54 protein-coding genes (2 of these 54 running past the window's edge) are annotated in these 55,556 nt (G+C 71.7%); 19 read left to right on the top strand and 35 right to left on the bottom strand.

What is annotated here, in order from left to right; all coding sequences use genetic code 11:
• From OHA91_RS28435 to OHA91_RS28405, 7 genes are all read right to left on the bottom strand, one after another.
• On the bottom strand, positions 1–323 hold the 5' portion of the coding sequence (locus OHA91_RS28435) for a DsbA family oxidoreductase (RefSeq protein WP_266502305.1). The gene continues 385 nt to the left of window position 1, outside the view; the window shows 323 of its 708 coding nt (coding positions 1–323); the start codon lies at positions 321–323; its stop codon lies off the left edge, out of view.
• Between the two features lie 180 nt (positions 324–503).
• Positions 504–980 (bottom strand): GNAT family N-acetyltransferase, encoded by a 477-nt coding sequence (locus OHA91_RS28430; RefSeq protein ID WP_031149048.1) that lies wholly within the window; start codon positions 978–980, stop codon positions 504–506.
• A gap of 64 nt (positions 981–1,044) precedes the next feature.
• Entirely contained in the window at positions 1,045–2,493 is a 1,449-nt protein-coding gene (locus OHA91_RS28425; RefSeq protein WP_328740259.1) for a peptidoglycan D,D-transpeptidase FtsI family protein, read from the bottom strand.
• Positions 2,494–2,555: 62 nt separating this feature from the next.
• The gene (locus tag OHA91_RS28420; protein ID WP_328740258.1) at positions 2,556–3,239 is read right to left on the bottom strand and encodes a response regulator transcription factor; all 684 of its coding nucleotides are present in this window, start codon (positions 3,237–3,239) and stop codon (positions 2,556–2,558) included.
• The gene (locus OHA91_RS28415) at positions 3,236–4,528 is read right to left on the bottom strand and encodes a sensor histidine kinase (protein ID WP_031149054.1); all 1,293 of its coding nucleotides are present in this window, start codon (positions 4,526–4,528) and stop codon (positions 3,236–3,238) included. The genes OHA91_RS28420 and OHA91_RS28415 overlap by 4 nt, the downstream gene beginning before the upstream one ends.
• On the bottom strand, positions 4,528–5,526 hold the full coding sequence (locus tag OHA91_RS28410; RefSeq protein WP_328740257.1) for a hypothetical protein: 999 nt from the start codon (positions 5,524–5,526) through the stop codon (positions 4,528–4,530). The genes OHA91_RS28415 and OHA91_RS28410 overlap by 1 nt, the downstream gene beginning before the upstream one ends.
• 141 nt (positions 5,527–5,667) lie before the next feature.
• Positions 5,668–6,450: an IclR family transcriptional regulator gene (locus OHA91_RS28405; protein ID WP_031149058.1), complete on the bottom strand. Its 783-nt coding sequence runs from the start codon at positions 6,448–6,450 to the stop codon at positions 5,668–5,670.
• A 127-nt stretch (positions 6,451–6,577) separates the two neighbouring features.
• Here OHA91_RS28405 and OHA91_RS28400 point away from each other — a divergent pair, with 127 nt between their 5' ends.
• The 4 genes from OHA91_RS28400 (at position 6,578) to OHA91_RS28385 (ending at position 10,040) form a co-directional block, all read left to right on the top strand.
• Positions 6,578–8,101: an aldehyde dehydrogenase (NADP(+)) gene (locus tag OHA91_RS28400; RefSeq protein WP_328740256.1), complete on the top strand. Its 1,524-nt coding sequence runs from the start codon at positions 6,578–6,580 to the stop codon at positions 8,099–8,101.
• 116 nt (positions 8,102–8,217) lie between these two features.
• Positions 8,218–8,457 carry a hypothetical protein gene (locus OHA91_RS28395; RefSeq protein ID WP_031149062.1) on the top strand — a complete coding sequence of 80 codons (240 nt, stop codon included), beginning with the start codon at positions 8,218–8,220 and terminating at the stop codon, positions 8,455–8,457.
• A gap of 35 nt (positions 8,458–8,492) precedes the next feature.
• A complete protein-coding gene (locus tag OHA91_RS28390; RefSeq protein WP_328740255.1) occupies positions 8,493–9,761 on the top strand; it encodes a TerD family protein in 1,269 nt (422 codons plus the stop codon).
• 102 nt (positions 9,762–9,863) lie between these two features.
• Positions 9,864–10,040 carry a hypothetical protein gene (locus tag OHA91_RS28385; protein ID WP_167344711.1) on the top strand — a complete coding sequence of 59 codons (177 nt, stop codon included), beginning with the start codon at positions 9,864–9,866 and terminating at the stop codon, positions 10,038–10,040.
• A gap of 27 nt (positions 10,041–10,067) precedes the next feature.
• On the opposite strand, the gene OHA91_RS28380 is transcribed toward OHA91_RS28385, so the two are convergent.
• Together OHA91_RS28380 and OHA91_RS28375 are read right to left on the bottom strand one after the other, a co-directional pair.
• On the bottom strand, positions 10,068–11,507 hold the full coding sequence (locus tag OHA91_RS28380; RefSeq protein WP_328740254.1) for an alkaline phosphatase PhoX: 1,440 nt from the start codon (positions 11,505–11,507) through the stop codon (positions 10,068–10,070).
• 180 nt (positions 11,508–11,687) lie between these two features.
• On the bottom strand, positions 11,688–13,178 hold the full coding sequence (locus OHA91_RS28375; RefSeq protein WP_031149068.1) for a hypothetical protein: 1,491 nt from the start codon (positions 13,176–13,178) through the stop codon (positions 11,688–11,690).
• A gap of 377 nt (positions 13,179–13,555) precedes the next feature.
• On the opposite strand from OHA91_RS28375, the gene OHA91_RS28370 reads away from it, so the two are divergent.
• The 4 genes from OHA91_RS28370 to OHA91_RS28355 all read left to right on the top strand — a co-directional run bounded on the left by OHA91_RS28370 (position 13,556) and on the right by OHA91_RS28355 (position 16,858).
• Positions 13,556–15,397 carry an endonuclease/exonuclease/phosphatase family protein gene (locus OHA91_RS28370; RefSeq protein WP_328740253.1) on the top strand — a complete coding sequence of 614 codons (1,842 nt, stop codon included), beginning with the start codon at positions 13,556–13,558 and terminating at the stop codon, positions 15,395–15,397.
• A 67-nt stretch (positions 15,398–15,464) separates the two neighbouring features.
• Positions 15,465–15,974, top strand: a complete 510-nt coding sequence (locus tag OHA91_RS28365; protein ID WP_031149071.1) for a GNAT family N-acetyltransferase — start codon at positions 15,465–15,467, stop codon at positions 15,972–15,974.
• A 144-nt stretch (positions 15,975–16,118) separates the two neighbouring features.
• Positions 16,119–16,373 carry a hypothetical protein gene (locus OHA91_RS28360; protein WP_328740252.1) on the top strand — a complete coding sequence of 85 codons (255 nt, stop codon included), beginning with the start codon at positions 16,119–16,121 and terminating at the stop codon, positions 16,371–16,373.
• A 26-nt stretch (positions 16,374–16,399) separates the two neighbouring features.
• Positions 16,400–16,858 carry a hypothetical protein gene (locus tag OHA91_RS28355; protein ID WP_328740251.1) on the top strand — a complete coding sequence of 153 codons (459 nt, stop codon included), beginning with the start codon at positions 16,400–16,402 and terminating at the stop codon, positions 16,856–16,858.
• Positions 16,859–16,953: 95 nt separating this feature from the next.
• On the opposite strand, the gene dapD is transcribed toward OHA91_RS28355, so the two are convergent.
• Both dapD and OHA91_RS28345 read right to left on the bottom strand, forming a co-directional pair.
• Positions 16,954–17,934, bottom strand: coding sequence for a 2,3,4,5-tetrahydropyridine-2,6-dicarboxylate N-succinyltransferase (gene dapD, locus OHA91_RS28350; RefSeq protein ID WP_328740250.1), 981 nt, complete (start codon positions 17,932–17,934; stop codon positions 16,954–16,956).
• 9 nt (positions 17,935–17,943) lie between these two features.
• Entirely contained in the window at positions 17,944–19,191 is a 1,248-nt protein-coding gene (locus tag OHA91_RS28345; RefSeq protein WP_328740249.1) for an MFS transporter, read from the bottom strand.
• 76 nt (positions 19,192–19,267) lie between these two features.
• On the opposite strand from OHA91_RS28345, the gene OHA91_RS28340 reads away from it, so the two are divergent.
• Positions 19,268–20,143, top strand: coding sequence for a winged helix-turn-helix transcriptional regulator (locus tag OHA91_RS28340; protein ID WP_328740248.1), 876 nt, complete (start codon positions 19,268–19,270; stop codon positions 20,141–20,143).
• Here OHA91_RS28340 and OHA91_RS28335 read toward each other — a convergent pair.
• Positions 20,140–20,688: a TetR/AcrR family transcriptional regulator gene (locus tag OHA91_RS28335; protein WP_031149082.1), complete on the bottom strand. Its 549-nt coding sequence runs from the start codon at positions 20,686–20,688 to the stop codon at positions 20,140–20,142. The genes OHA91_RS28340 and OHA91_RS28335 overlap by 4 nt on opposite strands.
• Complete coding sequence (locus tag OHA91_RS28330; protein ID WP_030963955.1) at positions 20,688–21,008, bottom strand: DMT family transporter; 321 nt, start codon at positions 21,006–21,008, stop codon at positions 20,688–20,690. The genes OHA91_RS28335 and OHA91_RS28330 overlap by 1 nt, the downstream gene beginning before the upstream one ends.
• A 123-nt stretch (positions 21,009–21,131) precedes the next feature.
• On the opposite strand from OHA91_RS28330, the gene OHA91_RS28325 reads away from it, so the two are divergent.
• Positions 21,132–21,971 carry a hypothetical protein gene (locus OHA91_RS28325; protein ID WP_031149085.1) on the top strand — a complete coding sequence of 280 codons (840 nt, stop codon included), beginning with the start codon at positions 21,132–21,134 and terminating at the stop codon, positions 21,969–21,971.
• Between the two features lie 238 nt (positions 21,972–22,209).
• On the opposite strand, the gene OHA91_RS28320 is transcribed toward OHA91_RS28325, so the two are convergent.
• The 8 genes from OHA91_RS28320 to OHA91_RS28285 all read right to left on the bottom strand — a co-directional run bounded on the left by OHA91_RS28320 (position 22,210) and on the right by OHA91_RS28285 (position 28,805).
• The gene (locus tag OHA91_RS28320; protein WP_030027092.1) at positions 22,210–22,554 is read right to left on the bottom strand and encodes a metal-sulfur cluster assembly factor; all 345 of its coding nucleotides are present in this window, start codon (positions 22,552–22,554) and stop codon (positions 22,210–22,212) included.
• Positions 22,551–23,012, bottom strand: a complete 462-nt coding sequence (gene sufU / locus OHA91_RS28315) for a Fe-S cluster assembly sulfur transfer protein SufU (RefSeq protein ID WP_030846233.1) — start codon at positions 23,010–23,012, stop codon at positions 22,551–22,553. Before sufU ends, OHA91_RS28320 begins: the two co-directional genes overlap by 4 nt.
• 22 nt (positions 23,013–23,034) lie before the next feature.
• Positions 23,035–24,291: a cysteine desulfurase gene (locus OHA91_RS28310; RefSeq protein WP_031149087.1), complete on the bottom strand. Its 1,257-nt coding sequence runs from the start codon at positions 24,289–24,291 to the stop codon at positions 23,035–23,037.
• Positions 24,288–25,055: a Fe-S cluster assembly ATPase SufC gene (gene sufC / locus OHA91_RS28305; protein WP_031149089.1), complete on the bottom strand. Its 768-nt coding sequence runs from the start codon at positions 25,053–25,055 to the stop codon at positions 24,288–24,290. The genes OHA91_RS28310 and sufC overlap by 4 nt, the downstream gene beginning before the upstream one ends.
• A 7-nt stretch (positions 25,056–25,062) precedes the next feature.
• A complete protein-coding gene (locus OHA91_RS28300; protein ID WP_030027083.1) occupies positions 25,063–25,380 on the bottom strand; it encodes a bifunctional 3-phenylpropionate/cinnamic acid dioxygenase ferredoxin subunit in 318 nt (105 codons plus the stop codon).
• Positions 25,380–26,558, bottom strand: a complete 1,179-nt coding sequence (gene sufD, locus OHA91_RS28295) for a Fe-S cluster assembly protein SufD (protein WP_031149091.1) — start codon at positions 26,556–26,558, stop codon at positions 25,380–25,382. The genes OHA91_RS28300 and sufD overlap by 1 nt, the downstream gene beginning before the upstream one ends.
• 73 nt (positions 26,559–26,631) lie before the next feature.
• The gene (gene sufB, locus OHA91_RS28290; protein ID WP_031149093.1) at positions 26,632–28,047 is read right to left on the bottom strand and encodes a Fe-S cluster assembly protein SufB; all 1,416 of its coding nucleotides are present in this window, start codon (positions 28,045–28,047) and stop codon (positions 26,632–26,634) included.
• Complete coding sequence (locus OHA91_RS28285) at positions 28,044–28,805, bottom strand: helix-turn-helix transcriptional regulator (RefSeq protein ID WP_031149095.1); 762 nt, start codon at positions 28,803–28,805, stop codon at positions 28,044–28,046. Before OHA91_RS28285 ends, sufB begins: the two co-directional genes overlap by 4 nt.
• A gap of 396 nt (positions 28,806–29,201) precedes the next feature.
• Between OHA91_RS28285 and OHA91_RS28280 the strand changes: the two genes are divergently transcribed.
• The 4 genes from OHA91_RS28280 (at position 29,202) to OHA91_RS28265 (ending at position 33,088) form a co-directional block, all read left to right on the top strand.
• The gene (locus OHA91_RS28280; RefSeq protein ID WP_328740247.1) at positions 29,202–30,128 is read left to right on the top strand and encodes an ABC transporter ATP-binding protein; all 927 of its coding nucleotides are present in this window, start codon (positions 29,202–29,204) and stop codon (positions 30,126–30,128) included.
• A complete protein-coding gene (locus tag OHA91_RS28275; protein WP_031149099.1) occupies positions 30,125–30,892 on the top strand; it encodes an ABC transporter permease in 768 nt (255 codons plus the stop codon). Before OHA91_RS28280 ends, OHA91_RS28275 begins: the two co-directional genes overlap by 4 nt.
• A gap of 68 nt (positions 30,893–30,960) precedes the next feature.
• Entirely contained in the window at positions 30,961–32,094 is a 1,134-nt protein-coding gene (locus tag OHA91_RS28270) for a hypothetical protein (protein WP_051893043.1), read from the top strand.
• Positions 32,095–32,128: 34 nt separating this feature from the next.
• The gene (locus OHA91_RS28265) at positions 32,129–33,088 is read left to right on the top strand and encodes a COX15/CtaA family protein (protein ID WP_051893044.1); all 960 of its coding nucleotides are present in this window, start codon (positions 32,129–32,131) and stop codon (positions 33,086–33,088) included.
• 31 nt (positions 33,089–33,119) lie between these two features.
• Here the strand turns inward: OHA91_RS28265 and OHA91_RS28260 are convergent, their stop codons facing one another.
• The 3 genes from OHA91_RS28260 to OHA91_RS28250 all read right to left on the bottom strand — a co-directional run bounded on the left by OHA91_RS28260 (position 33,120) and on the right by OHA91_RS28250 (position 35,670).
• Positions 33,120–34,211, bottom strand: coding sequence for an amidohydrolase family protein (locus tag OHA91_RS28260; protein ID WP_031149105.1), 1,092 nt, complete (start codon positions 34,209–34,211; stop codon positions 33,120–33,122).
• Positions 34,212–34,338: 127 nt separating this feature from the next.
• Positions 34,339–34,698 carry a hypothetical protein gene (locus OHA91_RS28255; RefSeq protein ID WP_234432396.1) on the bottom strand — a complete coding sequence of 120 codons (360 nt, stop codon included), beginning with the start codon at positions 34,696–34,698 and terminating at the stop codon, positions 34,339–34,341.
• Between the two features lie 24 nt (positions 34,699–34,722).
• A complete protein-coding gene (locus OHA91_RS28250; RefSeq protein WP_107064674.1) occupies positions 34,723–35,670 on the bottom strand; it encodes a heme o synthase in 948 nt (315 codons plus the stop codon).
• A gap of 324 nt (positions 35,671–35,994) precedes the next feature.
• Here OHA91_RS28250 and tkt point away from each other — a divergent pair, with 324 nt between their 5' ends.
• From tkt to pgl, 5 genes are all read left to right on the top strand, one after another.
• Positions 35,995–38,082 carry a transketolase gene (gene tkt / locus OHA91_RS28245; protein WP_031149109.1) on the top strand — a complete coding sequence of 696 codons (2,088 nt, stop codon included), beginning with the start codon at positions 35,995–35,997 and terminating at the stop codon, positions 38,080–38,082.
• A gap of 34 nt (positions 38,083–38,116) precedes the next feature.
• Positions 38,117–39,235 carry a transaldolase gene (gene tal / locus OHA91_RS28240; protein WP_031149111.1) on the top strand — a complete coding sequence of 373 codons (1,119 nt, stop codon included), beginning with the start codon at positions 38,117–38,119 and terminating at the stop codon, positions 39,233–39,235.
• Between the two features lie 5 nt (positions 39,236–39,240).
• Positions 39,241–40,767 carry a glucose-6-phosphate dehydrogenase gene (gene zwf / locus OHA91_RS28235; protein ID WP_030766695.1) on the top strand — a complete coding sequence of 509 codons (1,527 nt, stop codon included), beginning with the start codon at positions 39,241–39,243 and terminating at the stop codon, positions 40,765–40,767.
• Positions 40,764–41,792, top strand: coding sequence for a glucose-6-phosphate dehydrogenase assembly protein OpcA (gene opcA / locus OHA91_RS28230; protein WP_031149114.1), 1,029 nt, complete (start codon positions 40,764–40,766; stop codon positions 41,790–41,792). The genes zwf and opcA overlap by 4 nt, the downstream gene beginning before the upstream one ends.
• Positions 41,793–41,942: 150 nt before the next feature.
• Complete coding sequence (gene pgl, locus OHA91_RS28225) at positions 41,943–42,725, top strand: 6-phosphogluconolactonase (protein WP_031149116.1); 783 nt, start codon at positions 41,943–41,945, stop codon at positions 42,723–42,725.
• Positions 42,726–42,783: 58 nt separating this feature from the next.
• On the opposite strand, the gene pgi is transcribed toward pgl, so the two are convergent.
• From pgi to uvrC, 11 genes are all read right to left on the bottom strand, one after another.
• A complete protein-coding gene (gene pgi, locus OHA91_RS28220; RefSeq protein WP_031149118.1) occupies positions 42,784–44,439 on the bottom strand; it encodes a glucose-6-phosphate isomerase in 1,656 nt (551 codons plus the stop codon).
• 150 nt (positions 44,440–44,589) lie between these two features.
• Positions 44,590–44,925: an RNA polymerase-binding protein RbpA gene (locus OHA91_RS28215; RefSeq protein WP_010352468.1), complete on the bottom strand. Its 336-nt coding sequence runs from the start codon at positions 44,923–44,925 to the stop codon at positions 44,590–44,592.
• A gap of 181 nt (positions 44,926–45,106) precedes the next feature.
• On the bottom strand, positions 45,107–45,337 hold the full coding sequence (gene secG / locus OHA91_RS28210; RefSeq protein ID WP_030388924.1) for a preprotein translocase subunit SecG: 231 nt from the start codon (positions 45,335–45,337) through the stop codon (positions 45,107–45,109).
• Between the two features lie 130 nt (positions 45,338–45,467).
• The gene (tpiA, locus tag OHA91_RS28205; protein ID WP_031149120.1) at positions 45,468–46,244 is read right to left on the bottom strand and encodes a triose-phosphate isomerase; all 777 of its coding nucleotides are present in this window, start codon (positions 46,242–46,244) and stop codon (positions 45,468–45,470) included.
• Positions 46,245–46,250: 6 nt separating this feature from the next.
• Positions 46,251–47,462 carry a phosphoglycerate kinase gene (locus OHA91_RS28200; RefSeq protein ID WP_031149122.1) on the bottom strand — a complete coding sequence of 404 codons (1,212 nt, stop codon included), beginning with the start codon at positions 47,460–47,462 and terminating at the stop codon, positions 46,251–46,253.
• Between the two features lie 127 nt (positions 47,463–47,589).
• Entirely contained in the window at positions 47,590–48,594 is a 1,005-nt protein-coding gene (gene gap, locus OHA91_RS28195; protein ID WP_266502247.1) for a type I glyceraldehyde-3-phosphate dehydrogenase, read from the bottom strand.
• Positions 48,595–48,826: 232 nt separating this feature from the next.
• A complete protein-coding gene (locus tag OHA91_RS28190) occupies positions 48,827–51,787 on the bottom strand; it encodes a M14 family metallopeptidase (RefSeq protein ID WP_328740246.1) in 2,961 nt (986 codons plus the stop codon).
• A gap of 138 nt (positions 51,788–51,925) precedes the next feature.
• Entirely contained in the window at positions 51,926–52,921 is a 996-nt protein-coding gene (gene whiA, locus OHA91_RS28185; protein ID WP_030009075.1) for a DNA-binding protein WhiA, read from the bottom strand.
• On the bottom strand, positions 52,912–53,967 hold the full coding sequence (locus OHA91_RS28180) for a gluconeogenesis factor YvcK family protein (RefSeq protein WP_031149129.1): 1,056 nt from the start codon (positions 53,965–53,967) through the stop codon (positions 52,912–52,914). Before OHA91_RS28180 ends, whiA begins: the two co-directional genes overlap by 10 nt.
• Complete coding sequence (rapZ, locus tag OHA91_RS28175) at positions 53,964–54,911, bottom strand: RNase adapter RapZ (protein ID WP_030009073.1); 948 nt, start codon at positions 54,909–54,911, stop codon at positions 53,964–53,966. The genes OHA91_RS28180 and rapZ overlap by 4 nt, the downstream gene beginning before the upstream one ends.
• Positions 54,908–55,556, bottom strand: the final stretch of a protein-coding gene (gene uvrC / locus OHA91_RS28170; RefSeq protein ID WP_037632011.1) for an excinuclease ABC subunit UvrC. It continues 1,361 nt past the right edge of the window; only the last 649 of its 2,010 coding nucleotides appear in the window; the start codon falls outside the window, past its right edge; the stop codon is at positions 54,908–54,910. Before uvrC ends, rapZ begins: the two co-directional genes overlap by 4 nt.

The raw sequence follows: 55,556 nt of genomic DNA, 5'->3' as shown, positions 1-55,556 counted from the left end.
GCCAGGTGCAGCAGCCGGTGGACGTCGAAGGTGTTGCCGTGGTCGCGGCCCTCGGTCCGGTACGTCAGCCCCTCGGCGCGGGCGCTCGCGGCGACGTGCTCCTCCATGCCGCGCGCCTCGTCGAGGGTGCGGCCGTACTTCTTGGCGAGCATCTCGACGACGGGGGCGGTCACGCCCTTGGGGCTGCCCGGGTCGAGCTCGAAGGACCGGAAGACGACCTCCACCTCGTCGCGGTGCGCGAATGCGGCCAGGCCCTTGGTGAAACGGGCCTTGCCGATGTAGCACCAGGGGCAGGCGATGTCGCTCCAGATCTCGACGCGCATGATCCTTCTTCTCTCCGGGTTCACTGACGGGACGGTTTGCTGTTCAACCATCAGTGGCGTGAACCATCCGTCCTCCCGTCTCATTCCCCGGACACGGCGGATGCCACGTGCCCGGCAGCGGGCGGCGGGCGGCGGGCGGCGGGCGGCGGGCGGCGGGCGGCGGGCGGCGGGCGGGCCGGTCTAGGCAACGTCCAGCCAGAGGGTGCGGTGGCTGCCCGACGAGGTGGCGGACGGGTCGGGCACCCAGCCCTGGGCGGCGTAGAAGGCCTGGGCCCGGAGGTTGTGCTCGTAGACCTCCAGGCGGACCCGGCGGACGCCGGCACGGCGCCAGGCCTCCAGGCAGGCTTCGTGGAGGGCGGCCCCGGTGCCCCGGCGCCAGCGGACCGGATCGACGTGCAGCTGGGTGAGGGTGGTCTCGCCGTCCTGCGTGCGGAAGGCGGCGACCCCGGTGAGCTCGCCGCCCTCCTCGGCGCACAGCACCCCGCCCTCGGCGGCCTCACGGGCGACGGCCACGGTCCAGCCCTCGCGCGTGCGGGCCAGCTCGGCCTCGCCGGCGTACGCCTCTTCGGGTATGTGGCCCTGGTAGTAGGTGGCCCGGGCCCTGGTGTGGAGGGCGGCGATGGCGTCGAGGTCGGCGGGTCGCGCATTCCTGATCATGAAGACAGATACGCGCCGGGAACCCGGTCGGTTCCCGGCGCGTCGGGCGTGGAGCCCCGCGTGGCTACTTCTTCAGCCAGGCCTGCATCATCTTCTGCGCGATCGGCGCGGCCAGCTTGCCGCCGCCGATCTCGGAGCGGTCGGTGTCGGAGTTCTCGATCACCACGGCCACGGCGATCTGCTTGCCGTTCGCCTTGCCGTACGAGGTGAACCAGGCCAGCGGCGCGAGGCTGTTGTTCACGCCGCGCTGCGCGGTGCCGGTCTTGCCGCCGACCTCGGCGCCCGACACCTGGGCCGGCTTGCCGCCGCCCTCGGTGGCGACCGTGCGCATGGCGTCCCGGATCATCGAGGCCGTCTTCTCCTTCATGACCTGCTGGGACTTCGGGTCCTTGAAGCTCTCCAGCACGTTCCCGTTGGCGTCGGTGACCTCGGAGACCATGTGCGGGGCGACGAGCTTGCCGCCGTTCTCGATCGCGGCCGTGACCATCGCCATCTGCAGCGGGGTGGCCTGGACGTCGAACTGGCCGATACCCGTCTGCGCGACCTGGTCGATCGACATCTTCTTGGACGGGTACTTGCTCGGCGGGTTGGTGCGGACCGGGGTGTCGATCTGCGTGTTGAAGCCGAGCTTCTCGGCGGTCGCGCGCATCTTGTCCTGGCCGAGCTTGGAGGCGAGCTCGGCGAACACGTTGTTGCAGGACAGGCGCAGGGCGGTGCGCACCGAGACGTTGTTGCAGGCCGCGGAGCCCGCCTCGCTGGGCAGCGGGGTGCGGGTGCCGGGGATCGTGTACGGGTCGGAGATGCCGGTCTGCTGGTCGATGTCGGTGACCAGGCCGTTCTCGATCGCGGCGGCGAGGGTGACCAGCTTGAAGGTGGAGCCGGGCGCCTGGGGCTTGCGGAGCGCCACGTTCTCCATGGCCTTGCCCTTGTCGGCGGAGAGTGCGTCCCAGGCCTTCTGGTCGGTGGCGCCGGCGATGCTGCCCGGGTCGAAGGAGGGGTTGTTCACGACGGCGAGGATCTCGCCGGTGGCGGGGTCGACGGCCACGGCGGCGCCCTGCTTGCCCTGGAGCGCGTCGTACGCGGCCTTCTGCACGTCCTTGTCGATGGTGGTGAGGACGTTGCCGGGATCGGCCCGCTTGTTGGTGAGCATGTCCATCACGGTCTTCAGCCGGCTGTCGGAACCGTTGAGGACGTTCTTGTAGACGCCCTCCAGCATGCTGGTGCCGAAGGCCTGTGAGCTGTAGCCGGTGACGGGCGCGTAGAGGGGGCCGTCGACGTAGGTCCGCTTGTAGCCGAAGTCCTTGCCGCCCGTCTTCTCCGAGCCGGTGATCGCCTCCCCGCCCACGATGATGTTGCCCAGCGGGTTCTCGTACTGCCCGATGAGGTTGCGGCGGTTGTGCTTGTCGTCTGCGAGAGCCTGGCCTTGGTACGCCTGCACCCAGGTGACCCGGACCAGCAGGGCCAGCACCAGGAGCAGACAGAAGACCGACGCACGCCTGATCGTCTTGTTCATCGTCCGAAAGGACGTCCCGGCGGCCTCAAGCGTTCCGCTCTGCCCCGATTGTGGCCGACTTCTCAGGCTTTCCTCATGATGAATCCTCCCTCGTAGGCCGCGATGACCGCCTGGGTGCGGTCGCGGGAGCCGGTCTTGGTGAGGACCGACGCGACGTGGGTCTTGACCGTCTGCGGCCCGACCCCGAGGCGCTCGCTCATCTCGTGGTTGGACAGTCCGGTGGCCATCAGGCGCAGCACGTCGGCCTCGCGGTCGGTGAGCCTGGCGATCCAGGGTGCGGTGGCGGGGGCGGTGGCCGCCGCGGGGGTGGCGGCGAGGGAGCGGACGGCGGCCGGGAAGAGGAGCGAGTCGCCGCGGGCGACGAGCCGGACCGCACCGATCAGCTCGTCGGGGTCGGCGCCCTTGAGGAGGAAGCCGACGGCTCCGGCGCGCAGCGCCTCGTAGACGTAGGCATCGTTCTCGAAGGTGGTGACGACCACGATCCTGGGCGGCTCGGCCATGGTGGCGAGGATCTGCTGGGTGGCCCGGATGCCGTCGATCTCGGGCATCCGGACGTCCATCAGCACCACGTCGGGGGCGAGGGACCGCACGAGCGGGACCGCCTCGGCGCCGGTGGCGGCCTCGCCGACGACCTCCAGGTCGGCCTCGGCCTCGAGGATGACCCGCAGCGCGGTGCGGACCATCCGCTCGTCGTCGCAGAGCACGATGCGCAGCGGCGGCCGGCCCGCCGGGGCGGCCGCGGTCATCGGTCGCCGCCGGCCAGCGGGAGGACCGCGTGCAGCCGCCACCGGTCCCCGTGCGGGCCGGCTTCGACGCTGCCGCCGAGCAGGGCGGCCCGCTCCGCGGAGCCGCGCAGCCCTCGGCCCCCGGTGGTGCGGGGCTCACGGCCCTCGGGCGCGGCGGGCGGATTGGTCATGGTGATCTCCAGTTCTCGTCGTCCGGTGTCGTGGCAGGCCCGGACGAGGATCCGCAGGTCCACCGGGCCGGCGCCGTGGCGCAGTGCGTTGCTGAGGCCTTCCTGCACGATCCGGTAGGCCTCGCGCGAGGTGGTCGCCGGGAGCCGGGCCCAGTCCCCCGCGGGCCCGGGGTCCTGGTGCGCGGTGACGGTGGTGCCCGCGGCGCGGGTGCGTGCCAGCAGCCCGTCGAGGTCGGCGGCGAGGCTGGGCGCGGGGGCGGTCGCACCGTCCGGCCGGGCCGGGTCCCCCTCGCGCAGCAGGCCCAGTACGGCGTCCAGTTCGCCCACCGTCCGCCGCGTGGTGTCCTCGATCGCGGTGAGCGCCTCCCGGACGAAGTCGGGGTCGCGCTCCAGCATCCGCCGGGCGGCGGCCGCCTGGAGGGTGACGGCGCTGAGCGCGTGCCCGACCGCGTCGTGCAGTTCCCGGGCCAGCCGGTTGCGCACGGCCAGGTCGGCCGCCCGCTCCTCGGCCGCCGCGAGCCGGTCCGCCGCCGTGGGACCGAGCAGTACGGGCGCCAGCCGGGCCAGCAGCTCCCCGGCGACGGCCGCACACAGGGCGAGTGCGGCCAGCAGGCCGATCCCGAGGAGCGGTGCCGTGTACGTCTCGACGCCCGTGTTGAACCACCCGAAACCCAGCCGGACTTCGCGCAGACCGCTCACGAACGGCAGCACGATCAGCACCACCGCCATGGGCGGCACCGCCAGGGTCATCCCGCTGACCACCGCCCCGACCCCCAGGTGCAGGGTCCACCAGGCCGATGCCCGCCCCCGTGCGGCCCAGGACCGCGCCGGCCCTTCGGCGAGCCGCTCCCCCGGCACCGCGCACATGGCCCGGACGGCGGTCACCGACAGCGGCCGGACGAGCCCGTACACCCCGGTGACGGCGGCCAGCGGCAGGGCCGCGGCGTAGGCGGCGAGGGACAGGGGCAGGGAGGACAGGGCGTTGGCTCCGCCGGCCGCCGAGCCGACCGCCACCGAGGCCAGGAGGAAGTACGGCATCAGCAGGGCGCCGCCGAGGATCTGGTGGACCCACCGCAGCCGTGCCCGCGCCCCCAGTAGCCGCCCCAGGCCGTCGCGCATCAGCTCTCGCGTCGGGATATGAGGAACCGGGTGAGGGCGACGGTGGCGAGCGATCCCGTGACCATCTGGCCAGCGTAGATCAACTGCGCGGCCGTGGAGGGCCCTTCACCCTGGCCCAGCTGCGGCCCCAGCGAGGCGACCAGCAGCCAGGCCCCCCACGCCAGGGTCGCGGCTGCACCGACCCAGGCGAGGCCGAGCGGCCACCACGCCCGAAGCGCCCCGCCGCGGGCCAGGAGCAGCGCCCCCGCTCCCGCGGCGAGTGCGCATGTCGCGTGGGCCAGGGACCCGACGGCGGGCTCCGCCGAGTGCGCCTCGCCCTGCTCGGCGTCCAGCCCGGCGGTGCCGCCGAAGGCCCAGTAGAGGAACATCGCGCCCAGAACCAGGGCGCCCGAGGCCGCGGCTGCCGCCACCACCCCCGTGGGCGACGGCAGCCGCTCTCCCACCACGCCCTGCCACCGCCGGCCCCAGCGCCGGCGCGCATAGGGCACGAACAGCGCGGCCAGGGCGAGTCCTTGGATGGTGAATCCCGTGTACACGACGATGAAGACCCAGGAGTCCAGGAAGGGCTCCCGCGCGGCCGCCGCCTCCGGCCCGTCCCCGAAGCCCAGGGCCCGTACGAGCAGCTGGGCCGGGAACCCGAGGAGGATCGGGGTCAGCAGGCCCGTGGCGGTGAACACCGGAACGGTCAGCATCCAGGCGGGCGTTCTCAGCCCCCAGGGTCTGGTGAGCACCAGGACGAGCAGGATCACGCACGCGTCCATGGCCAGCGTGACGGCATTGGCCACCGTGAGGAACGGGCCGGCCTCCAGCAGCACGCTGCCGTCCGGTATCCCGATCCGGCTGCCGGACAGCCAGGCGGCCTTGAGCGCCAGATACGGCACCGTGGCCGCCAGGGCCACCGCCGTGAGGACGTGCCTGCCGGCGCGGGCCCCGACAGGCGCAGGGGCCGGGGTGGAGGACTGCGGTGCGTGCTTCGGGTGAACGGCTCGTGTGGTCATGCCCCAACGGTCCCGTGCGCGGCGGCCCGCCACCTCCCCCTCAGTGGGGAACCGCCTCCCCCGCGCGGGGGAGGAACAGCCGCCCCCGCGCCGCCGCACGCACTCCCACCCGCACCGCCCCACACACCGCCCGACGCGCCGTCACATGCGGCGCGTCACCACCGACAGCCGGTCGCGCGCCTCGAACAGCGCCGCCTTGATGACCTGCTCGTGCCCCGGCGTCAGCCGGGCCACCGGCACCGAGCAGCTCACCGCGTCCCGGGCCGGCGTGCGGTACGGCACGGCCACCCCGAAGCAGCGCAGCCCGAGCGTGTTCTCCTCCCGGTCCAGCGCGTACCCCTGCTCCCGCACCAGCTCCAGCTCCTCGATGAGCTGCTCCCGGTCGGTGATGGTGTGCTCGGTGACCGCCTCCAGCCGCCGCGGCAGCAGCGTCCGCACCTCCGCGTCCGAGTGCGTGGCGAGCAGCGCCTTGCCGAGCGCCGTGGAGTGCACGGGCAGCCGCCGCCCGACCCGGGTGAAGGGCCGCAGGTAGTGCTGGGACTGCCGGGTGGCCAGGTACACCACGCTCGTCCCGTCGAGCCGGGCCAGGTGGATGGTCTCCGTCGTGTCGTCGGAGAGCCGGTCCAGGGTGGGCCGGGCCGCGGCGACCACCTCGTCGCCGTCGATGTACGAACTGCCGACCAGCAGGGCCCGTACGCCGATGCCGTACCGCGTGCCCGTCGCGTCCGTCTCCACCCAGCCGAGGTTCACCAGCGTGCGCAGCAGCATGTAGAGGCTGGACTTGGGCAGGGAGAGGTCGCTCTGGATGTCGGCCAGGCTGTGCAGCCCCGGCCTGGCCGCGAAGTGCTCCAGGAGCAGGACGGTCCGGACCGCCGATTTGACCGGTGCCGCCTGGGCGGGGATCCCCGACTCGGTCGTCGTCATGCGCCTGCTTCCCCTCTGGTCGCCTCTTGTCACGCGGAGGACCCGGAAATAGAGTCCGCAGCAGATGTGATCATTCATCCACCGGAACCGCGTTCAGAATACTGAACGATCCAGGAGGCAGTGGGCCATGACAACGACACCAGTCTGGAGTGTGGACCCCCGCACCGGGAAGCAGCGCGAGCAGGTTGCGGTGGAAGCCACATCCCGCGAGGTGGACGAAGCCGTACGGGCCTCCCACGCCGCCCGCGGCCCGCTCGCGGACGCCGCCGTCCGCGCCGCCTTCCTGCGCACCGCCGCCGCACTCCTCGACGAGGCCGCCGCCCACGTCATCGAGGCCGCCGACGCCGAGACCGCGCTCGGCCCGGGCCGCCTCACCGGCGAACTGGCCCGCACCACCGGCCAGCTGCGCGCCTTCGCCGACGCCGTCGAAGAGGGGTCCTACCTCGACATCCGGATCGACCGCGCCGACCCCTCCCTCACCCCGCCGCGCCCCGAGCTGCGCCGCTACAAGGTCCCGCTCGGCGTGGTCGCGGTCTACGCCGCCTCCAACTTCCCGCTCGCCTTCTCCGTCCCCGGAGGGGACACCGCGAGCGCGCTGGCCGCGGGCTGCCCGGTGGTGGTCAAGGCACACCCCGACCACCCCGCCACCTCGGAGCTGTGCGCCTCGCTGCTGCGCCGGGCGGCCGTCGCAAGCGGGCTCCCGCCCGAAGTGGTGAGCGTGGTGCACGGGTTCGACGCAGGCCTGGAACTGATCCGCCACCCGCTGGTCTCGGCCGCCGGATTCACCGGTTCCATCCGGGGCGGCAGGGCCCTGTTCGACGCGGCCGCCGCCCGGCCCGTACCCATCCCGTTCCACGGCGAACTGGGCTCCCTCAACCCCGTCGTGGTCACCCCGGCCGCGGCCGCCGAGCGCGCCGAGGAGATCGGCGCCGGCCTGGCGGGTTCGGTCACCCTCGGCGTCGGCCAGTTCTGCGTGAAGCCCGGCCTGGTCCTGGTGCCCGACGGCGCGGACGGCGACCGGGTCACCGGCGAGCTCACCAAGGCCCTCGGCGAGACCGAGCCCGGGGTGCTGCTGGACCACCGGATGCGGGAGAACTTCCTCTCCGGGGTGCGCGAGCGGGCCGCACTGCCCGGCGTGGACGCCCCCGTCACCCCGGGATCCGGCGGCGAGCACACCGTGGGTGCGGGCTACCTGACGGTGCGGGCCGAGGACCTCCTCGCGGGCGAGGAGCACGACGTCCTCCTGGAGGAGTGCTTCGGCCCGGTCACCGTCGTCGTCCGGTACGCCGGCCAGACCGAGGCGGGCGCGGTCCTCGGGCGCCTCGGCGGCAACCTGAGCGCCACCCTCCAGCTGTCGGCCGCCGAGGCCGAGGGCGCCCCCGGCCCGGCCGCCGAGCTGATCGGGCAGGTCACGCAGCTGGCGGGGCGGATCGTGGTCAACGGCTGGCCGACCGGGGTCGCGGTGGCCCCCGCCCAGCACCACGGCGGTCCGTACCCGGCCGCGACCTCGCACTCCACCTCGGTGGGCGGCACGGCGATCGAGCGCTGGCTGCGGCCCGTGGCTTACCAGTCGGTGCCGGACGCGCTCCTTCCGGCCGAGCTGCGCGAGGCCAATCCGCTGGGCCTGCCGCGCCGGGTGACGGGCGGCTGACCGCGGCTGACCGGCGGGAGACCCGCGGCCGACCCCGGCGCCCCGGGGCCCGGCCGCCCTTCGCGCACGAACAATCCCGTTGCCCGTCCCGCGCTCCGCGGGGCAGGCTGCGGGCCATGCCGAGACCACACGGATTCACGTACGACGTACGGCGCGACGGTTGCGTCGTCATCACCCACCTGGGCCGCACCGCGGCCACCCTGCGCGGGGACCGCGCCGCCGCGTTCCTGACCGAAGTGGAGGCCGGTGATCCGCAGCTCGTGATGGCCCGGTGGACCGGCTCCTACAAGTTCGGCAACGAGCGGACCGCGAAGAACCACCCCCGCAACCGGGGCGGAAATATCCCGCGAGGGTAAGGGAACGGCAAAGCACCTCCGCTCGTTCTCCGGGCATGACCGCTATGACCCCTGGATCCAACCTGCCGCTCAATGCCGTCCGCGTGACGGTCGACGTGGCTGCGCCGGTGCGGCTCGACGTGTCCGCCCTGCTCCTCACGGCGGACGGCAAGGTGCGCTCCGACGCCGACTTCATCTTCTTCAACCAGCCCTCCGGGCCCGGTGTCACCTACCGGTCCGGCGGGGGCGCGGCGCCGGACTCGGTCACCGTGGACACCTCCGCGGTGCCCCCGGGCATCGAGCGGATCGTGGTCACGGCCAGCCCCGACGCCGCCGGGCAGTCCTTCCAGGGCATCGAGCCCACCGCCACGGTGCGCAATGCCGACGGCGGCGCGGTGATCGCCTCGTTCACCCCGCCGCAGCTGGCCACCGAGACGGCGCTCGTCGTCGTCGAGATCTACCAGCGCGGTGGCGTGTGGAAGGTCCGCGCGGTCGGCCAGGGGTACGCGAACGGCCTGGCCGGCATCGCCACCGACTTCGGGGTCAGCGTGGACGAGGAACCGGCTCCCGCGGCCGCCGTCGCCCCGCCCGCACCTGCCGCGCCCGTGGCACCCACCGCCCCGCCCGCCCCGCCGACGACCCACCAGCCCTCCCCCTGGCTCACCGCCGGCGCCGGCACCCCCGCCCCGGTCACCCCGGCCCCCGCTCCCGCGCCCGCCGCACCCCCGGCCGCCCCGCCCGCCACCGGGAAGATCAACCTGGACAAGGGCCGGGTCAGCCTCCAGAAGAACCAGACCGTCTCCCTGGTCAAGGGCGGCCGCCCGCTGCTCTCCCAGGTCAAGATGGGCCTGGGCTGGGAGCCCGCCTTCCGCGGCCGGGACATCGACCTCGACGCGTCCGTCATCGCGTACGGCCCGCAGCGCAACCACATCGACAGCTGCTACTTCGGCAAGCTGTCCATTCTCAACGGCGCCATCAAGCACTCCGGGGACAACCTCACCGGTGAGGGCGCGGGCGACGACGAGGTGATCGTCGTGGACCTCGGCCGGCTCCCCGCCGACGCAACGGGCCTGGTCTTCACGGTCAACTCCTTCTCCGGCCAGAAGTTCACCGACGTGGCCAAGGCCTACTGCCGCCTGATCGACGCGGCCAGCGGCGAGGAGCTGGTGCGCTTCGACCTCACCAGCGCCGAGCCGCAGACGGGCGTGATGATGGCCAAGCTGATCCGTCAGTTCTCCGGCGAGTGGGAGATGACGGCCATGGGCGAGTTTGTGAAGTCGCGCACAGTGCGCGGCATGGTCAAGCCCGCCGCGCAGGCACTCTGAGCAGGTGGGCGGGCACGGGCGGCCACCGGACGGGTTCGCGGGTGATGGATGCCACGCGTAATCCGTGGGTGGCTGTCAGTGCCCGCCCGTAGCCTTGGAAGCATGCACGAGACACTCACACCCGCGGGACCTGCCCGCCCGTCCGCCGCCGAGGCGAACGAGGCGATCCGGCACCTCGTGGAGACCAGGGTGGACGGCGAGTGGCCTTCCGAGGCGTATGAGTTCCTGCTCGCCGAGTGGGCCGAGGCCTCCCGCGCGGAGGTTTCCCCGGCCCACTGAGGCCCGCGATGCCGGCCGGGCGGAGCGTCAGTGCGCGCGCCGCCACGGCCCGGTGATGGCCAGCATGATGCCCGGGTCCTGGATGTTGGCGTACAGGGTGCGTCCGTCCGGGGAGAAGCAGACACCGGTGAATTCGGAGTATTCGGGCTCCTCGGCCGACCCGATGTTCAGCTCGTTGCGCGCCAGCGGGTAGGTGCGGCCCGCTGCGGTCGCGCCGAACAGGTGCTGCAGCCCCGAGCCGTCCTCCGCGATGACCAGGCCTCCGTACGGCGACACGGTGATGTTGTCCGGGCCGTCGTAGCCGCCGCCCGCCGACGGGTCCGCGTTGACGCCGATGAGGACGGTCAGCCGGATCGTGCGCCGCTTGGGGTCGTAGAACCAGACCTGTCCGTCGTGCGCGGCACCCGGGCTCTCCTCACGGGCGTAGGAGGAGACGAAGTACGCGCCTCCGTCGGCCCACCACATGCCCTCCAGCTTGCGGCCGCGCGTCACCGCGTGGTCCGCGAACTGCTTGCGCACCGGCACGGTGCGCGCGTCGCGGTCCGGCACGTCCACCCAGTCGACGCCGTAGACGGTGCCGATCCGCGTGGCGCGAGAGAGGTCGTCGACGACCCGGCCCGAGCTGTCGATGCACTTGGCGGCCTGGAGCACGCCGGCGTCGGCGGCGAGCGTACGGAGCCTGCCGCGCCCGTGCCGGAAGCCGCGGGGCGGGGTCCAGCGGTAGAGCAGCCCGTTGGGCCCGGAGGCGTCCTCGGTCAGGTACGCGTGGCCCTGGCGCGGGTCGATGACCACGGCCTCGTGGTCGTACCGGCCGAAGGCCTTGACGGGCTTCGGGTCGCGGTTGGCGCGCCGGTCGTGCGGGTCGACCTCGAAGACGTAGCCGTGGTCCTTGGTCATGCCGTTCTTGCCGGCGAGATCGGAGTTCTCCTCGCAGGTCAGCCAGGTGTCCCAGGGGGTGGCGCCGCCCGCGCAGTTGGTCGACGTACCGGCGATGCCCACCCATTCGGCGACCTCGCCGCCGCGCCGGACCTCGACGACCGTGCACCCCCCGGCCGCGGCCGGGTCGTAGACGAGGCCCTCGGCGAGCGGGACGGGGCGGGCCCAGTTCTCCCGCTTGCCCTTGAGCTCGTGGTTGTTGACGAGGAGGGTGACGCCGCGGTGGCCCTCGAAGGCCGCGGTCCCGTCGTGGTGGGACGGGGTGGTCTCGCCGGACTCCAGCCGGGTGACGCCGCTGTGCGTGATCACGCGGTACCTGAAGCCGGCGGGGAGGGCGAGGATGCCGGCCGGGTCGGGGACGAGCGGGCCGTAGCCGGGCTCACAGGGCCGCCCGTGCTCGTCGCGGCCCGCGCCGTCCTCGGCCGCGAGCGCACCCGGAGCGGTGGCGAGGGCGCCGACCGTCCCGGTGAGCGCGACTCCCGCGCCGGCGATGACGGTACGGGCGGTGAAGTCTCTGCGGCTGAGCGCCATCGGGTCTCCAGGGGTGGGGAGTGGTGCGCCTGTCGTGCGGTCGTCGGCGCACACGCTCCCGCCCGCACGTGAACGGCGGCTGAATTACCCACGAAGAGGAACCGACCCCTTGCCGGTCGGCGTATTGGCCAACTCCGGCCCAGGAACGGCGCATTGTCGCCGGCTTCCCGGGCCGGACCCTCAGGGCCTGCGGGAGCGCGCCTTGAAGGCGGCCTTGCGGGCCTCCTTCGCCGTCTTCCGGTCCGGGTGCAGCCGGCCCATCGCCTCCAGGACCTGCACCGTCGACGGGTGCTCGACCCGCCACACCTGGTCGAAGAAGCCCGTGTGATGAGCGGTCAGGGTCTCCATCAGCAGGGGCAGCTCCTCGGTCTCGCCGTCAGCGGCGAGCTGCGCCGCGATCGTGTCGACCGTCAGCCAGAACACCATCTCGGGGGCGGGCGCCGGTACGTCCGCCGCTCCGTGCTCCGCCAGCCAGACCCGGGCGAGCCCGCCGAGCTCCGCCTCGTCCAGGACCGAGCGGACCGCCGGCTCGGCATCCGGGCCGGCCAGCGCGAGGGCCTGCTGGCAGCGCAGTCGGCGCAGCGGGCCGCCCTCGTCGTCCCCGCGGGCGGCGGCCAGCAGTTCGGCGACCGCGTCGGCCGGTTCGCGGCCCGCCATCCACTGCTCGATCTCGGCCTGCGCCGCGTGCTCGGGGTAGGAGGAGACGGCGTCGAGGAGTGCGTCGGCGCCCTTGCCGGCCAGCTCGCCGACCGCGGGGGCCGCCACTCCGGCCTCCAGCATCCGGGCGCGGATCCCGTAGAGGCCGAGCGGGGTGAGGCGGACCATGCCGTAGCGGGAGACGTCCTCGTCGTCGACCTCGCGCTCACCGCGCGGGACGTCCTCGTCGGCCTGCGCCATCAGCTCCTCGTCGACGGGCCGGAACTCCACCAGTCCGATCGGCTCCAGCTGCCGGAACTGGTCGTCGAGGCGCATCATCGCATCCGAGACCTGCTCCAGGACGGCGTCGGTCGGCTCGCCCATTCCGTCGGGCACGACCATCGACGCGGCCAGCACCGGAAGCGGAATCGGCCGCTCCGAAGCCCCGCCCTCGGCGACGGTGAGCAGGTAGAGGTTGGCGAGGACCTCGTCGAGGAAGTCCGCCTCGCGGCCCGGGTTCCAGTCCAGCCGGTCGAAGGCGATCTCCCCGCCCGCGTCCAGCGCGTCGACCAGGTCCTCCAGGTCGGGCACGGCCGTGTCGGCGAGCACCGTCTCCAGGGCCGCCCGCCACAGGCCGAGTACGTCGCCGGGGGCACCGCCCGTCACCAGCGCCAGGTCCTCGCCGGGCGCGGCCGTGCCGTGCGGCTCCCCGCCCGCCTCCCCGGCGCCCTCGGCGTCCGTGTCCTCCTCCGGCTCGGTCACGTCCACCAGGCCGGTGTCCACGGCCACCCGCCAGGCCTGGCTCGCGTACCCGGCGGCGTCCTCGTCCCCCGCGTCGAGGCCGAGGTGGGCGGCTGCCGCGGGCAGCTGCTCGGCCGCCAGTTCGCCGCCGACTCCGACGCGGGTTGCGGGCCCGGCCCAGCGGGCCAGCCGTACGGCGCGCGCGAACAGCGGGGCGCCGAGGGCGTCGCGTGCCAGCTCCGCATCGGAGTGCAGCCGTACCGGCGGCAGTGTGGGGTGCGACTCAGCGGACATGGGGAGGCTCTCCTCGCGGACGCGGTGGTGACGGGCGGGCCGTGACGGTCCGGCCGGGCGGCCGGACCGTCATACGCGCCCGAAAACCGGCGACATGGCCGACATGACGGGGCAGTGCGGGCATGGCCGATGTGGCGCAGATGACAGCCGTGGCCGTCGTACGGCGACCCAGCGTAGACGCATATCGGGCGCAGCCGACGGGCCATCGCCTTTGGTTCATCCCACAGTCAGCCGCCGTCTCCCCTGGAGGGCTTGACAACTTTGCTGGCAACACAGGAAATTGACGCGCGTAGACGTTTGGGGGCTGACCAACCCCCCACAGATCTCGCTGTTCGCAGCCTCTCCCTACCCCTCTCCCACACCGGAGTTTCCTGACCATGCGCTCCTCGCATCCCCGCTCCGCCGCCGTCGCGGCCCTCGTCGCCTCCGCGCTGGCCACCGGCCTGCTCGCGGGCTCCGCCGACGCGGCCGAGGGCGCGGCGTCCGCCGACCCGGTACGCATCCACGACATCCAGGGCACCACCCGGATATCCCCGCTCAACGGCAAGCAGGTCGCCGACGTCGAGGGCATCGTGACGGGCGTGCGGACCTACGGCTCGCGCGGTTTCTGGATCCAGGACCCCGACGCCGACGACAACGACGCGACGAGTGAGGGCGTCTTCGTCTTCACCAACTCGGTCCCGACCGTCGCCGTGGGCGACGCGGTCAAGGTCTCCGGCACCGTCGGCGAGTACATCCCCGGTGGCGTGAACTCCGGCAACCAGTCGGTGACCCAGATCTCCAAGCCGGCCGTCACCGTGGTCTCCTCCGGCAACGCGCTGCCCGAGGCCACCGCGATCAACGAGTACACGGTCCCCGCCGAGTACGCCCCGGTCGGGGACGCCGCCGCCGGCGGCAGCATCAACGGCCTGGCGCTGGAGCCCTCGCGCTACGCCCTGGACTACTACGAGTCCCTCGAGGGCATGAACGTCAAGATCGGCACCTCGCGCGTCGTCGGCGCCACCGACCCGTACTCCGAGCTGTGGGTCACGGTGAAGGGCTGGGAGAACACCGCCAAGCGCGGCGGCACCGTCTACGGCTCCTACGAGTCCCAGAACACCGGACGCCTGCAGATCCAGCAGCTCGCGCCGATCGCGCAGCAGCCCTTCCCCGTGGCCAACGTCGGCGACAAGCTGACCGGCACCACGGAAGGCCCGCTGGACTTCAACCAGTTCGGCGGCTACACGCTGGTGGCCCGCACCCTCGGCACCGTCGAGGCGGGCACCCTCGCCCCCGAGAAGACCAAGCCGCAGGCCGAGCAGGAGCTCGCGGTGGCCACGTACAACGTCGAGAACCTCGACCCGACGGACCCGCAGGAGAAGTTCGACGCGCTGGCGAAGGCCGTCGTCGAGAACCTGGCCTCCCCCGACATCCTCGCGCTGGAGGAGATCCAGGACGACAACGGCGCCAAGAACGACGGCACCGTCTCGGCGGAGCAGACGCTCACGAAGTTCATCACGGCCATCACGGCGGCGGGCGGCCCGGCCTACCAGTGGCGGACCGTCAACCCCGAGGACAAGAAGGACGGCGGCGAGCCCGGCGGCAACATCCGCCAGGTGTTCCTCTTCAACCCGGCGCGGGTCTCCTTCACCGAGCGCGCCCCGGGTGACGCGGTGACGGCGACGGGCGTCGTCAAGGAGAACGGCAAGACCCACCTGACCCACTCCCCCGGCCGCGTGGACCCCGCCAACCCGGCGTGGGCCGACAGCCGCAAGCCGCTCGCCGGCGAGTTCGTCTTCCGCGGCAAGACGGTCTTCGTGATCGCCAACCACTTCGGCTCGAAGGGCGGCGACGAGGGCCTGACCTCGCACCACCAGCCGCCGCTGCGTTCCTCGGAGGCCAAGCGGCTGCTCCAGGCGCAGGCCGTGAACGGCTTCGTGAAGCAGATCCTGGCGGAGGACAAGAACGCGAACGTCCTCGTCCTCGGCGACATCAACGACTTCGAGTTCTCCGCGACCACGGACGCGCTGGCGGACGGCGGGGCGCTGTACCCGGCGATCAAGTCGCTGCCGAAGGCCGAGCGCTACTCGTACGTCTACCAGGGCAACTCCCAGGTGCTGGACCAGATCCTGACGAGCCCGGCGATCAAGAAGTTCACGTACGACAGCGTGCACATCAACGCGGAGTTCGCCGCCCAGAACAGCGACCACGACCCGCAGGTGCTGCGCTTCCGCCCGTAACCCCCGGAGCAGGTGCAGCAGGGGGTCCGGCCGCCGCCCCGGGCGGGCCCCCTGCCACAATCTCGCCATGATCTTCCGCGTCGCCACACGCCGGGACCTGCCGGCCGTACTCGCCCTGCTCGCCGACGAGGACCAGGTCCTCGACCCGGCCTCGATGCGGGTCGGCGAGGAGCACGAGCGGGCCTTCGGGGCGATCGAGTCGGACGCCCGCAACGAGATGCTGGTCCTCACGGACGCGGGCGGGGGCGCGCGTGGGGATGCCGGCGGGAACGCCGGTGGGGGCGCCGGTGGGGGCGAGACCGTCCTCGGCTGCCTCCAGCTGACGTACGTACCGGGCCTGGGCCAGGGCGGGCAGGAGCGGGCCCTGGTGGAGGCCGTACGGGTCCGCGCGGACCGGCGGGGCGAGGGACTCGGCGCGGAGCTGATGCGGCTGGCCGCCGAGCGGGCCCGAGGGCGCGGCTGCGGCCTGGTCCAGCTCACCAGCAACAAGCGGCGCACGGCGGCCCACCGCTTCTACGAGCGGCTGGGCTTCGCGCGCAGCCACGAGGGCTTCAAGCTGCCGCTGCAGCGGCCGTGACGGGCCGATCGCGGGCAAGATAGGGACTTTCGCCCCTGGCGTGACGCTCGCCACATCTCCACCGAATCGACCGGTTGTGGTGTTGAGTGTCTGCACGCCCGATCTTGTCCCGGCTCGCACCGCCCGCATCCCTGGAGGATCCTGGTGTTCCCCTCGATCTCCCTCGCCCAGGAAATCGGCCTCGCCGTCCTGTTCGTGGCAGCGCTCGTCTGGGTGGCCGGCCTGGGCCACATGCTGTGGGACAGCCGCTTCCACCAGCCGGAGACCGGCGCGGGCGAGGCCCTGCCGCTGATCCCGGCCCAGCGCACCTCCGCCACGCACCCGATGGAGTCGGTACAGCTGACCGAGGCGGAGGAACAGGCCTTCGCGGGCCTGATCCGCACGATCCCCCTCCACTGAGCGTCTGCCCGACGTACGAGTCCCCGATGACCGTCTTCCGGTGCCGCGCCTGCCACCGCGCGGTGACTCCCTCCGTCACCGAGCGTGTCCTGCCGGACCCGGACAGGGACGAAGAGTGGTACCGGCCGAAGGCGCCCGAGACGGACGCGGACGGCCACACCGACCAACCGATCGTGCGGATGGCTCCCGGGACCTTCGCGGTCGACCCCGAACCGTCCGGCCCCCCGTACGTCCTGGACGGTTCGTCCGGAGTGCTGATCGAGTCCGGCCCGAGCGGCACCGTCGTGCTCAACCCCGGTGACGGCATCGGCCTGGAGGCCCACCCGGACGTCGCGATGCGCCGCGGCCACTGCTGCGGTATGGACGGCGAATGGGGCCCCAACCTGGTGTGCACGTGCGGCGCGGTCATGGCCACCGTCTACTCGGACTGCTACCAGGTCCAGGAGCTGAGGCTGCAGCCCGACGCCGTCGAGCGCTGCGACTGACCGCCCGCGTGCACCGCGGTGCCGCCCTGACCACGGCCGAACGCCCTCCCTGACCGCAGCAGGTCCGGGAGGGCGCTCGGAGACGGATCCGACCGTCAGTTGTGGCTGTGCAGGACCTCGTTCAGGCCGCCCCAGTTCGCCTTGTACGGGCGGGCCTCGACGGCGCCGGTCACCGAGTTGCGGCGGAAGAGGATGTTGTCGGCGCCGGAGAGCTCCAGGGCCTTGACGACCTGGCCGTCCGGCAGGGTGACGCGGGTGCCGGCGGTGACGTAGAGGCCGGCCTCGACGACGCACTCGTTGCCGAGGGCGATGCCGATGCCCGCCTCGGCGCCGATCAGCGTGCGCTCGCCGATCGAGATGATCTGCTTGCCGCCGCCCGAGAGGGTGCCCATGGTGGAGGCGCCGCCGCCGATGTCGGAGCCGTCGCCGACGACGACGCCCGCGGAGATGCGGCCCTCGACCATGGAGGTGCCGAGGGTGCCGGCGTTGAAGTTGACGAAGCCCTCGTGCATGACGGTGGTGCCCTCGGCGAGGTGCGCGCCGAGGCGGACGCGGTCCGCGTCGGCGATGCGCACGCCCTTGGGGGCGACGTAGTCCGTCATCCGCGGGAACTTGTCGATCGAGGTGACCTGCAGGTGCAGGCCCTCGGCGCGGGCGTTGAGGCGGACGGTCTCGACCTGGTCGACGGCGACCGGGCCCAGCGAGGTCCAGGCGACGTTGGTCAGCAGGCCGAAGACGCCGTCGAGGTTCTGGCCGTGCGGCTTGACCAGGCGGTGGCTGAGCAGGTGCAGGCGCAGGTACGCGTCGTGCGCGTCCAGCGGCTTGTCCTCCAGGGAGGCGATGGCCGTACGGACGGCTACGACCTCGACGCCGCGGACCGCGTCCGTGCGGATCGCCTTGGCCGCGGCGGCGCCGAGAAGCTCCACGGCCTGCTCGGCGGTGAGGCGCTCGGTGCCGGCCGGGCCGGGCTCGGCGACCAGCTCGGGTGCGGGGAACCAGGTGTCGAGGACGGTGCCGTCGGCGGTGATGGTGGCAAGTCCGGCGGCGACGGCGCCGGTGGTACGCGTAGCAGTCATGCCCGAAACCTAACCGGCGACGGCCTGAGGTTGCGAACCGGTCTCATGTGCCGGTCGGACCGCGTCGCGCCGCTGCCGCGCCCAGGCCCACAGCACCGCCGCGCCCGCCGTCGCCGCGAGCCCGGCGCACAGCGGCCACAGCAGTCCCGGCGCGGCCGAGTACATCGCCCCGCCCAGCGGCGGGCCGATGACGACCCCGCTGACCGAGATGCCCGCGTACAGGCTCTGGAACCGCCCGACGGCGTGCTCGGGCGCCTCGTCGGCGACGTAGGCGGTGGCGGTGGTCTTGTAGAGGATCTCGCCGAGGCTCAGCAGCACCATCATCGTCACGGCGCTCGCGATCCCCGCTCCGAGCAGCAGCGCCGCGTATCCGGCCCCGACCAGCACCAGCCCGGTACCGATCACCGGCAGCGCCGGCCGCGCGCGCAGCGCCACGGCGGCGGGCAGCTCCAGCAGCAGGATCACCCCGCCGTTGAGGGCGATGACGAGCCCGAAGGCGCGCGGGTCCATGCCGTGGTCGGTGAGGAAGACGGGGAAGGTGGAGTACTGCTGGCGGTAGACGACGTCGGTCACCAGGATCGCGCCGAGCACCGCCAACAGGGCCGGCCGAGCCCGCAGTTCGGCGGCGAGTCCGCGGCCCCGACCGCCGTCCGGGGCCGCGGAGGCCTTGCGGGGTGCGCCGCGGGCCGGGACGACGCGGGCGGTCCAGAGGGCGAAGAAGAGGGTGCCGACGCCGTCGGCGACGAAGAGCCAGTCGTACGAGAGCCCGGTCGCGACCAGGGCGCCCAACGGCGGCCCGAGGGTGAAGCCGCCGTTGGACACGCACCGTACGAGGGCGAAGGCCTGGCGGCGGCCCCCCTCCGGGACGGTGACCGCGACCAGCGCGGAGTTGGCGGCCCGGATCACGCCTGAGGCGTACTGGGCCACCGGCATGGCCACGAAGAGGAGCGGCGTGGGCAGCAGCGGGAAGGCCGCGAGGGCCAGTCCGCCCAGGGTGGCGGCGGCCAGGAGCACCCGGCGGTGGCCGAAGCGGTCCCCGTACCAGCCGCCGCTGAAGTTGCCCGCGACCAGGCCGACGCCGCTGATGCCGCTGACGAGGCCGGCCTGGGCGGCCCCGAGGCCGCGCGGGCCGGTCAGGTAGAGGAAGACGAAGACGAAGGTGAAGCTGACGACGGCGTTGACGAACACCCCCGCAGCCAGCAGCCACACGACCCTCGGTATGTCCTTGAACCCCTGCAGCACACCCGTGCCCCCCACATCCGGCTAGTCAGTTCCTTTTGGGAACGGACTATGTCAGCATGACAGCCTTGGGTCAACGGACAAAGGAGTTCCCATGGCCCAGCGCACACACCTCGGCGACGCGGACTGCGCCATCGCCCAGGCCCTCGACGTGGTGGGCGACTGGTGGACGCTGCTGATCGTGCGCGACGCGGCACGCGGCCTGCACCGCTTCGACGAGCTCCAGCGCGAGCTGGGCGTGTCCCGCAAGGTGCTGGCGGAGCGGCTGAAGCTGCTCGTCGAAGCCGGGGTGCTGTCGCGCGAGCCGTACCAGGAACGTCCGGTGCGGCACGAGTACCGGCTGACCCCGCGCGGGCGGGGGCTGCTGCCGGTCCTGGTGGCCCTCCAGGACTGGGGCGACACCTGGGTCCTGGGAGAGGGAGAGATGACGGCCACGACCGACGAGGCGTCGCGCGAGGCGGAACGGGTGCACGCACTGCAGGGCACGCGGGTGCCGCCGCTGCTGCTGCCGGACCGCTTCGGCGAGCTCAGCGACCCGGTGGCGGACACGCCGTTCACCGTCCTGTACTTCTTCCCCGGCGCCTACGCGCGGGCCGAGTCCTACCCGCCCGGCTGGGCCGGGATCCCGGGCGCCAAGGGCTGTACGTTCGAGTCGTGCACGTACCGCGACCAGCTCGCGGAGTTCACGGCGGCCGGCGCCACCGTGCACGGGGTCTCGACCCAGCGCCCCGACGAGCAGCGGGAGTTCGCGGAGCAGGAGCGGCTGCGCTTCCCGCTCCTCTCGGACGCCGACCTGGCGCTGACGGCGGCGCTGCGGCTGCCCACGTTCCGCGCGGCGGGCGTGAGCCGGATCAAGCGGCTGACCCTGGTCGTCGACCGCGACCGCACGGTGCGCGAGGTGATCTACCCGATCCGCGACATCGAGGCGAGCGTGCAGACGGCCCTGTCGACCGTCCGCACCGCCCCCTAGGGCCGCAGGACCCGGGCCAGGACCTCGCGGGCGTACGACTCGTCGTACGCGGCGTCCGTCAGCAGGACCTGCAGGCTGATGCCGTCCATCACGGCCACCAGCGCCCTGGCCGTGACCGGGTCGGTCCTCGGGACCAGCGCCTCGGACGCGGCCTCGCACCACTCGGCGGCGACCGGCCGCAGGGCCGGGCGGCGCAGGGCCGCGAGGTAGAGCTCGTACTCCAGCTCCACCCGGCCCCGGTCCACCGCCAGCAACTCGCCCAGGAGGCGGGCCAGCGCCCCGGCGAGGTCCGCGTCCGGATCGGCCAGCGCCGGCGATTGCGCCACGGCCTGCGCGAAGCCCTCGTTGGCCTGCCGCAGCGCCGCGACCAGCAGGTCGTCCAGCGTCTTGAAGTGGTACGTCGTCGACCCCAGCGGTACGTCGGCCTCCGCGGCCGCGCTGCGGTGGCTCAGCCCGGCGATGCCCTTGGCCCCCACCACCCGGATAGCGGCGTCGATGATCCGCTGGCGCCGGTCCGGGTCGTAGCGCCGCACGCCCTGCGGCATCAGTGCGCCCCGCCCAGGTTCAGCAGGACCACCCCACCGATCACGAGGGCGATCCCGGCGATCTTCGCGGCGGTGGCCGCCTCCCCCATGAACACCATGCCGATCGCGGCGATGGCGGCGGTGCCGACGCCGGCCCATATCGCGTAGGCCGTGCCGACCGACATGGTCTTCAGCGTCTGCGCGAGGAGGGTGAAGGCTATGGCGTACCCCAGCAGGGTGCCGAGCGAGGGCCACAGCTTCGTGAAGCCGTCGCTGTACTTCATGGCGGTGGTGCCGGCGACCTCGGCGGCGATGGCTGCTGCGAGCAGGACATAGGGCATGCGTACAAGGGTACACATCGATGCGTACGCCTGTACACACGACAGGGGGTGCACGACCCGGGACTCCTGCGGCCCGCGGCGCTACCCTGTCGCCTCCTCGGGCGACGAAGGGGCGGGCGGCGCATGGCGCAGCATTGGACCCACCAGGGCGGCGGCTGGCTTCCCGCGCGCGCTCCCCGGCCGGGCGTGATTCCCCTGCGGCCGCTGGCTCCCCGGGAGATCCTCGGCGGCGCCCTCACCGCGCTGCGCCGGTACGGCGGCCGGCTGCTCGGGGCCCTGCTCCTCGGTCAGCTCGGCGGGCTGCTGCTGGTCACCGCGGTCGGCGGGGCGGCAACCCTCGCCTCCCTCACCCGTACCGCCGGCAGCCGGGCCTTCGTCTACGCCCTCGTCCCGGCCACCGCCCTGTTCCTGCTGTTCAGCTGGGCGCTGGCCGGCGCCCTGGCCGCGGCCCTGCTCCGGCCGGCCGTGCTCGGCCGCCCGGTGGCCGCGCGCGAACTGCTGCGCGCCGCCCTGCCCCGGACCCCTGCGGTGCTCGGCGCGCGGCTGCTGGCCCTGCTGGCGGCCGCCGGACCGGGGGCCGCCGCCTTCGCCGCCGGGCTGCCGCCGCTCGCGCTGCTGCCCCTGGCCCCGGTCGCCCTCTGGCTCGCCGTGCTCTTCGCCCTGGCGCCCACGGCCGCCGGGTACGAGGCGCTCGGCCCGGTGGCGGCCCTGCGCCGGTCGGCCCGCCTGGTGCGCGGTGCGTGGTGGCGGACCCTCGGCGTCACGGCTCCGGCGGGCGCGCTCGCGCTGGGGGCCTCGTACGTCCTCCGGCAGTGGTTCGGCGCCCCCGGGCTGCTGCTCGCGCCGGCGCTGCTGCTGACCTTCCCGCAGCTGGCCGTCGGGCTGCTCTACGCCGACCGGCGGCTCCGCCGCGAGCACCTGGCCGGGTCGCTCACGGCGGAGCCGCTGATCACGAGCCCCTGATCGCCTCCCAGCCGCCCGGGTCGGCGGTCGGCCGTCCCACTGGTAGAGCGCATACGGGTCGGAGTTGTCGTCGGCGGCCCAGGAGCCGGCCGGGATCAGGTACTGCCCGCCCGCGTTCTTGCGGATCAAGGCGTCGATCCGGAAAAGGAACCGGAAAGAGATCCCGGCAGGGACCCGGGAAGCAGGAAGGGCCCCCGGCACGACCGTGCCGGGGGCCCTCCTGCGCGAGCGGGGGTGATCAGACGTTGAAGCCGAGCGCGCGGAGCTGCTCACGGCCGTCGTCCGTGATCTTGTCCGGGCCCCACGGCGGCATCCAGACCCAGTTGATCCGGAGTTCGTTGACGATGCCGTCCGTCGCCGACTTCGCCTGGTCCTCGATGACGTCCGTCAGCGGGCAGGCCGCCGAGGTCAGGGTCATGTCGAGGGTGGCGATGTTCGCGTCGTCGATGTGGATGCCGTAGATCAGGCCCAGGTTGACGACGTCGATGCCCAGCTCGGGGTCGACCACGTCGTAGAGGGCCTCGCGGACCTCCTCCTCGGTGGCCGGCTTGGTCGACGCCTCGGGCGTCGCGTTCTCGGTCATGCCGTCTTCCTCTCCGCGTCGCCCAGGGCCTGGGCAGTCGCGTCCTTCCACGCCATCCAGCTCAGCAGGGCGCACTTCACACGGGCCGGGTACTTGGAGACGCCGACGAACGCGACCGCGTCCTCCAGCACCTCCTCCATGGCCTCGTCGGGCTCGATCTTGCCCTTGGACTGCATCATCTCCAGGAAGACAGCCTGGATCTTCTGCGCCTCGGCCAGTTCCTTGCCCACGAGCAGCTCGTTCAGTACGGAGGCGCTGGCCTGGCTGATGGAGCAGCCCTGGCCCTCGTAGCTGACGTCCGTCAGCTTCTCACCGTCGTACTTCACGCGCAGCGTGATCTCGTCGCCGCACGTCGGGTTGACGTGGTGCACCTCGGCATCGCCGTCGCGCAGGCCACGCCCGTGCGGGTGCTTGTAGTGGTCCAGGATCAGTTCCTGGTACATCGAATCCAGCTTCACTGCGTCCTCGTCGCCTCGTCCGTCAGCCGAAGAAGTTCCGTACGTGCTCCAGCCCGTCGATCAGCGCGTCGACGTCGGCCGGAGAGGAGTACAGGTAGAAAGACGCTCGCGTCGTCGCGGGAATTCCGTAGCGCAGGCAGACGGGGCGCGCGCAGTGGTGTCCCACGCGGACCGCGATGCCCTGCTCGTCCAGGACCTGGCCGACGTCATGCGGGTGGATGTCGCCGAGCACGAAGGAGATCGCGGCTCCGCGGTCCTCGGCCGTGGTGGGGCCGATGATCCGCAGGTCGGGCACCTCGGCGAGGCGCTTGATCGCGTACTCGGTGATCGCGTGCTCGTGCGCGGCGATCTTGTCCATGCCGATCGCGGTCAGGTAGTCCACGGCCGCGCCGAGGCCGACGGCCTGGGCGATCGGGGGCGTACCGGCCTCGAACTTGTGCGGCGCCGGGGCGTAGGTCGAGGCGTGCATCGACACGGTCTCGATCATCTCGCCGCCGCCGAGGAACGGCGGCAGGTCCTCCAGGAGCTCCTGGCGGCCCCACAGGACGCCGATGCCGGTCGGGCCGCACATCTTGTGGCCGGTGAAGGCCACGAAGTCGGCGCCGAGCGCCTGCACGTCCAGCGGCATGTGCGGGGCGGCCTGGGAGGCGTCGATCAGCACCAGCGCGCCGACGTCCTGGGCGCGCCGGACGATCGCCTCGACCGGGTTGACCGTGCCCATGATGTTGGAGACCAGCGTGAAGGAGACGATCTTCGTCTTCTCCGTGATGACCTCTTCGATGTTGGACAGGTCGAGCCGGCCGTCGTCGGTGAGGCCGAACCACTTCAGCTTCGCGCCGGTGCGCTGCGCGAGCAGCTGCCACGGCACGATGTTGGAGTGGTGCTCCATCTCCGTGATGGCGATCTCGGTCTCGCGGTCGACCCGATAGGGCTCGTCCGCCCAGCCGAGCATGTTCGCGACGAGGTTGAGCGACTCCGAGGCGTTCTTGGTGAAGATCACCTCGTCGCGGCTCGGCGCGTTGATGAAGGCGGCGACCTTGTCGCGGGCGCCCTCGTACAGCGCCGTGGCCTCCTCGGCGAGCACGTGCACGCCACGGTGGACGTTGGCGTTGTGCTGCTCGTAGTACTCGTTCAGCGCGTCGAGCACCTGGCGCGGCTTCTGCGAGGTCGCCGCGTTGTCCAGGTAAACGATCTTCTTCCCGTCGTGGACCACACGATCCAGAAGGGGGAAGTCCTTTCGGATCGCCTCGATGTCGAGGAGGCCAGGCAACTGTGTCACGCGGTCGCGCCACCCTTCGTGCTGTACGACTCGTAGCCTTCGGCCTCCAGCTTGTCGGCGAGTTCGGCGCCACCGGACTCGGCGATGCGGCCCTCGGAGAAGACGTGGACGAAGTCGGGCTTGATGTAGCGGAGGATCCGCGTGTAGTGCGTGATCAGCAGCGTGCCGACCTCGCCGGTCGCGCGGACGCGGTTGACGCCCTCGGAGACCTGGCGCAGGGCGTCGACGTCGAGACCGGAGTCGGTCTCGTCGAGGATCGCGATCTTCGGCTTCAGGAGCTCCAGCTGCAGGATCTCGTGGCGCTTCTTCTCACCGCCGGAGAAGCCCTCGTTGACGTTGCGCTCGGCGAAGGCCGGGTCCATCTGGAGCTGCTCCATCGCGGACTTGACCTCCTTCACCCAGGTGCGCAGCTTGGGGGCCTCGCCGCGGATGGCGGTGGCGGAGGTGCGCAGGAAGTTGGAGACCGAGACACCGGGGACCTCGACCGGGTACTGCATCGCGAGGAAGACGCCGGCGCGGGCGCGCTCGTCGACGGACATCTCGAGGACGTCCTCGCCGTCGAGGGTCACGGTGCCACGGGTGATCGTGTACTTCGGGTGACCGGCCAGCGAGTACGCCAGGGTGGACTTGCCGGAGCCGTTCGGACCCATGATGGCGTGCGTCTCACCCTGCTTGACGGTGAGGTCGACGCCCTTGAGGATCTCGCGGGCGCCGTTCTCGGCCTCGACGGAGACGTGCAGGTCGTGGATTTCAAGCGTTGCCATGGATACCTCAGGACTCCTGGGTGAGGGAGACGAGCACGTCGTCCCCTTCGATCTTTACGGGGTATACGGGAACGGGGCGCGTCGCGGGCAGACCGGAGGGCTTGCCGGTGCGCAGGTCGAAGGCCGACCCGTGCAGCCAGCACTCGATCATGCAGTCCTCGACCTCGCCCTCCGAGAGCGAGACGTTCGCGTGCGAGCAGATGTCGTTGATCGCGAACACCTCCCCGTCGGTGGAGACGATGGACACCGGCGTGCCGTCGAGTTCCACCCGCTTGGGGGTGTTCTCCTCCAGCTCGCTCAGCGCACAGGCCTTGACGTAATTCATCAGACGGAACCCTGGAGCTCGGCCTCGATCTTGGTGATCAGGCGCTCCTCGATGTCGTCGACACCGATCTGCTGGACGAGCTCGGCGAAGAAGCCGCGGACGACCAGGCGGCGGGCCTCGTCGGCCGGGATGCCGCGGGCCTGCAGGTAGAAGAGCTGCTCGTCGTCGAAGCGGCCGGTCGCGGAGGCGTGGCCGGCGCCGACGATCTCGCCGGTCTCGATCTCCAGGTTCGGCACGGAGTCGACCCGCGCGCCGTCCGTGAGGACGAGGTTGCGGTTCATCTCGTACGTGTCGGTGCCCTCGGCGCTCTTCTCGATGAGCACGTCGCCGATCCAGACGGCGTGGGCGTCCTGGCCCTGCAGCGCGCCCTTGTAGACCACGTTCGACTTGCAGTGCGGGGCGTCGTGCGTGACCAGGAGGCGGTGCTCCTGGTGCTGGCCGGCGTCGGTGAAGTACACGCCGAGCATCTCGGCCTCGCCGCCGGGGCCCGCGTAGGTGACGCGCGGGTGCAGGCGGACGAGGTCGCCGCCGAAGGTGACGACGACGGACTTGAAGCCGGCGTCGCGGCCGACGAGGGCGTTGTGCTGCGAGGTGTGGACCGCGGTGTCGTCCCAGTCCTGGACGGACACGAAGGTCACCTTGGCGCCGTCGCCGACGAGGATGTCGACGTTGGCGGCGCGCACGCCGTCACCGGTGTGGTCGATCACGATGATCGCCTCGGCGAAGGGCTTCACGTCGAAGACGGTGTGACCGAAGGTCGTGCCGCCCTCGCCGTGCAGGGCGACCCGGATGGGCTCGGCGAGCACGGTCTCCTTGGGCACGGTGATGACCGTGGCCTTGGCGAAGGAGGAGAACGCCTGTGCGGCGACCCGGTCGACGGGGGTGCCGGCCTTGCCGATCCGCTCGTCGCCGCGCTCCACGGACTCGACGGTCACGCCCTCGGGCGCGTCGATCTGGGCCTTCATGGTGCCGTCCGCGACAGCGGTGCCGTCGTGCAGGCCCTTGAGGCGGGCGAGCGGCGTGAAGCGCCACTCCTCCTCGCGGCCGTGCGGGACCGGGAAGTCGGCCACGTCGAAGGACGGGGGCGCGCTCATCCGGGTGGCGACGGTGGACTCGGCGGCCACCGCGATCGCGCCGGCGGTGGTGGAGCCCGCCGGAATGTTCTGAGCCTCAGCCATGGCTGTCGTCTTGCTCGCTCTCTTAAAAGAAGCAGGTCTGCGTCTGTGGATTGCTGCGGGCGGGGCGGTCGGACTAGCCGACCGAACCCTCCATCTGCAGCTCGATCAGCCGGTTGAGCTCCAGCGCGTACTCCATGGGCAGCTCCTTCGCGATCGGCTCGACGAAGCCGCGCACGATCATGGCCATGGCCTCGAACTCGGTGAGGCCGCGCTGCATCAGGTAGAAGAGCTGGTCGTCGGAGACCTTGGAGACGGTGGCCTCGTGGCCCATCGTCACGTCGTCCTCGCGGACGTCCACGTACGGGTACGTGTCCGAGCGGGAGATCGTGTCCACGAGCAGCGCGTCGCACAGGACGTTGGACTTGGAGCCGGAGGCGCCCTCGCCGATCTCGACCAGACCGCGGTAGGAGGTGCGGCCACCGCCACGGGCCACCGACTTGGAGACGATGTTCGAGGAGGTGTTCGGCGCCATGTGGACCATCTTGGATCCGGCGTCCTGGTGCTGGCCCTCGCCCGCGAAGGCGATGGACAGGGTCTCGCCCTTGGCGTGCTCGCCCATCAGGTAGACGGCCGGGTACTTCATGGTGACCTTGGAACCGATGTTGCCGTCGATCCACTCCATGGTCGCGCCCTCGTACGCCACGGCGCGCTTGGTGACCAGGTTGTAGACGTTGTTCGACCAGTTCTGGATCGTCGTGTAGCGGCAGCGGCCGCCCTTCTTGACGATGATCTCGACGACGGCGCTGTGCAGCGAGTCCGAGGAGTAGATCGGGGCGGTGCAGCCCTCGACGTAGTGGACGTAGGCGTCCTCGTCGACGATGATCAGCGTCCGCTCGAACTGGCCCATGTTCTCCGTGTTGATGCGGAAGTAGGCCTGGAGCGGGATGTCCACGTGGACACCCTTGGGGACGTAGATGAAGGAGCCGCCGGACCACACCGCGGTGTTCAGCGACGCGAACTTGTTGTCGCCGACCGGGATGACCGTGCCGAAGTACTCCTGGAAGAGCTCCGGGTGCTCCTTGAGCGCGGTGTCCGTGTCGAGGAAGATCACGCCCTGCTCCTCCAGGTCCTCACGGATCTGGTGGTAGACGACCTCGGACTCGTACTGGGCCGCGACACCGGCGACGAGGCGCTGCTTCTCCGCCTCCGGGATGCCGAGCTTGTCGTACGTGTTCTTGATGTCCTCGGGCAGTTCCTCCCAGGAAGCGGCCTGCTTCTCGGTGGAGCGCACGAAGTACTTGATGTTGTTGAAGTCGATGCCCGAGAGGTCGGAGCCCCACATCGGCATGGGCTTGCGATCGAAGAGCTTGAGGCCCTTGAGGCGGAGGTTCAGCATCCACTCCGGCTCGGACTTCTTCGCCGAGATGTCGCGGACGACGTCCTCGGACAGACCCCGCTTGGCAGCGGCACCGGCCGCGTCGGAGTCGGCCCAGCCGTATTCATAGGTGCCCAGGCCATCGAGCTCAGGGTGAGCAGTCTCCGTGGTCATGCGGGGTTCCTCCCGGCCGTACTTGCAGATACTGATGTGTCGGTCTGTGTGGTGCCCGCGCTTCGCGGAATGAACGTCGTGCACACTCCGTCGCCGTGGGCGATCGTGGCGAGGCGCTGCACGTGCGTCCCGAGCAGACGGGAGAAGACCTCGGTCTCCGCCTCGCAGAGCTGCGGGAACTGCTCGGCCACGTGGGCGACCGGGCAGTGGTGCTGGCAGAGCTGTTCACCGCTGTGCGGACCGGGAGCGCTCTTCGCCGTAGCAGCGTACCCGTCCTGCGTCAACGCCTTGGCAAGGGCCTCCGCGCGGCCCTCGGGGGCGGCCGCCTCGACGGCCTCCCGGTAGGTCTGCGCCTGCGACTCCATCCGCGCCCTGGCGAAGGCGGCGACGGCCGCCTCGCCCTGCTCGCCGCCGCCGACGGACTGCGCGATCCAGCGCAGGGCGTCCGCGGCGAGCGTGTCGTAGGACTGGTCGAAGGCGTCGCGACCGCAGTCGGTGAGCGCGAAGACCTTGGCGGGCCGACCTCGGGTCCGCGCTCCGTACACGCGCTGCTCACGGGCTTCGACCACGTCGTCGGCGACGAGCGTGTCGAGGTGGCGGCGGACGGCGGCCTGGGTGAGGCCGAGGCGCTGGGCGAGGTCGGCGACGGTGGACGGACCGTGGTCCAGGATGGAGCGCGCCACCCGGTCGCGGGTTGACCGCTCCCCGGTGGTGAGCTCCCCCTGGGGGGCCTCGTTCTGCCGTTCGCCGTATTTCACAACGCCATTGTTGCGTAATTAACCGAGCCCGGACAAGCCGTGACGGACGCCACGCCTGGTGGCCTCCATCACTAAGGGTTACCTTATTTGTCTACGGAGAGTTATTCGGAGGGGGCCGCTCCGCTAACCCCCCGAATGCATTTCAGAGCCCGCCGGACGGCTCCCACCAGCGCTGATGCACCCGCGGTGGTTCCAGGCGCCGCGAACATCGACTTCTCGAAAAGATCACCGAAACCGGATGGGCCGTACGGGCCCACCGGACTGAAAAAAGCCATTTTCGCTACCTGGCGTTCGAATCCCAGGTGCCCGGACCCCTGCCGCTCCCCATTTCGGGGGCCCGGCTCCCGGCCACCCGGCACCCGAGGCCCTTCCCGCGGCTCCGTAGACTCACCCACCATGAGCAACGACCCCGCCGTGGAGATCCGCGGACTGGTGAAGCGGTACGGCGCCAAGACGGCGGTGGACGGACTGGACCTCACCGTCCGCAGGGCCTCCGTCACCGCGGTCCTCGGTCCCAACGGCGCGGGCAAGACGACCACGGTCGAGACCTGCGAGGGCTACCACCGCCCCGACGCCGGCACCGTCCGCGTCCTCGGCCTCGACCCGGTCGCCCAGGCCGAGGCGCTGCGCCCGCGGATCGGTGTGATGCTCCAGTCCGGAGGCGTCTACTCCGGGGCCCGCGCCGTCGAGATGCTGCGCCACATGGCCAAGCTGTACGCCGACCCGCTCGACCCCGAGGTCCTGGTGGAACGCCTCGGACTGGGCAGCTGCGGCCGCACCCCCTACCGCCGGCTCTCCGGCGGCCAGCAGCAGCGCCTCGCCCTGGCCATGGCCGTCGTGGGCCGCCCCGAGATGGTCTTCCTCGACGAGCCCACCGCCGGCCTGGACCCGCAGGCCCGCCGCGCCACCTGGGACCTTGTACGGGAACTGCGCGCGGACGGGGTCACCGTCGTCCTCACCACGCACCACATGGACGAGGCCGAGCAGCTCGCGGACGAGGTGGCCATCGTGGACGCGGGCCGGGTCATCGCCCACGGCAGCCCCGAGCAGCTGTGCCGGGGCGGCGCCGAGAACACCCTGCGCTTCACCGGCCGCCCCTCCCTCGACCTCGCCTCGCTGCTGAAGGCGCTGCCCGACGGCACCCAGGCGGCCGAGGTCGTCGCCGGCGTCTACCGGTTGACCGGCGAGGTCGACCCGCAGCTGCTGGCCACCGTCGCCTCCTGGTGCGCGCAGAACGGCGTGATGCCGGACAGCCTCTCGGTGGAGCGGCACACCCTCGAAGACGTCTTCCTCGAACTGACCGGTAAGGAGCTGCGCGCATGAGCGCCGGTACGTTCACCCCCCGCCCGGGGGCCGCGCCCGTGTCCCGCATGATCCTCGCGCAGACGGCGCTGGAGACCCGGATGCTGCTGCGCAACGGCGAGCAGCTGCTGCTGACCGTGATCATCCCGGCGCTGCTCCTGGTGCTGTTCTCCGCCGTCGACATCGTCGACACGGGCGCCGGGAAGCCGGTGGACTTCCTCGCCCCCGGCATCCTCGCCCTCGCCGTGATGTCCACCGCCTTCACCGGCCAGGCCATCGCCACCGGCTTCGACCGCCGCTACGGGGTCCTCAAGCGGCTCGGGGCCTCCCCGCTGCCGCGCTGGGCGCTGATGGCCGCCAAGACCCTCTCCGTGCTGGTCACCGAGGTGCTGCAGATCGCCCTTCTGACGGCGATCGCCCTCGCGCTGGGCTGGTCCCCGCAGGGGAACCCGCTGTCGGTCGCCGCGCTGGTCCTGCTGGGCACCGCCGCCTTCTCGGGGCTCGGGCTGCTGATGGCGGGCACGCTCAAGGCCGAGGCCACCCTGGCCGCCGCCAACCTGGTCTTCCTGCTGCTGCTGGTCGGCGGCGGGGTGATCGTGCCGATGGAGAAGTTCCCCGGCGGCGTCCAGTCCGTCCTGGGGCTGCTGCCCATCTCGGCCCTGTCCGACGGTCTGCGCGAGGTGCTCCAGCAGGGAGCGGCGCTGCCGTGGGGCGACGCCGCCCTCCTCGCGGCCTGGGCCGTGCTCGGTCTGGGCGCCGCCGCGCGGCTCTTCCGCTGGGAATGAAACCCTTTCCCTCGCGACGGCGAAGCCGCGAGGATGGGCGCCTCCACACATGAAGCCGGGGGGCGGACATGGTGCAGCGGGAGGCCGTACTTCGGCTGGACGACCGATGGGCGCGGGTGCGGGCGGGGGCCGCGCAGGCGGAGCCGGCGGAGCACGAACGGCTCCTCGACGAGCTGATCGGCGCCCTGCGCACGCTTGACGACGACCCCGAGTGCACCGCCCTGCTCGGGCTGCGCCTCGCCGACCGCGCCGCCCTGCGGTTCGCCGCGGGGGACCGCGCGAGCGCCCTGGCCACCATCGAGGAGGGCCTGCGCAGCTCCGAGCGCGCCGCCCGGCACACCCCGGAGTACGCCCGCTGGTACGCCCGCGGGCTGATCAACCACGGGGTGTGGCTGGCCTGGCCGCTGAGCGACGCGGACCGGCTGCCCAGGCACCCGCTGGGCATGGCCGCGGGCGGGGGCCCCAGCGCCATGGAGCGGGCCGCCGGTGAGCGCGCCCGGGATCTGACCCGTACCGCGGTGGAGGTGTGGGCGGGACTGGACCAGCGGGATCCCGTCAACCGGCGGGGCCTCGCCCAGGCCAAGGTGTTCCTCGGGGACCGCCTCGCCGAGCTGGGTTTCACCGAGGACGCGGTGGCCTGGGCCGTGGACGCGGAGTCCGACTTCCGGCAGCTGCTGCTGGCCGTTCCCGCCGCGGAGGAGGCCGAGGCCGCCGAGGAGGCCCTCGACCACATCGGCCGCCAGCTGGAACTGCGCCTGCGCTACCTGGCCTTCGACGAACTGGTCGGCCTGCGCACGCGGGGGCTGCTGCCCGAACGCCTGCTGCCCCGGGCCGTGGTGGCCGCCCGCATCCGGTCGGTGGAGGAGACCGAGATCGCGGCCCGGCTGCACCTCGGCGCCGAACAGGTGCGCACGATGCTGGAGGTCACCCCGTGGCTCGCGGTGTGGCGCTTCGACGTGCGCGACCCCGACGGACTGTGGAACGCGCTCGCCCATCCCTGGCACAGCGCCACAGAAGTGAGGAACCGGACGGCAGAGGACGTAGCGGCCGAATTAGTGCGCGGCTTCACGAGCTCGCCGGACTGTCCGGGCGACGCCGCGCACTGGCGCGTCCTGCTCTGGTGGCACGAGGAGGGCGACCCCGCCGGGGCCGTGTTCCGGCTGCTCGCCGGGCCCGACGCACCACCCCCCACCCCCTCGTGAAAGTTTGCACAAGGGGTCGCCTACGATATGGGGCGTGTTGAACCCCCTCGCATACATCGCCAGCCGCTGGACTCCGTCACCCCGGATCGTCCGGCGGGCCGCGCTCGCCGCGCTCGTCATGAGCGTGGCCATCGTCGTCACCGGCGGCGCGGTGCGGCTGACCGGGTCCGGTCTCGGCTGCGACACCTGGCCCAAGTGCACCGACGACAGCCTGATCGTGACGCAGGAGCAGGGGCTCCACGGCGCCATCGAGTTCGGCAACCGGATGCTGACGTACGTGCTCAGCGCCGCCGTCGGCTGGGTGATCGTCGCGGCCCGGTCGGCCGAGCCCTGGCGCCACTCGCTCACGAAGCTCGGCTGGGTCCAGTTCGCGATCGTCATGTGCAACGCCGTGCTCGGCGGCATCACCGTCATGACGGGTCTCAACCCCTACAGCGTGGCCGGGCACTTCCTGCTCGCCACCGCGCTGATCGCCGTGACGACCATCACCTGGCAGCGCGCCGGCGAGGGCGACACCGCCCCCCGCCCGCGCGTCCCCGGCCCGGTGCGCAAGCTGTCGTGGGCGCTGATCTCCACCACGCTCGTCCTGATCGCCGCGGGGACGGTGGTCACCGGATCCGGCCCGCACGCCGGTGACAGCAGCGAGATCAAGCGGATGCCGTTCGACTGGGAGGCCACCGCGCACGTGCACGCGATCGCCGCCTGGGTGGTCTGCGCGCTGGCCGTCGCGATGTGGCTGGTGCTGCGGGTGGTCGACGCCCCCGTCGACACCCGGGCCCGCGCCCGCGACCTGCTGCTCGTACTGCTCGCCCAGGGCGGCATCGGCTACGTGCAGTTCTTCACCGACGTGCCCGAGGTCCTGGTCGCCGCGCACATGCTCGGCTCCTGCCTGGTGTGGATCGCCGTGCTCCGGCTCGCGCTGAGCCTGCGCGAGCGGCCGTCCGAGGAGGCGGGGATCCCCGCGCCGGGCGACGCCCAGCTCTCCTCCGTCTGAGCCGGCCGGGCCGGCCGCCCGGGACCGGCCCTCACGGCCGGTCCAGCCGGTAGACGCGGCGGGCGTTGCCCGCCGCGACCATGGCCGCCACCCGGTCCGCGTCCCGCCAGGACCAGGACCCCTCGGCGACCCAGCCGCCCAGCACCCGGGCCAGCGCCTCCCGGAACACCAGGGCGCCCACCGCGTGCAGTTCGGGCAGCCGCCCTCCCCCGCTGGAGAACAGCAGCTTCCCGAACGGCGCGAGCTCCAGCAGCTCGGCCAGGACCGCCGCCGCCCGCGCCCCGGTCCGCCCGAGGCCCGCGCCGGCGTCGGCGTAGACGTGCGGGAAGGCCTCCGCGAGCCGCGCCGTGTGCCGGTGGTACGGATACCCGCCGAGCAGCACCAGCCGTGTGCCGAGCCCCTCCGTGGCCCGCACGAATCCGGTCAGCGCCGCGGGATCCCCCGTACCCGTGTGCAGCTGGAGCGGCAGCCCGGAGGCCACCGCGCTCCAGAGCAGGTGCCGCAGGAGCACCGGGTCCCGTACGGCTCCCCCGCGCGGCCGCCCGGCCAGCCAGCGTCCGGCCGCCCCGCGCACCTCGCCCGGGCCGGGCGGATCGGGATCGAAGACCGTGCCGTCCTCGCGGCCCGGGACCGTCGCGCAGGCGAAGGCCGCAGCGCCGGCGGCCGCGTGGTGGACGGCCTCGGCGAGATTGGCGAGGAAGGCGGCCACCGTCCCGGAGGTGTCGGCGGCCTGCTCGGCCAGTAGCTCCAGCCGGACCGTCTCGAAGGCCTCGGCGTCGGCGGCGAGCGCAAGTTCCTTGGGGGCGGTGAGGTCCCCCGTCAGACCGGTGTCGACCAGATAGGCGGCGACTTCGGACCCCCGCAGCAGCCGCCTCGCGGACTCGGCCGGGCCCAGCTCGCGGCGCCGGGCCAGATAGCGGGCGGGGGCGGCGTGCGGCTCCAGCCCCAGCAGCGGCGGGCACCAGCGGCGGACCGCGAAACCGGTCTGGGTGTCGAAGAAGGTGGTGCCCGCGGCGGGCGGGCCGGCCGAGTGGATCAGCTGGGCCTCGAAGGTGCCCAGTCCCAGCTCCGCACGGAGGACTCCGTGGCAGTACTGGTCCACCAGAGGCGGCGTTTCGATCATCCGGGCATCCCGTTGCGGACGTGGGGAAGGCGCTTCCACACGTCCTAACGGGTGAGCGGGGTGTGAGGTGTTGCTCGGGCTGTTGACCGAGCCCGCGCACCGGCCCCCGGAGGGGGTCCGGGGGCGGTCAGGCCGCCGGGTTCTCGGACCCGCCGAGCTGGATGCCGGCCATCCGCGACCACTCGTACGGGCCGGTCCGCACCCGCGCGGCGAACTCCCCGTCGAACTCCTCGTGGAGGGTCAGCCCGGCCTTCTCCGCGGCCAGCTGCGCCACCGCGAAGGTCGGGGCCACCAGGTCGCCCCAGCCGCCGTCCGTGCCCACGAGCACGATGCGGGTGCCGGCCTGGCCGATGTGGGCGAGCTGGCCCTCGGCGCCGCCGTGCTGCTTGGCGAAGGCGCCGATCTGCTTGGCCAGCTTCGCGGCCGTACGGTCCTGCTTCTTGTCCGCGGCGCCTGCGGCGGCCGCGGTGTCTGCGGTGTCTCCCATGGAAGCCATGCTACCGGCGAGTAATCAACGGAGGAAGGGATCCACGGCCACTGCCACGAACAGCAGCGACACATAGGTGATCGACCAGTGGAACAGGCGCATCTCCTTGAGCTTCGCGCCCGTCACGCCCGACTTGGCCCGCGCGTGCAGCGCGTGCGCCTCCCACAGCCACCAGCCGCCGGCCAGCAGCGCGACCGAGGTGTAGAACCAGCCGGTGTACCCCAGCGGGGTCAGCAGCAGCGAGACGCCGACCATGACCCAGCTGTAGAGGACGATCTGGCGCGCCACGACCTTGTTGCCGGCCACGACCGGGAGCATCGGCACGCCGACCCGCGCGTAGTCGTCGGCCACCTTCATCGACAGCGGCCAGTAGTGCGGCGGCGTCCAGAAGAAGATGACGAGGAAGAGGATGACGGCGGCCCAGGAGACCTCGTTGCGGACCGCGGACCAGCCGATGAGCACCGGCATGCAGCCCGCGATGCCGCCCCAGACGATGTTCTGGGTCGTGCGCCGCTTCAGCAGCATCGTGTAGACGACCACGTAGAAGAGGAGCGCGCCGAGCGAGAGCGCGGCCGACAGCCAGTTGACGAGCAGGCCGAAGAACAGGGTGGAGACCACGCCGAGCGTGATGCCGAAGACCAGGCACTCCCGCGGGCTGACCATGCCGGTCACCAGCGGACGCTGGGAGGTGCGGTCCATCAGCGCGTCGATGTCGCGGTCGATGTACATGTTCAGCGCGTTGGCGCCGCCTGCGGACAGGTAACCGCCGACGCAGGTCACCAGGACCAGCCACAGCGACGGCACGCCCTGCTCCGCGAGGAACATGACCGGCACTGTGGTGATCAGCAGAAGTTCGATGATCCGCGGCTTGGTCAATGCCACGAAAGCCATGACGCGGGTCCCGAACGGCCGGTGACCGGGGCTCGTCCCGAGCACCCCCGCTGGACGGGATTCGACGGCCGTCACGCACACCCCTGAGAGAGAATCCAGCAAGCTCCGACTCGGGCCGTTCACAACATGAAGGCCCGGTTAAGGCTTGCGCGTACCACGCCACTGTAGACGTTGCGCTTACGTCGCCCCGCGCCGGGGTCGCCTCGTGTTGGGCCGATCGGACCGTGCATACATACGGGGGACGGGGCCCGCCCCGCCCCGTGGCCGGGTGAACGCGGGTCGGCGCCGCGATGACGGACCGCCTGCACTCGAATAGCTGCACGCCGTTGCAGGGGTAGGCTCGGAATCGCCGGTGCACCGTTCGTCACCGGGATACAAACATGTGGAGAGGAGCCCTGACCCACGGTGAGCACCAAGCCGACCACCACAGAGCTCGAGTGGACCGAACTTGACCAGCGGGCCGTCGACACCGCCCGCGTCCTGGCCGCCGACGCGGTCCAGAAGGTCGGAAACGGCCACCCCGGTACGGCGATGAGCCTGGCCCCCGCCGCGTACACCCTCTTCCAGAAGGTGATGCGGCACGACCCGGCGGACCCCGAGTGGGTGGGCCGCGACCGTTTCGTGCTCTCCGCGGGGCACTCGTCCCTGACCCTCTACACCCAGCTGTACCTGGGCGGGTTCGGGCTCGAACTGGACGACCTGAAGTCGTTCCGCACCTGGGGTTCCAAGACCCCCGGCCACCCGGAGTACGGCCACACGACCGGTGTCGAGACCACCACCGGCCCCCTCGGCCAGGGTGTCGCCAACGCGGTGGGCATGGCCATGGCCGCCCGCTACGAGCGCGGTCTCTTCGACCCGCAGGCCGCCCCGGGCACCTCCCCGTTCGACCACATGGTCTACGCGATCGCGGGCGACGGCTGCCTGCAGGAGGGCATCTCCCACGAGGCGTCCGCCCTCGCCGGCCACCAGAAGCTGGGCAACCTCGTCCTGCTGTGGGACGACAACCACATCTCCATCGAAGGTGACACGGAGACGGCCGTCTCCGAGGACACCATGAAGCGCTACGAGGCGTACGGCTGGCACGTCCAGCGCGTCGAGCAGCAGGAGAACGGCGACCTCGACCCGAGGGCGCTGTTCGCCGCGCTGCAGGCCGCCAAGGCCGTCACGGACCGCCCGTCCTTCATCGCGGCCCGCTCGATCATCGCCTGGCCCGCCCCGCACGCCCAGAACACCGAGGCCGCCCACGGCTCGGCGCTCGGCGACGACGAGGTCGCGGCCACCAAGCGCGTGCTCGGCTTCGACCCGGAGCAGACCTTCGAGGTCGCCGACGAGGTCATCGCCCACACCCGCAAGGCGCTGGACCGGGGCCGCGAGGCCAAGGCCGCGTGGGAGAAGGACTTCTCCGCCTGGCGCACCGCCAACCCCGAGCGCGCCGCCGAGTTCGACCGCATCAACGCCAACGAGCTGCCCGCCGGCTGGGAGGACGAGCTCCCCGTCTTCGAGGCCGGCAAGGGCGTCGCCACCCGCGCCGCCTCCGGCAAGGTCCTGCAGGCGCTCGGCGCGGTCATCCCGGAGCTGTGGGGCGGCTCGGCCGACCTGGCCGGCTCCAACAACACCACCATCGACAAGGACTCCTCGTTCCTGCCGGTGGGCAACCCGCTGCCGGAGGCCGACCCGTACGGCCGCACCATCCACTTCGGCATCCGCGAGCACGCCATGGCCGCGGCCATGAACGGCATCGCCCTGCACGGCCACACCCGTATCTACGGCGGCACCTTCCTGGTGTTCTCCGACTACATGCGCAACGCCGTGCGCCTGTCCGCCCTGATGCACCTGCCGGTGACCTTCGTGTGGACGCACGACTCCATCGGCCTCGGCGAGGACGGTCCGACCCACCAGCCGGTCGAGCACCTCGCCTCGCTGCGCGCCATCCCGGGCCTGACCATCGTCCGCCCGGCCGACGCGAACGAGACCGCGATCGCCTGGCGCGAGATCCTCAAGCGCCACACCAAGGTGTTCGGCAAGGGCACCCCGCACGGTCTGGCCCTCACCCGCCAGGGCGTGCCGACGTACGAGCCCAACGAGAACACCGTCAAGGGCGGCTACGTGCTGTTCGAGGCCGACGGCGGCGACGCCCAGGTCGTCCTCATCGGCACCGGTTCCGAGGTGCACGTGGCCGTCGAGGCGCGCGAGCAGCTCCAGGCCGCCGGCATCCCGACCCGCGTGGTCTCGATGCCGTCCGTCGAGTGGTTCGAGGAGCAGGACCAGGATTACAAGGACAGCGTCCTGCCGCCCTCCGTCAAGGCCCGGGTCGCGGTCGAGGCGGGCATCGGCCTGACCTGGCACCGCTACGTCGGTGACGCGGGCCGGATCGTGTCGCTGGAGCACTTCGGTGCCTCGGCCGACGCGAAGGTGCTGTTCCGCGAGTTCGGATTCACGCCGGAGGCCGTCGCCGCCGCCGCCCGCGACTCCCTCGCCGCCGCCGCGCGCTGACGCCCGTACTACACCAGTAGGAGATGCAATTCCCATGACAGACGCACTCAAGCGCCTCTCCGACGAAGGCGTGGCGATCTGGCTGGACGACCTGTCCCGCAAGCGCATCACGTCCGGCAACCTGGCCGAGCTCATCGACCAGTCGCACGTGGTCGGTGTCACCACCAACCCGGCGATCTTCCAGAAGGCGATCAGCGGCGGCGAGGGCTACGAGCAGCAGCTCACCGACCTCGCGACCCGCAAGGTCACCGTCGAGGAGGCGCTGCGCATGATCACGACGGCGGACGTCAGGGACGCCGCCGACATCCTGCGCCCCGTCTACGACCGCACCGACGGCCAGGACGGCCGCGTCTCGATCGAGGTCGACCCCCGTCTGGCCCACAACACGGCGGCGACGGTCGCCGAGGCCAAGCAGCTCGCCTGGCTGGTGGACCGGCCGAACACGCTCATCAAGATCCCGGCGACGAAGGCCGGCCTGCCGGCGATCACCGAGGTCATCGGCAAGGGCATCAGCGTCAACGTCACGCTGATCTTCTCGCTGGAGCGCTACCGCGAGGTCATGGACGCGTACCTGGCGGGTCTGGAGAAGGCCAAGGCCGCCGGCCTGGACCTCTCCCTGATCCACTCGGTCGCCTCCTTCTTCGTGTCCCGCGTGGACACCGAGATCGACAAGCGCCTGGACGCCGTCGGCACCGACGAGGCGAAGGCCCTGAAGGGCAAGGCGGCGCTCGCCAACGCCCGTCTGGCCTACGAGGCCTACGAGGAGGTCTTCTCCTCGGACCGCTGGACCGCCCTGGAGCGCGCCGGAGCCAACAAGCAGCGTGCGCTGTGGGCCTCGACGGGCGTCAAGGACCCGTCGTACAAGGACACCCTGTACGTGGACGACCTGGTCGCCCCGAACACGGTGAACACCATGCCGGAGGCCACGCTGGAGGCCGCCGCGGACCACGGGCAGATCACGGGTGACACCGTGCGCGGCACCTACGAGCAGGCCCGCGCGGAGCTGGATGCGGTCGCGAAGCTGGGCATCTCGTACGACGATGTGGTGCAGCTGCTCGAGGACGAGGGCGTCGAGAAGTTCGAGGCGTCCTGGAACGACCTGCTGAAGTCGACCGAGGCGGAGCTGCAGCGCCTCGCCCCCACGGAGGCCTGACCACTTTGTCTGTAAACGGAGCGAACCCGCTTCGTGACGCACAGGACCGGCGGCTCCCGCGCATCGCGGGGCCGTCCGGCCTGGTCATTTTCGGCGTTACGGGTGACCTGTCGCGCAAGAAGCTGATGCCTGCCGTCTACGACCTGGCCAACCGCGGCCTGCTCCCGCCGGGCTTCTCCCTCATCGGGTTCGCCCGCAGGGAGTGGGAGCACGAGGACTTCGCCCAGGAGGTGTACGAGGCGGTCAAGGAGCACTCGCGCACCCCCTTCCGTGAGGAGGTCTGGCAGCAGCTGGTGCAGGGCTGCCGCTTCGTCCAGGGCGACTTCGACGACGACGCCGCCTTCGAGACGCTGAAGGCGACGATCGACGAGCTCGACAAGGCGCAGGGCACGGGGGGCAACTTCGCCTTCTACCTGTCCGTCCCGCCGAAGTTCTTCCCCAAGGTGGTCCAGCAGCTCAAGGACCACGGTCTGGCGCAGAAGGAGGGCTCCTGGCGGCGTGCCGTCATCGAGAAGCCCTTCGGCCACGACCTGAAGAGCGCCGAGGAGCTCAACAAGGTCGTCCACGAGGTCTTCCCGCGTGACGAGGTCTTCCGGATCGACCACTACCTCGGCAAGGAGACCGTCCAGAACATCCTGGCGCTCCGCTTCGCCAACACGATGTTCGAGCCGATCTGGAACCGGTCGTACGTCGACCACGTGCAGATCACCATGGCCGAGGACATCGGCATCGGCGGCCGGGCGGGCTACTACGACGGCATCGGCGCGGCCCGCGACGTCATCCAGAACCACCTGCTCCAGCTGCTCGCGCTGACCGCGATGGAGGAGCCCGGCTCCTTCCACCCCAAGGCGCTGGTGGCGGAGAAGCTCAAGGTCCTGACGGCGGTGCAGCTGCCGGAGGACCTGGGCAAGCACACCGTGCGCGGCCAGTACGCGGCGGCCTGGCAGGGTGGCGAGAAGGTCGTCGGGTACCTCGAAGAGGACGGCATCGACCCCAAGTCGAAGACCGACACCTACGCGGCCATCCGCCTGGAGATCAACAACCGCCGCTGGGCGGGCGTCCCCTTCTACCTGCGGACGGGCAAGCGCCTGGGCCGCCGGGTGACCGAGATCGCGGTGGTCTTCAAGCGGGCCCCGTACCTGCCGTTCGAGTCGGGCGCGACCGAGGAGCTGGGGCAGAACGCCCTGGTCATCCGGGTCCAGCCGGACGAGGGCGTGACGGTCCGCTTCGGGTCCAAGGTTCCGGGCACCTCCATGGAGGTCCGGGACGTCACGATGGACTTCGCCTACGGCGAGTCCTTCACGGAGTCGAGCCCCGAGGCGTACGAGCGGCTCATCCTCGACGTGCTCCTCGGCGACGCGAACCTCTTCCCCCGTCACCAGGAGGTCGAGCTGTCCTGGAACATCCTCGACCCGATCGAGGAGTACTGGGACAAGCACGGCAAGCCCGCGCAGTATCCGGCGGGCACCTGGGGGCCGGTCGAGGCGGACGAGATGCTCGCACGAGACGGACGGAGCTGGCGCCGGCCATGAAGATCGACCTCACGGAGACCAACTCCAGCAAGATCAATGCCGCGATGGTGCAGGCACGCCGGGACATCGGCACGCCGGCCGTCGGCATGGTCCTCACGCTGGTGATCGTGACCGACGAGGAGAACGCGTACGACGCGCTCAAGTCGGCGAACGACGCGTCCCACGAACACCCCTCGCGGATCGTCGTCGTCATCAAGCGGGCCAGCCGCTCGCCGCGCAGCCGCCGTGACGCCCGGCTCGACGCGGAAGTCCGCGTCGGGGCGGACGCGGGCAGCGGTGAGACGGTCGTGCTGCGCCTTCACGGCGAACTGGTCGACCACGCCCAGTCGGTGGTTCTCCCGCTGCTCCTTCCGGATGCGCCTGTGGTCGTCTGGTGGCCGGACGGTGCTCCCACGGACCTGGCGGGCGATCCGCTGGGTGCGCTCGGGCAGCGCCGCATCACGGACACGTACTCCTGCGAGAACCCGGTCGGCACGCTCGGCTCCCGGGCGGGTGCGTACGCGCCCGGGGACACGGACCTGTCGTGGACCCGGATCACCCCGTGGCGTTCCATGCTGGCCGCGGCGCTGGACCAGCAGGCCCTGTCGGTCGTCTCGGCGACCGTCGAGGGCGAGGCCGACAACCCGAGCTGCGAGCTGCTGGCCATGTGGCTGGCGGACCGGCTGCAGGTCCCCGTCCGCCGCACGCTGTCGGCGGGTCCGGGCCTGACGGCCGTACGCCTGGCGACCAAGGACGGCGACATCGTCCTGAACCGCGCGGACGGCGGGCTGGCCACGCTGTGCATGCCGGGGCAGCCCGACCGGAACGTGGCGCTCAAGCGCCGCGACACGGCCGAGCTCCTGGCGGAGGAGCTGCGCCGGCTGGACCCGGACAACACGTACGAGGCTTCGCTGAAGTACGGCGTGTCCCAACTGGCGGCGGCTTCGCCGAAGCCCGAGGCCGAGGCCGAGGCCCCCGCCAAGGCCGAGGCGGCCCCGGCCGCGAAGCCGGCGGCCAAGCCGGCGAAGAAGCCCACGGCCAAGTAGGCGGAGCCGCTGCGCGGAGCCCTCCCCCCGCCCCGCCCCTTCCCGAACCGGGGCTCCGCCCCGGGAACGGCGAAGGGGCGGGGCGGGGACAAGCTCCGCGCAGCGGCATGCGCACCCCCGGAACTACCAAGAAGGCGGCACCACATGGGTATGACGACTCCTCAGGTCGTCGTCCACCGGGACAAGGAACTCATGGCCCAGGCCACCGCGGCCCGGCTCATCACGAAGATCGTGGACGCCCAGGCGGCCCGGGGCACCGCGTCCGTGGTCCTCACCGGAGGACGCAACGGCAACGGCCTCCTCGCCGCGCTGGCCACCGCCCCGGCCCGCGACGCGATCGACTGGCACCGGCTCGACCTGTGGTGGGGCGACGAGCGGTACGTGCCCGCCGACGACCCCGAGCGCAACCACACCCAGGCCCGTGAGGCCCTCCTGGACTCCGTTCCGGTCGACCCCGCCCGCGTGCACGCCATGCCGGCCTCGGACGGCCCGTACGGCGCCGACGTGGACGCGGCGGCCGCCGCGTACGCGGCCGAGCTGGCACGGGCGGCCGGTCCGGAGGACCACGGTCCGGTCCCCCGCTTCGACGTGCTGATGCTGGGCGTCGGCCCGGACACGCACGTGGCCTCGCTCTTCCCCGAGCACCCCGCGGCCCGGGAGACCGACCGCACGGTGGTCGGCGTGCACGGCGCGCCCAAGCCCCCGCCCACCCGGATCTCGCTGACCCTCCCGGCCATCCGGGCGGCCCGCGAGGTCTGGCTGCTGGCGGCCGGCGAGGACAAGGCCGGAGCGGTCTCCATCGCCCTCGGCGGCGCCGGCGGCGTGCAGGCGCCGGCCGCGGAGGCGTACGGGCGCTCGCGCACCCTGTGGCTCCTGGACCGGGCGGCGGCGGCCAAGCTGCCGTCCGGCATGTACCCTCCGGCCTCCTCCTGACGGGAGCCGACGCGAAGGGCCCGCTCTCCCCGGGGAGAGCGGGCCCTTCGCGCATGCGTCAGCCGCGTCCGCGCAGCTTCCGGTAGGTGGCGACCAGCTCCTGCGTGGAGGCGTCCAGACCGGGCACGTCCGCGCCCTCGGTCAGTGCCGGCTCGACGCGCTTGGCGAGGACCTTGCCGAGCTCGACGCCCCACTGGTCGAAGGAGTCGATGTTCCACACCGCGCCCTGGACGAACACCTTGTGCTCGTACAGCGCGATCAGCTGGCCCAGCACCCCGGGGGTGAGCTCCGTGGCCAGGATGGTGGTCGTCGGGTGGTTGCCGTGGAAGGTCTTGTGCGGGACCAGCGACTCCGGCGCCCCTTCCGCGCGGACCTCGTCGGCCGTCTTGCCGAAGGCCAGGGCCTGGGTCTGCGCGAAGAAGTTGGCCATCAGCAGGTCGTGCTGGGCCGCGGGGGCCGCCTCCAGCTCGGCCACCGGCTTGGCGAAGCCGATGAAGTCCGCGGGGATCACCTTCGTGCCCTGGTGGATCAGCTGGTAGTAGGCGTGCTGGCCGTTGGTGCCGGGCGTGCCCCAGACCACCGGGCCGGTCTGCCACTCCACCGGATTGCCGTCGCGGTCCACGGACTTGCCGTTGGACTCCATGTCCAGCTGCTGCAAGTACGCGGTGAAGCGCGAGAGGTAGTGGCTGTACGGGAGCACCGCGTGCGACTGGGCGTCGAAGAAGGCTCCGTACCAGATCCCCAACAGGCCCATCAGGAGCGGGGCGTTCTCCTCGGCGGGCGCCGTGCGGAAGTGCTGGTCCATCAGGCGGAAGCCGGCCAGCAGGTCCCGGAAGGCGCCCGGACCGATCGCGATCATCAGGGAGAGCCCGATGGCGGAGTCGAAGGAGTAGCGCCCGCCGACCCAGTCCCAGAACCCGAACATGTTGGCCGGGTCGATGCCGAACTCGGTGACCTTCTCCGCGTTGGTCGACAGCGCCACGAAGTGCCGTGCCACGGCGGCCTGGTCGCCGCCCAGTCCCGCGAGCAGCCAGCCGCGCGCCGAGGTGGCGTTGGTGATGGTCTCGATGGTGGTGAAGGTCTTGGAGGCGATGATGAACAGCGTCTCGGCGGGGTCCAGGTCGCGCACGGCCTCGTGCAGGTCCGCGCCGTCGACGTTGGACACGAAGCGCACGGTCAGGCCGCGGTCGGCGAAGGCCCGCAGGGCCTCGTAGGCCATCGCGGGGCCCAGGTCGGAGCCGCCGATGCCGATGTTGACGACGTTCCTGATGCGCTTGCCGGTGAAGCCGGTCCAGGCCCCCGACCTGATCTGCTCGGAGAAGGCCGCCATCTTCTCCAGGACCTCGTGCACGCCGGGGACGACGTCCTCGCCGTCCACCTCGACGACGGTGTCCGCGGGCGCGCGCAGCGCGGTGTGCAGGACCGCCCGGTCCTCGGTCGTGTTGATCTTCTCGCCGCGGAACATGGCCTCGCGCAGCTCGGCCACGCCCGTCGCCGCCGCCAGCTCGCGCAGCAGCTCCAGCGTCTCGTCGGTGACGAGGTGCTTCGAGTAGTCGATGTACAGGTCCCCGACCCGCAGGGTGTAGCCGGAGCCACGGCCGGGATTCTCCCCGAACAGCTGCCGCAGATGCGTCTGGCCGAACTCCTCCCGGTGCTTGCCGAGCGCCAGCCACTCCGGCATCCGGTTCAGCTTCGTACGGCTGCCTGCATTCATCTCGGACATCAACCCACTTCTTCCGTCCTGTCGTGCCCCGCCGATCACCAACCTAAGGGATCGGAAGCGGCGCAACGCACACAAAGAGGCCCGGCCCCGCAGGAGAGATTCCTGCGGGGCCGGGCCTCGCGTCACATTCTTCGGGCGGTATCAGATCTCGCCCCGGAGCTTGGCGAGCGCCTCGGCGAGGATCGCCTCGCCGTCGGCGTCCGAGCGCCGTTCGCGCACGTACGCCAGGTGCGTCTTGTACGGCTCGGTGCGCGGCGGCGCGGGCGGGTTGTCCCGGTCCTGGCCGGCCGGGAACCCGCAGCGCGGGCAGTCCCAGGTGTCCGGCACCTGCGCGTCGCTGGCGAAGCTCGGCTGCGTCTCGTGCCCGTTCGAGCACCAGAAGGAGATGCGCAGGCGGGGCGCGGACTCGCCGCGCTCTGCCTCACCCATCGGCCCCGCTCCGACCCGGCTACCACGGATCGCGTTGCCACTTGCCACGGTCGTAACTCCCTGCGTGATGGTGCCGCGGAGTGTGAGTGGAAATTCCGCCGCGGAGCGCCCAAGTCTACGTAAGGCCCAACGCACGTCCAGTGAGCGGAGTTACTGATTCCGCGCTGTGGACGCCCGCCTCATCATAGGTCGGGCGATGCCGACCGGACTGCCGGAATGGCGAGAACGGTCAGCTGCTCGACTTCATCAGCAGGCCGAGCGCGACGATGCACGCGAACCAGAGCAGACCCACCACGACGGTGATGCGGTCCAGGTTCCGCTCCGCGACGGAGGAACCGCCGACCGACGACTGCATACCGCCGCCGAACATGTCGGAGAGGCCGCCGCCCTTGCCCTTGTGCATCAGCACGAGCAGCATCAGCAGGGCGCTGAAGACGATCAGGGCGATCGAGAACCCCATAATCACGGCTGATTCCTACTTTCTGGCTTTTTCAGGCTTTCCGGCTTTGCGAGATGTGCGCGGGGGCCAGCGGCTGGTGGTCCAGCCTCTGGCCCCCGCAAGGGTACGACGGATCGGCCCTACCGCATACTCACTGGTCGCGGAAGCGGACGATCTTGACGAACTCGTCCGCGTCGAGCGCCGCGCCGCCGATCAGGGCGCCGTCGACGTCGGGCTGGGCCATGATCGCCGCGATGTTCCCGGACTTCACGGAGCCGCCGTACTGGATGCGGACCTTGTCGGCCAGCTCCTGCGAGTACAGCTCCGCGAGACGGCCGCGGATGGCCCCGCAGACCTCCTGGGCGTCCTCGGGGGTGGCGACCTCGCCGGTCCCGATGGCCCAGACGGGCTCGTAGGCGATCACGATGGACTCGACCTGCTCGGCCGGGACGTCCTTCAGTCCGCCGTCGAGCTGGGCGAGCGTGTACGGGACCTGCCGGCCGTCCTTGCGGATGTCCAGGCCCTCGCCGACGCACAGGATCGGGGTGATCCCGTGCTTGAAGGCGGCCTTGACCTTGGCGTTGCAGATCTCGTCGCTCTCGCCGTGGTACTGGCGGCGCTCGCTGTGGCCGACGGCCACGTACGCGCACTTCAGCTTCGACAGCATCGGGCCGGAGATCTCGCCGGTGTAGGCGCCGGAGTCGTGCGCCGAGATGTCCTGGGCGCCGTACTTGATCTTCAGCTTGTCGCCGTCGACCAGGGTCTGGACGGAGCGCAGGTCGACGAAGGGCGGCAGGACCGCGACCTCGACGGCGTCGTAGTCCTTGTCGGCGAGCGCGAAGGCGAGCTTCTGGACGTGGGCGATGGCCTCGAGGTGGTTGAGGTTCATCTTCCAGTTGCCCGCCATGAGCGGGGTGCGGGTGGTCATGCGGGTTCAGCCCTCCAGGGCGGCGAGGCCGGGGAGCGTCTTGCCCTCGAGGTACTCGAGGGAGGCGCCGCCACCGGTGGAAATGTGGCCGAAAGCGTTCTCGTCGAAGCCCAGCGTACGGACGGCGGCGGCGCTGTCGCCGCCGCCGACGACGGTGAACGCGTCGCTGTCGACGAGGGCCTGCGCGATCGCGCGGGTGCCTCCGGCGTAGTCGGGGTGCTCGAAGACGCCCAGGGGACCGTTCCAGAAGACGGTCGCCGCGTCGGCGATCTTCGAGGCGTACAGCTCGCGGGTCTTCGGACCGATGTCCAGACCCTCCTTGTCGGCGGGGATCTTGTCCGCGTCGACGGTGGTGTACTCGGCCGGGGTCTTGCCCTTGAGGTCGGGGAAGTCCGTCGAGGCCAGGATGTCGACCGGCAGGACGAGCTCGACGCCGGTGGACTCGGCCCGGGCCATGTATTCCTTGACCTTTTCGACCTGGTCCTTCTGGAGCAGGGAGATGCCGACCTCGTAACCCTTGGCGTAGAGGAAGGTGTAGGCCATGCCGCCGCCGATCAGGAGGCGGTCGGCCTTGCCGAGCAGCTCGTCGATGACGGCGAGCTTGTCGGAGACCTTGGCGCCGCCGAGGACGACGACGTAGGGGCGCTTGACCTCGTCCGTCAGCTTCTTCAGGACGCCGACCTCGGTGGCGATGAGCTGGCCGGCCGCGTGCGGGAGCCGCTCGGGCAGGTCGAAGACCGAGGCGTGCTTGCGGTGGACGGCGCCGAAGCCGTCGCCGACGTAGACGTCGGCGAGCTCCGCCAGCTGGTCCGCGAAGGCGCCGCGCTCGGCGTCGTCCTTCGAGGTCTCGCCGGCGTTGAAACGCAGGTTCTCGATGACGGCGACCTTGCCGTCGGTGAGGGCGGCGACGGTCTCCTTGGCGGAGGAGCCCACGGTGTCGGTGGCGAACGCGACGTCCGTGCCGAGCAGTTCACCGAGGCGCGCGGCGGCCGGCGCGAGCGAGAAGGCCGGCTCCGGGGCGCCCTTGGGGCGGCCCAGGTGCGAGGCCACGATGACGCGGGCGCCGGCCTCGGCCAGCTTCGCGATCGTGGGCTGGACGGCGCGGATGCGGCCGTCGTCGGTGATGGTGCCCTCGGCGAGCGGGACGTTGAGGTCCGCGCGGACGAAGACCCGCTTGCCCTTGACGCCTTCGGCGAGCAGTTCGTCGATCGTCTTCATGTGTTTCTGACTCCTTTGGGCGCCCGTGTCGGGGGCGAAGAACGACTGGCAAGCTACAGGGTCCGGACTGCGCATCGTCGCGCGGCCCGGACCCTGTGCTTCACATCGTGGTGTCAGCCCTGGAAACTCAGAGCTGGCCGCCGACGAAGACCGTCAGGTCCACGAGGCGGTTGGAGTATCCCCACTCGTTGTCGTACCAGCCGACGACCTTGACCTGCTTGCCCTGGACCATGGTCAGGGAGGAGTCGAAGGTGCAGGACGCCGGCCAGTTCACGATGTCGGAGGAGACGATCGCGTCCTCGGTGTAGTCGAGGATGCCCTTCAGCTGGCCCTCGGAGGCCTTCTGGAAGGCGGCGTTGATCTCGTCCTTGGTGACCTCGCGGTCGAGCTCCAGCACGAGGTCGGTGACCGAGCCGGTCGGGACCGGGACGCGCATGGCGATGCCGTCCAGCTTGCCCTTGAGCTGCGGGAGGACCAGTGCGGTGGCCTTGGCGGCACCGGTGGAGGTCGGGATGATGTTCTCGGCGGCGGCGCGGGCGCGGCGCAGGTCCGAGTGCGGGAAGTCCAGGATGCGCTGGTCGTTCGTGTAGGCGTGGACCGTCGTCATCATGCCCTTGACGATGCCGAAGTTCTCGTCCAGGACCTTCGCCATCGGCGCCACGCAGTTCGTGGTGCAGGACGCGTTGGAGATGACGTGGTGGTTGGCGGCGTCGTACTTGTCCTGGTTGACGCCCATCACGATCGTGATGTCCTCGTCCTTGGCCGGAGCCGAGATGAGGACCTTCTTCGCGCCGGCCGCAAGGTGCTTGGCGGCGTCGGCCTTCTTCGTGAAGATGCCGGTCGACTCGATGACGATGTCGGCGCCCAGTTCGCCCCAGGGGAGGTTCGCGGGGTCGCGCTCGGCGAAGGTCTTGAAGGTGTTGCCGCCGACGGTGATGGTGTCGTCGGTGTGGGACACCTCGGCCTTGAGGCGGCCCAGAATGGTGTCGTACTTGAGAAGGTGCACCAGGGTGGCGTTGTCAGTCAGGTCGTTGACACCGACGATCTCGATGTCCGCTCCCTGCTCCAGGAGGGCCCGGAAGTAGTTGCGGCCAATGCGGCCAAAACCGTTGATGCCTACGCGGATCGTCACGAACCGATCTCCTCGTTGGTGCGCCGGTGAGAGCGCCGGCGAGCTGAAATGGGATGTCCCCGACCGCTTACGACCCTACCTCTCCGTGAGCTTTTGGGTGACATCGGTCGAGGGCTGACACTCCCCCCACTTCGCCGGGGCATCCCCTGCGAGGCCCGCTCCGGACGCGCCGGCGCGGGCCTCGGGGACCTCGGTCCCGGTCACTGTGGGTGAGCGTCGAGGGTGGCGCTGATCAGCGGTTGAGCGAGCGGAGCGCCTTACCGACGAGTAGGGCGCGGTCCGCCGCCGCGGGCAGGTGTTCCAGGCCGAAGCCCAGAAGTACGGTGTCACGCGTGGTCACCGAGGCGTAGGACCGGAAGAGCTCTCCCGTGCGGGACCAGTCGCCCGCGACGTCGGGACTTCCGGCAGGTGCGCCCTGGGCCGCCCAGGCTCCGAGGGAGGTCTCGAAGCCCTCGACCGCCTGCTCCCCGCCGGTGGTCGACAGGCGCGCCTCGTCCGCGAAGACGCCGCGTCCGGCCGAGCCCGGGTCGGTGATGTAGGAGAGCGAGAGCTCGACGGACCGGCCCGCGTAGGCACTCAGGTCGAAGGTGACCTGCTTCCAGCCGCCGGAGGACCCGGTGAAGGTGTTCCACTGGCCGCTGGTGCCCTGCGGGGTGCAACCGCCGCCGTCCAGGGTGAGGTAGCGGCGCAGGAACGGGTGGCCGTTGATGAAGAACCCGGCCGCGCACTCCTCCGGGACGGCCGGACTGCTCAGGCCGCCGGCCTCCGGCAGCATGGTCCAGTCGTCGCCGCCGGCGCTGCGGGCCTCCAGCGCGGCGTGGTCGTAGCCCTCCTCGGTGTTCCAGTTGAGGGCGAGCTTCAACTGCGGCTTGTCGGCCGCGGTGACGCCGGTGAGGTCGATGGTGCGGACGAGCCGCTTCCAGTCGCTGTCGGTGTGCAGCGCCGAGGCCATCCCGGTGCCGGCGTAGGGGGCGTACGGGTTCGTGATCCCGGTGTACTGGCCCGCCTGCGCGCTCTTGAACTGCGGGAACTGCGCGGGCGCCAGGGTGTCGGAGGTCACCGTGTAGGCGCCGGGGGCGTTCAGCGGGTTGCCCGCGGCGTCGCCGAGGCCGCCCTTGGCGTCCTGCAGGGCTCCGGTGCCGGCGAATCCGGTGGCGCCGGGGGTGCTCGTACGGCCGTAGGCGCCGAGCCAGTACTGGCTGAAGTCGTTGGTCACGGCGCGGCCGACCTGGGCGTTGCCGCCGGCCAGCTCACCGGCCTCGATCAGCCTGCCCCCCTCGTTCAGGAAGTCGCGCACCGCCAACTGCGTGTCCCCGCCGGGCGGCTTGGCTCCCGTGTAGTGGACGGCCGTGCCGAAGTGGGAGAGGACCCCGAGGTGGTGCGGGACGCCCTGGACGGCGACGTCCCAGACCGCGGCGGACCGTCCGTTGGCGCGCAGCGCGTCGACGTACTTCTGGGCGTGCTGGGCGGCGGCCCCTTCCTCGGCGACCACCAGGACGTCCGCGCGTGGCCGCTCGGCCACCGTGTACGTGAAGTGCTCGCTGGAGACCTGCTTGCCGGAGCGGTCGCGGCCGGTGAACCAGACCTCGACCGTGTCGCCGGGCCGGGCGCCCTCGACCTCGGCCCGGTACTCGTCGAACCAGTTGTTGTCCTCGCCGCCGTAGACGTCGCCGCCCTTCCAGGCCTTGAGGTCCTCGTCGTGGGTGCGTCCGCCGTTGATCCGGTAGTTGAGCTCCTTGTCCTTCAGCGCCTTGCGGGCCGTGACGGCGACCTCCTGGTCCTGGCCGCGGGCCGCGTAGGAGGTGGTGAAGGGGTCCAGGGTGAAGTCGGCCGCGCTCAGGCCGACGGAGGACGCCGGGCGGTCCGGGTGCGCGGCGCTCTCGCCGACCGCGAGGGCGAAGGGGACGTTCTTGGCGAACTCCTCCTGGATGAGCTTCTCGTCGTCCGGGAAGTTGAAGCCCGAGGCGCAGTCCTCGGGCTTCCACTGGTCGTCCGGGTCGCTCGCGGAGGCGGTCTGGCAGGTGGTCATCTCCGGCGTGAACATCATGATGCCGTTGACGTTGGCGCCGTGGCCGTCGGCCTCGCCGTTGGTGGTGTAGAGCTCCGAGGACAGCTGCGGGTAGTAGCCCGGGACCGCCGGGTTCTCGGGGGTGCCGGCGAGGGCCTTGTAGGCCACGTCGTCGGGCGTGGGGGTGGCCACCTGCCAGCCCACGCCGTAGAGGATCAGCTCGGCGGCGGAGTGGTAGTTGACGGCGTAGTCGAAGCCGATGCGCTTCTCGAAGGCGTCGAGGGCGACGGTCTCGGGCTCGGAGGAGGCCTTGGGTCCGCGGTAGGTCTCGCTGGCCTGGTGGGGCGAGGAGCCCTCGTTGTCGTAGCCCCACTTGAAGGCGAAGTTGCGGTTGAGGTCGACCCCGTCGCCGGCGGTGATCTTCCCGTCTCCGTTGTTGTCGCGCAGGTTCTTGCGCCACAGCCGCTGGCTTTCGGCGGCGTGCGTGTAGTCGTAGCCGTCGGGGTTGGCGCTGAGCAGGAACCACAGCTCGCTGGAGTCCACCAGCTTCGTGATCCGCTGGTCCTTGCCGTAGTTGTCGAGGGTGTGGTGCATCAGCCGCCGGGTCATCTCGGGGGTGATCCACTCGCGGGCGTGCTGGTTGGACATGTACAGCACGGAGGGCTTGGAGCCGTCCCTGGCCTTCTTCGCGTTCTTGCTGACCTTGAGGGCGAGGATGTCCTTGCCCTGGACGGTCTTGCCGATGGAGACGACCTTGGTGAGCGCCGGGTTCTGCTGGGCCGTGCGCAGGATCTCCTCCTGGAGGCCGCCCTTGCCGCTGTACGGGCGGAACACGCCGTCGCCGGCGGCCTTGGCCCGGGCCAGGCCCTGCGCCGGGACCTTGCGCTCGGCGAGCTTGACGCCCTGGGCGGCGAGCTCGCCGGCCTGGGATCCGGTGAGGAAGAGCTCGACCTGGGCGGTCCCGTTCTCCGGGGCGCGCTCGGTGAGCTCGTGGGCGTCCTGGCCGGCGGCGAGGACGAGCGGCACCTGTTCCCTGGTGATGTCGGCGTCGTAGACCCTCACCTCCTCGGCGCCGGACGCGCCGGCGCTGCCGGGCCGGGCCTGGGCCGCCGCGGGCAGCGCGGCGAGTGTGGTTCCGAGAACGAGTGCGCTTGCGGCGAGGACGACTCTCGCGCGGTGACTCATGTGCCCCCCTGGGCGTCGGCTGCCACGAAAGGTTCGGACGCCAGACTCAAGACCGGCCCATGCTCATGTCAATGGGGCATACCGCAAAGGGGCCCGCACGAGTGATCGCGCGAGCCCCTTCTGCCGTAGGGCTTCCTGCTAACCGGCCATGTTGTCGGCCATCTCCTCGCTGAGGTCGAGGTTCGACTCGGTGCCCGGGATGCCGAGGTCCTGGGCCCGCTTGTCGGCCATCGCCAGCAGGCGCCTGATCCGGCCGGCGACCGCGTCCTTGGTCAGCGGCGGGTCGGCGAGCGCTCCCAGCTCCTCCAGGGAGGCCTGCTTGTGCTCCATGCGCAGCCGGCCGGCCGCGGCGAGGTGCTCGGGGACCTCCTCGCCGAGGATCTCCAGTGCCCGCTGCACGCGGGCTCCGGCGGCCACGGCGGCCCGCGCCGAGCGGCGCAGGTTGGCGTCGTCGAAGTTGGCGAGGCGGTTGGCGGTGGCGCGCACCTCGCGCCGCATCCGCCGCTCCTCCCAGGCCAGCACCGACTCGTGCGCGCCGAGCCGGGTCAGCAGGGCGCCGATCGCGTCGCCGTCGCGGACCACGACCCGGTCCACTCCGCGCACCTCGCGCGCCTTCGCGGCGATGGAGAGCCTGCGGGCGGCGCCCACCAGGGCCAGGGCGGCCTCCGGGCCGGGGCAGGTGACCTCCAGGGAGGAGGACCGGCCCGGTTCGGTGAGCGAGCCGTGGGCCAGGAAGGCGCCGCGCCACGCCGCCTCGGCGTCGCAGGTGGCCCCGGAGACCACCTGCGGGGGAAGACCCCGGATGGGGCGTCCGCGGCCGTCCACGAGGCCCGTCTGGCGCGCCAGCTGGTCACCGCCGGCCACGACGCGGACCACGTAGCGGCTGCCGCGGCGCAGTCCGCCGGGCGCCATCACCACGAGGTCCGAGGAATGGCCGAAGATCTCCAGGATGTCCTTGCGGAGACGTCTGGCAGCGATCCCGGTGTCCAGCTCCGCCTCGATGACGATGCGGCCGCTCACCAGGTGCAGCCCGCCCGCGAACCGAAGGATCGCCGAGACCTCCGCCTTCCTGCAGCAGGTCCGGGTGACGGGCAGGCGGGAGATCTCGTCCTTCACCGCAGGCGTCATCGCCATGGGCCGATCCTTCCATGCATCCGAAAAATACGGTCGTACGCGGCGGCCAGCAGCTCCGGGTCGTGCTTCGGCGAGCCGTCCTGCCTGGCCACGGGGGCCAGCTCGACCGCGGCACCGAACCGCTTCGCGGCATCGGCAAGGGACTCGCGGTCGGGCACGGCGGCCTCGTCGGCCAGCACCACGTCCAGGGCGAGTTTAGGGGCGTGTCGGGCCAAAACCTCCAAATGACGCTGCGGAGAGAAGCCCTCTGTTTCGCCGGGCTGCGGCGCGAGGTTCAGCGACAGGACCCGCCGGGCCTTGGTCTCGACGAGCGCGTCCAGCAGTTCCGGCACCAGGAGGTGCGGGATGACGGAGGAGAACCACGAGCCCGGACCCAGCACCACCCAGTCGGCGTCCAGCACCGCCGCGACGGCCTCCGGCACGGCCGGCGGGGCGCTCGGCACGACCTGTACGGAGAGCACCTCGCCCGGGGTCAGGGCCACGGTGGCCTGCCCGCGGACGGTGTCGACGTCCTCGGGGCGGGCCGGGTCGTGGCCCCTGACCAGGGCCTGGAGTTCCAGCGGAACCGCCGACATCGGCAGCACCCGGCCCTGTGCGCCCAGCAGCCGGCCCACCAGGTCGAGGGCCTGGACCGGGTCGCCGAGCTGTTCCCACAGGGCGACGATCAGCAGGTTCCCGACGGCGTGCCCGTGCAGGTCGCCCTCGGACTGGAAGCGGTGCTGGATGACCCGGGCCCAGGTCTGGCCCCAGTCGTCGTCCCCGCACAGCGCTGCGAGCGCCTTGCGCAGGTCGCCGGGCGGCAGCACGCCGAGCTCCTCCCGGAGCCGTCCGCTGGAGCCGCCGTCGTCGGCGACGGTGACCACGGCGGTGAGGTCACGGGTGATCCGGCGCAGGGCGGCGAGGGAGGCCGACAGGCCCTGTCCGCCGCCGAGCGCGACCACCTTGGGCGTGGCGCCCCTCCGGCGGCCGGAGCGGCCCGCGCCTTCCTCTCCCCGTCCCGGGGTGAGGCGGCGCAGGCGGCTCAGCCGCGGGGTCCGTGCGGTCACTCGCGCCCCATGTCCCTGTGGACGACGACGGTCTCGACTCCCTCGGAGGCGAGGCGGGCGGCGAGCTTCTCGGACATGGCCACGCTGCGGTGCTTGCCGCCCGTGCACCCGACCGCGATGGTCACGTACCGCTTGCCCTCGCGACGGTAGCCGGTGGCGATGAGCTGGAGCAGCTCGGTGTAGCGGTCGAGGAACTCCTTGGCGCCGGGCTGGCTGAAGACGTACCCCGACACCTCCTCGTTGAGCCCGGTGAAGGGGCGCAGCTCCGGGACCCAGTGCGGGTTCGGGATGAAGCGGCAGTCGACGACGAGGTCGGCGTCGACGGGGAGGCCGTACTTGTAGCCGAAGGACATGACAGTGGCCCGCAGCTCGGGCTCCTCGTCCCCGGCGAACTGGGCGTCCATCTTGGCGCGCAGCTCGTGCACGTTCAGGCTGGAGGTGTCGATCACCAGGTCGGCGTCGCCGCGCAGCTCGCGCAGCAGGTCGCGCTCGGCGGCGATGCCGTCGGTGATGCGGCCGTCGCCCTGGAGCGGGTGCGGGCGGCGGACCGACTCGAAGCGGCGGACCAGCGCGTCGTCGGAGGACTCCAGGAAGACGATGCGGCGGGTGACGCCCTTGCTGTCGAGGTCGGCGAGGGACTCGCGCAGGGCGTCGAAGAACTGGCGGCCGCGGACGTCGACGACGACCGCGATCCGGGCCACGTTGCCCTGGGAGCGGGCGCCGAGCTCCACCATGGTGGGGATCAGCGCCGGCGGGAGGTTGTCGACGACGAACCAGCCGAGGTCCTCCAGACACTTGGCCGCCGTGCTGCGGCCGGCCCCGGACATGCCGGAGATGATCACCAGCTCGGGGATGGCCGCCTCGGCGGTCTCGCCGGGCTCCACTGTCGTGCCCGTACTCACCTGTGCTCCGTCTCGGTCGTGCGCGGTCTCGTGCTCGGTCATTGCTCGGTCCCCCGTTCGGACGATGCTCCCGCTGGCGCGGGGTTCTCATCCTCAATGATCTCTCCTGTGGCCGTGTTGACGGCAGGACCGGCGGGGACCGCCCCGGCGAGGGCCGCGGCCACGGTTTCGGCCGTCTTCCGTCCTATGCCCGGGACCTCGCAGATCTGGTCGATTGTCGCCTGTCTCAGCTTCTTCACCGAACCGAAGTGCTTCACGAGGGCCTGCTTGCGGCTCTCGCCCAGGCCGGGCACCTCGTCCAGCGGCCCCGCCTTCAGGCGCTTGCCGCGTTTGCTGCGCTGGTACTGGATGGCGAAGCGGTGGGCTTCGTCACGTACCCGCTGGAGCAGGTAGAGGCCCTCGCTGGTGCGGGGCAGGACGACGGGGTCGTCCTCGCCGGGCAGCCAGACCTCCTCCAGCCGCTTGGCGAGGCCGCACACGGCGACGTCGTCGATGCCGAGCTCGTCCAGGGCCCGCTTGGCGGCGGCCACCTGCGGCTGCCCGCCGTCGACCACGACGAGCTGGGGCGGGTAGGCGAAGCGCTTGGGCTTCCCGTCGTCTTCGGGCGGCCCGTCCTCGCCGTCCTGGGGGTCCCACTCGCCCGTCTTCGACTTCTCCACGAGGTAGCGGCGGAAGCGCCGGGAGACC

This window comes from Streptomyces erythrochromogenes, from assembly GCF_036170895.1.
Classification (GTDB): domain Bacteria; phylum Actinomycetota; class Actinomycetes; order Streptomycetales; family Streptomycetaceae; genus Streptomyces; species Streptomyces erythrochromogenes.
Note: the sequence above shows the minus strand (reverse complement) of the source record. Positions and strands in the feature narration are given on the sequence as shown.

Excerpts from the sequence above, each read along its gene's own strand:
- whiA (WP_030009075.1), bottom strand. The coding sequence starts at position 52,921 with ATGGCGATGACGCCTGCGGTGAAGGACGAGATCTCCCGCCTGCCCGTC.
- OHA91_RS28395 (WP_031149062.1), top strand. The coding sequence starts at position 8,218 with ATGCCGAGACCACACGGATTCACGTACGACGTACGGCGCGACGGTTGC.
- rapZ (WP_030009073.1), bottom strand. The coding sequence starts at position 54,911 with ATGACCGAGCACGAGACCGCGCACGACCGAGACGGAGCACAGGTGAGT.
- dapD (WP_328740250.1), bottom strand. The coding sequence starts at position 17,934 with ATGACTGCTACGCGTACCACCGGCGCCGTCGCCGCCGGACTTGCCACC.
- OHA91_RS28280 (WP_328740247.1), top strand. The coding sequence starts at position 29,202 with ATGAGCAACGACCCCGCCGTGGAGATCCGCGGACTGGTGAAGCGGTAC.
- OHA91_RS28340 (WP_328740248.1), top strand. The coding sequence starts at position 19,268 with ATGGCCCAGCGCACACACCTCGGCGACGCGGACTGCGCCATCGCCCAG.
- sufD (WP_031149091.1), bottom strand. The coding sequence starts at position 26,558 with ATGGCTGAGGCTCAGAACATTCCGGCGGGCTCCACCACCGCCGGCGCG.
- OHA91_RS28335 (WP_031149082.1), bottom strand. The coding sequence starts at position 20,688 with ATGCCGCAGGGCGTGCGGCGCTACGACCCGGACCGGCGCCAGCGGATC.
- OHA91_RS28365 (WP_031149071.1), top strand. The coding sequence starts at position 15,465 with ATGATCTTCCGCGTCGCCACACGCCGGGACCTGCCGGCCGTACTCGCC.
- OHA91_RS28420 (WP_328740258.1), bottom strand. The coding sequence starts at position 3,239 with ATGACCGCGGCCGCCCCGGCGGGCCGGCCGCCGCTGCGCATCGTGCTC.
- sufB (WP_031149093.1), bottom strand. The coding sequence starts at position 28,047 with ATGACCACGGAGACTGCTCACCCTGAGCTCGATGGCCTGGGCACCTAT.
- OHA91_RS28375 (WP_031149068.1), bottom strand. The coding sequence starts at position 13,178 with ATGTCCGCTGAGTCGCACCCCACACTGCCGCCGGTACGGCTGCACTCC.
- OHA91_RS28200 (WP_031149122.1), bottom strand. The coding sequence starts at position 47,462 with ATGAAGACGATCGACGAACTGCTCGCCGAAGGCGTCAAGGGCAAGCGG.
- OHA91_RS28415 (WP_031149054.1), bottom strand. The coding sequence starts at position 4,528 with ATGCGCGACGGCCTGGGGCGGCTACTGGGGGCGCGGGCACGGCTGCGG.
- OHA91_RS28370 (WP_328740253.1), top strand. The coding sequence starts at position 13,556 with ATGCGCTCCTCGCATCCCCGCTCCGCCGCCGTCGCGGCCCTCGTCGCC.
- pgl (WP_031149116.1), top strand. The coding sequence starts at position 41,943 with ATGACGACTCCTCAGGTCGTCGTCCACCGGGACAAGGAACTCATGGCC.
- secG (WP_030388924.1), bottom strand. The coding sequence starts at position 45,337 with ATGGGGTTCTCGATCGCCCTGATCGTCTTCAGCGCCCTGCTGATGCTG.
- OHA91_RS28190 (WP_328740246.1), bottom strand. The coding sequence starts at position 51,787 with ATGAGTCACCGCGCGAGAGTCGTCCTCGCCGCAAGCGCACTCGTTCTC.
- OHA91_RS28300 (WP_030027083.1), bottom strand. The coding sequence starts at position 25,380 with ATGAATTACGTCAAGGCCTGTGCGCTGAGCGAGCTGGAGGAGAACACC.
- OHA91_RS28405 (WP_031149058.1), bottom strand. The coding sequence starts at position 6,450 with ATGACGACGACCGAGTCGGGGATCCCCGCCCAGGCGGCACCGGTCAAA.
- OHA91_RS28330 (WP_030963955.1), bottom strand. The coding sequence starts at position 21,008 with ATGCCCTATGTCCTGCTCGCAGCAGCCATCGCCGCCGAGGTCGCCGGC.
- OHA91_RS28400 (WP_328740256.1), top strand. The coding sequence starts at position 6,578 with ATGACAACGACACCAGTCTGGAGTGTGGACCCCCGCACCGGGAAGCAG.
- tpiA (WP_031149120.1), bottom strand. The coding sequence starts at position 46,244 with ATGACCACCCGCACCCCGCTCATGGCGGGCAACTGGAAGATGAACCTC.
- OHA91_RS28355 (WP_328740251.1), top strand. The coding sequence starts at position 16,400 with ATGACCGTCTTCCGGTGCCGCGCCTGCCACCGCGCGGTGACTCCCTCC.
- OHA91_RS28275 (WP_031149099.1), top strand. The coding sequence starts at position 30,125 with ATGAGCGCCGGTACGTTCACCCCCCGCCCGGGGGCCGCGCCCGTGTCC.
- OHA91_RS28390 (WP_328740255.1), top strand. The coding sequence starts at position 8,493 with ATGACCGCTATGACCCCTGGATCCAACCTGCCGCTCAATGCCGTCCGC.
- pgi (WP_031149118.1), bottom strand. The coding sequence starts at position 44,439 with ATGAATGCAGGCAGCCGTACGAAGCTGAACCGGATGCCGGAGTGGCTG.
- OHA91_RS28410 (WP_328740257.1), bottom strand. The coding sequence starts at position 5,526 with ATGACCACACGAGCCGTTCACCCGAAGCACGCACCGCAGTCCTCCACC.
- OHA91_RS28320 (WP_030027092.1), bottom strand. The coding sequence starts at position 22,554 with ATGACCGAGAACGCGACGCCCGAGGCGTCGACCAAGCCGGCCACCGAG.
- sufC (WP_031149089.1), bottom strand. The coding sequence starts at position 25,055 with ATGGCAACGCTTGAAATCCACGACCTGCACGTCTCCGTCGAGGCCGAG.
- OHA91_RS28380 (WP_328740254.1), bottom strand. The coding sequence starts at position 11,507 with ATGGCGCTCAGCCGCAGAGACTTCACCGCCCGTACCGTCATCGCCGGC.
- OHA91_RS28325 (WP_031149085.1), top strand. The coding sequence starts at position 21,132 with ATGGCGCAGCATTGGACCCACCAGGGCGGCGGCTGGCTTCCCGCGCGC.
- OHA91_RS28425 (WP_328740259.1), bottom strand. The coding sequence starts at position 2,493 with ATGAACAAGACGATCAGGCGTGCGTCGGTCTTCTGTCTGCTCCTGGTG.
- OHA91_RS28385 (WP_167344711.1), top strand. The coding sequence starts at position 9,864 with ATGCACGAGACACTCACACCCGCGGGACCTGCCCGCCCGTCCGCCGCC.
- OHA91_RS28430 (WP_031149048.1), bottom strand. The coding sequence starts at position 980 with ATGATCAGGAATGCGCGACCCGCCGACCTCGACGCCATCGCCGCCCTC.
- OHA91_RS28260 (WP_031149105.1), bottom strand. The coding sequence starts at position 34,211 with ATGATCGAAACGCCGCCTCTGGTGGACCAGTACTGCCACGGAGTCCTC.
- OHA91_RS28270 (WP_051893043.1), top strand. The coding sequence starts at position 30,961 with ATGGTGCAGCGGGAGGCCGTACTTCGGCTGGACGACCGATGGGCGCGG.
- OHA91_RS28255 (WP_234432396.1), bottom strand. The coding sequence starts at position 34,698 with ATGGGAGACACCGCAGACACCGCGGCCGCCGCAGGCGCCGCGGACAAG.
- opcA (WP_031149114.1), top strand. The coding sequence starts at position 40,764 with ATGAAGATCGACCTCACGGAGACCAACTCCAGCAAGATCAATGCCGCG.
- tal (WP_031149111.1), top strand. The coding sequence starts at position 38,117 with ATGACAGACGCACTCAAGCGCCTCTCCGACGAAGGCGTGGCGATCTGG.